Origin of the sequence: Deinococcus rhizophilus (assembly GCF_030271215.1) — a bacterium.
GTDB lineage: Bacteria > Deinococcota > Deinococci > Deinococcales > Deinococcaceae > Deinococcus > Deinococcus rhizophilus.
This window is the reverse complement of sequence record NZ_JASNGB010000003.1, coordinates 7,501-54,859: the sequence shown is the minus strand read 5'-3', so window position 1 is coordinate 54,859 and position 47,359 is coordinate 7,501. Positions and strand designations below refer to the sequence as shown.

The 47,359-nt window shown below is 69.7% G+C and carries 47 protein-coding genes, 1 tRNA gene and 1 pseudogene; 13 read left to right on the top strand and 36 right to left on the bottom strand.

Features of this window, described 5'->3' with window-relative positions; all coding sequences use genetic code 11:
• From QOL99_RS01085 to QOL99_RS01075, 3 genes and pseudogenes are all read right to left on the bottom strand, one after another.
• A pseudogene (locus QOL99_RS01085) lies at window positions 1-558 on the bottom strand (sensor histidine kinase); the annotation flags it as partial.
• Between the two features lie 52 nt (window positions 559-610).
• A complete protein-coding gene (locus QOL99_RS01080; protein ID WP_285520764.1) occupies window positions 611-1,273 on the bottom strand; it encodes a response regulator transcription factor in 663 nt (220 codons plus the stop codon).
• A gap of 33 nt (window positions 1,274-1,306) precedes the next feature.
• A complete protein-coding gene (locus tag QOL99_RS01075; protein ID WP_285520763.1) occupies window positions 1,307-1,669 on the bottom strand; it encodes a YkvA family protein in 363 nt (120 codons plus the stop codon).
• 96 nt (window positions 1,670-1,765) lie between these two features.
• Here QOL99_RS01075 and QOL99_RS01070 point away from each other — a divergent pair, with 96 nt between their 5' ends.
• The 4 genes from QOL99_RS01070 (at window position 1,766) to obgE (ending at window position 5,666) form a co-directional block, all read left to right on the top strand.
• Window positions 1,766-3,256 carry a hypothetical protein gene (locus tag QOL99_RS01070; protein ID WP_285520762.1) on the top strand — a complete coding sequence of 497 codons (1,491 nt, stop codon included), beginning with the start codon at window positions 1,766-1,768 and terminating at the stop codon, window positions 3,254-3,256.
• 404 nt (window positions 3,257-3,660) lie between these two features.
• Window positions 3,661-3,963: a 50S ribosomal protein L21 gene (rplU, locus tag QOL99_RS01065; protein ID WP_285520761.1), complete on the top strand. Its 303-nt coding sequence runs from the start codon at window positions 3,661-3,663 to the stop codon at window positions 3,961-3,963.
• A gap of 26 nt (window positions 3,964-3,989) precedes the next feature.
• Window positions 3,990-4,265, top strand: a complete 276-nt coding sequence (gene rpmA / locus QOL99_RS01060; RefSeq protein WP_285520760.1) for a 50S ribosomal protein L27 — start codon at window positions 3,990-3,992, stop codon at window positions 4,263-4,265.
• Between the two features lie 99 nt (window positions 4,266-4,364).
• Complete coding sequence (gene obgE / locus QOL99_RS01055) at window positions 4,365-5,666, top strand: GTPase ObgE (protein WP_285520759.1); 1,302 nt, start codon at window positions 4,365-4,367, stop codon at window positions 5,664-5,666.
• A gap of 62 nt (window positions 5,667-5,728) precedes the next feature.
• Here the strand turns inward: obgE and QOL99_RS01050 are convergent, their stop codons facing one another.
• A complete protein-coding gene (locus QOL99_RS01050; protein WP_285520758.1) occupies window positions 5,729-6,535 on the bottom strand; it encodes a peptidylprolyl isomerase in 807 nt (268 codons plus the stop codon).
• A gap of 62 nt (window positions 6,536-6,597) precedes the next feature.
• Here QOL99_RS01050 and cmk point away from each other — a divergent pair, with 62 nt between their 5' ends.
• Complete coding sequence (cmk, locus tag QOL99_RS01045; protein ID WP_285520757.1) at window positions 6,598-7,227, top strand: (d)CMP kinase; 630 nt, start codon at window positions 6,598-6,600, stop codon at window positions 7,225-7,227.
• 64 nt (window positions 7,228-7,291) lie between these two features.
• On the opposite strand, the gene QOL99_RS01040 is transcribed toward cmk, so the two are convergent.
• The 5 genes from QOL99_RS01040 to QOL99_RS01020 form a co-directional block, all read right to left on the bottom strand.
• Complete coding sequence (locus tag QOL99_RS01040) at window positions 7,292-10,042, bottom strand: S8 family serine peptidase (RefSeq protein ID WP_285520756.1); 2,751 nt, start codon at window positions 10,040-10,042, stop codon at window positions 7,292-7,294.
• Between the two features lie 27 nt (window positions 10,043-10,069).
• Complete coding sequence (locus QOL99_RS01035) at window positions 10,070-11,074, bottom strand: Ig-like domain-containing protein (RefSeq protein ID WP_285520755.1); 1,005 nt, start codon at window positions 11,072-11,074, stop codon at window positions 10,070-10,072.
• Window positions 11,075-11,224: 150 nt separating this feature from the next.
• Window positions 11,225-12,448 (bottom strand): M16 family metallopeptidase, encoded by a 1,224-nt coding sequence (locus QOL99_RS01030; RefSeq protein WP_285520754.1) that lies wholly within the window; start codon window positions 12,446-12,448, stop codon window positions 11,225-11,227.
• Entirely contained in the window at window positions 12,445-13,725 is a 1,281-nt protein-coding gene (locus QOL99_RS01025) for a M16 family metallopeptidase (protein ID WP_285520753.1), read from the bottom strand. The genes QOL99_RS01030 and QOL99_RS01025 overlap by 4 nt, the downstream gene beginning before the upstream one ends.
• 57 nt (window positions 13,726-13,782) lie before the next feature.
• Window positions 13,783-14,685, bottom strand: coding sequence for an RluA family pseudouridine synthase (locus QOL99_RS01020; protein WP_285520752.1), 903 nt, complete (start codon window positions 14,683-14,685; stop codon window positions 13,783-13,785).
• Window positions 14,686-14,757: 72 nt separating this feature from the next.
• Here QOL99_RS01020 and QOL99_RS01015 point away from each other — a divergent pair, with 72 nt between their 5' ends.
• A complete protein-coding gene (locus QOL99_RS01015) occupies window positions 14,758-15,276 on the top strand; it encodes a M23 family metallopeptidase (RefSeq protein WP_285520751.1) in 519 nt (172 codons plus the stop codon).
• Window positions 15,277-15,294: 18 nt separating this feature from the next.
• On the opposite strand, the gene QOL99_RS01010 is transcribed toward QOL99_RS01015, so the two are convergent.
• The 4 genes from QOL99_RS01010 to QOL99_RS00995 are packed head-to-tail and all read right to left on the bottom strand — an operon-like array spanning window position 15,295 to window position 18,123.
• On the bottom strand, window positions 15,295-15,894 hold the full coding sequence (locus tag QOL99_RS01010) for a histidine phosphatase family protein (protein WP_285520750.1): 600 nt from the start codon (window positions 15,892-15,894) through the stop codon (window positions 15,295-15,297).
• Window positions 15,891-16,850 (bottom strand): NUDIX domain-containing protein, encoded by a 960-nt coding sequence (locus QOL99_RS01005; protein WP_285520749.1) that lies wholly within the window; start codon window positions 16,848-16,850, stop codon window positions 15,891-15,893. The genes QOL99_RS01010 and QOL99_RS01005 overlap by 4 nt, the downstream gene beginning before the upstream one ends.
• Window positions 16,847-17,521 (bottom strand): nucleoside deaminase, encoded by a 675-nt coding sequence (locus tag QOL99_RS01000; RefSeq protein WP_285520748.1) that lies wholly within the window; start codon window positions 17,519-17,521, stop codon window positions 16,847-16,849. The genes QOL99_RS01005 and QOL99_RS01000 overlap by 4 nt, the downstream gene beginning before the upstream one ends.
• Window positions 17,518-18,123, bottom strand: a complete 606-nt coding sequence (locus QOL99_RS00995) for a GGDEF domain-containing protein (protein WP_285520747.1) — start codon at window positions 18,121-18,123, stop codon at window positions 17,518-17,520. The genes QOL99_RS01000 and QOL99_RS00995 overlap by 4 nt, the downstream gene beginning before the upstream one ends.
• Window positions 18,124-18,374: 251 nt before the next feature.
• On the opposite strand from QOL99_RS00995, the gene groES reads away from it, so the two are divergent.
• Both groES and groL read left to right on the top strand, forming a co-directional pair.
• Window positions 18,375-18,662 carry a co-chaperone GroES gene (gene groES / locus QOL99_RS00990; protein ID WP_285520746.1) on the top strand — a complete coding sequence of 96 codons (288 nt, stop codon included), beginning with the start codon at window positions 18,375-18,377 and terminating at the stop codon, window positions 18,660-18,662.
• Window positions 18,663-18,757: 95 nt separating this feature from the next.
• On the top strand, window positions 18,758-20,407 hold the full coding sequence (gene groL / locus QOL99_RS00985; RefSeq protein ID WP_285520745.1) for a chaperonin GroEL: 1,650 nt from the start codon (window positions 18,758-18,760) through the stop codon (window positions 20,405-20,407).
• A gap of 97 nt (window positions 20,408-20,504) precedes the next feature.
• Here the strand turns inward: groL and QOL99_RS00980 are convergent, their stop codons facing one another.
• Entirely contained in the window at window positions 20,505-20,861 is a 357-nt protein-coding gene (locus QOL99_RS00980; protein ID WP_285520744.1) for a type II toxin-antitoxin system PemK/MazF family toxin, read from the bottom strand.
• Entirely contained in the window at window positions 20,858-21,073 is a 216-nt protein-coding gene (locus tag QOL99_RS00975; RefSeq protein WP_285520743.1) for a ribbon-helix-helix domain-containing protein, read from the bottom strand. The genes QOL99_RS00980 and QOL99_RS00975 overlap by 4 nt, the downstream gene beginning before the upstream one ends.
• Before the next feature lie 144 nt (window positions 21,074-21,217).
• Here QOL99_RS00975 and QOL99_RS00970 point away from each other — a divergent pair, with 144 nt between their 5' ends.
• Entirely contained in the window at window positions 21,218-21,745 is a 528-nt protein-coding gene (locus QOL99_RS00970; protein ID WP_285520742.1) for an AAA family ATPase, read from the top strand.
• A gap of 47 nt (window positions 21,746-21,792) precedes the next feature.
• Here QOL99_RS00970 and QOL99_RS00965 read toward each other — a convergent pair whose 3' ends face one another.
• From QOL99_RS00965 to trmH, 3 genes are all read right to left on the bottom strand, one after another.
• On the bottom strand, window positions 21,793-23,037 hold the full coding sequence (locus tag QOL99_RS00965) for a 2,3-bisphosphoglycerate-independent phosphoglycerate mutase (RefSeq protein WP_285520741.1): 1,245 nt from the start codon (window positions 23,035-23,037) through the stop codon (window positions 21,793-21,795).
• 86 nt (window positions 23,038-23,123) lie between these two features.
• Window positions 23,124-23,942 carry a TerC family protein gene (locus QOL99_RS00960; protein WP_285520740.1) on the bottom strand — a complete coding sequence of 273 codons (819 nt, stop codon included), beginning with the start codon at window positions 23,940-23,942 and terminating at the stop codon, window positions 23,124-23,126.
• A gap of 57 nt (window positions 23,943-23,999) precedes the next feature.
• Window positions 24,000-24,665: a tRNA (guanosine(18)-2'-O)-methyltransferase TrmH gene (gene trmH, locus QOL99_RS00955; protein WP_285520739.1), complete on the bottom strand. Its 666-nt coding sequence runs from the start codon at window positions 24,663-24,665 to the stop codon at window positions 24,000-24,002.
• A gap of 103 nt (window positions 24,666-24,768) precedes the next feature.
• On the opposite strand from trmH, the gene QOL99_RS00950 reads away from it, so the two are divergent.
• Window positions 24,769-25,617 (top strand): peptidoglycan-binding domain-containing protein, encoded by an 849-nt coding sequence (locus QOL99_RS00950; RefSeq protein ID WP_285520738.1) that lies wholly within the window; start codon window positions 24,769-24,771, stop codon window positions 25,615-25,617.
• Between the two features lie 193 nt (window positions 25,618-25,810).
• Here the strand turns inward: QOL99_RS00950 and QOL99_RS00945 are convergent.
• The 3 genes from QOL99_RS00945 to QOL99_RS00935 form a co-directional block, all read right to left on the bottom strand.
• Window positions 25,811-25,887: transfer RNA gene (locus QOL99_RS00945), tRNA-Arg, on the bottom strand.
• Window positions 25,888-25,984: 97 nt separating this feature from the next.
• Window positions 25,985-26,524, bottom strand: a complete 540-nt coding sequence (locus QOL99_RS00940; protein ID WP_285520737.1) for a site-specific integrase — start codon at window positions 26,522-26,524, stop codon at window positions 25,985-25,987.
• Window positions 26,479-27,138, bottom strand: a complete 660-nt coding sequence (locus tag QOL99_RS00935; protein WP_285520736.1) for a tyrosine-type recombinase/integrase — start codon at window positions 27,136-27,138, stop codon at window positions 26,479-26,481. Before QOL99_RS00935 ends, QOL99_RS00940 begins: the two co-directional genes overlap by 46 nt.
• Before the next feature lie 109 nt (window positions 27,139-27,247).
• On the opposite strand from QOL99_RS00935, the gene QOL99_RS00930 reads away from it, so the two are divergent.
• Window positions 27,248-28,966 (top strand): hypothetical protein, encoded by a 1,719-nt coding sequence (locus QOL99_RS00930; RefSeq protein WP_285520735.1) that lies wholly within the window; start codon window positions 27,248-27,250, stop codon window positions 28,964-28,966.
• A 3-nt stretch (window positions 28,967-28,969) separates the two neighbouring features.
• Here QOL99_RS00930 and QOL99_RS00925 read toward each other — a convergent pair whose 3' ends face one another.
• From QOL99_RS00925 to QOL99_RS00900, 6 genes are all read right to left on the bottom strand, one after another.
• Window positions 28,970-30,448, bottom strand: coding sequence for a class I SAM-dependent DNA methyltransferase (locus QOL99_RS00925; RefSeq protein WP_285520734.1), 1,479 nt, complete (start codon window positions 30,446-30,448; stop codon window positions 28,970-28,972).
• Window positions 30,449-30,604: 156 nt separating this feature from the next.
• A complete protein-coding gene (locus tag QOL99_RS00920) occupies window positions 30,605-32,167 on the bottom strand; it encodes a restriction endonuclease subunit S (protein WP_285520733.1) in 1,563 nt (520 codons plus the stop codon).
• 29 nt (window positions 32,168-32,196) lie between these two features.
• On the bottom strand, window positions 32,197-32,568 hold the full coding sequence (locus tag QOL99_RS00915; RefSeq protein ID WP_285520732.1) for a type II toxin-antitoxin system PemK/MazF family toxin: 372 nt from the start codon (window positions 32,566-32,568) through the stop codon (window positions 32,197-32,199).
• On the bottom strand, window positions 32,565-32,951 hold the full coding sequence (locus QOL99_RS00910; RefSeq protein ID WP_285520731.1) for a helix-turn-helix domain-containing protein: 387 nt from the start codon (window positions 32,949-32,951) through the stop codon (window positions 32,565-32,567). Before QOL99_RS00910 ends, QOL99_RS00915 begins: the two co-directional genes overlap by 4 nt.
• The gene (locus QOL99_RS00905; protein WP_285520730.1) at window positions 32,927-33,193 is read right to left on the bottom strand and encodes a hypothetical protein; all 267 of its coding nucleotides are present in this window, start codon (window positions 33,191-33,193) and stop codon (window positions 32,927-32,929) included. Before QOL99_RS00905 ends, QOL99_RS00910 begins: the two co-directional genes overlap by 25 nt.
• A gap of 125 nt (window positions 33,194-33,318) precedes the next feature.
• Window positions 33,319-36,093, bottom strand: a complete 2,775-nt coding sequence (locus tag QOL99_RS00900; RefSeq protein ID WP_285520729.1) for a type I restriction endonuclease subunit R — start codon at window positions 36,091-36,093, stop codon at window positions 33,319-33,321.
• A gap of 96 nt (window positions 36,094-36,189) precedes the next feature.
• On the opposite strand from QOL99_RS00900, the gene QOL99_RS00895 reads away from it, so the two are divergent.
• Complete coding sequence (locus QOL99_RS00895) at window positions 36,190-37,275, top strand: TRM11 family methyltransferase (protein ID WP_285520728.1); 1,086 nt, start codon at window positions 36,190-36,192, stop codon at window positions 37,273-37,275.
• Window positions 37,272-37,724 (top strand): hypothetical protein, encoded by a 453-nt coding sequence (locus QOL99_RS00890; protein WP_285520727.1) that lies wholly within the window; start codon window positions 37,272-37,274, stop codon window positions 37,722-37,724. The genes QOL99_RS00895 and QOL99_RS00890 overlap by 4 nt, the downstream gene beginning before the upstream one ends.
• 86 nt (window positions 37,725-37,810) lie before the next feature.
• On the opposite strand, the gene QOL99_RS00885 is transcribed toward QOL99_RS00890, so the two are convergent.
• The 9 genes from QOL99_RS00885 to QOL99_RS00845 all read right to left on the bottom strand — a co-directional run bounded on the left by QOL99_RS00885 (window position 37,811) and on the right by QOL99_RS00845 (window position 47,182).
• Complete coding sequence (locus tag QOL99_RS00885; protein WP_285520726.1) at window positions 37,811-38,284, bottom strand: hypothetical protein; 474 nt, start codon at window positions 38,282-38,284, stop codon at window positions 37,811-37,813.
• The gene (locus QOL99_RS00880; RefSeq protein ID WP_285520725.1) at window positions 38,281-38,760 is read right to left on the bottom strand and encodes a hypothetical protein; all 480 of its coding nucleotides are present in this window, start codon (window positions 38,758-38,760) and stop codon (window positions 38,281-38,283) included. Before QOL99_RS00880 ends, QOL99_RS00885 begins: the two co-directional genes overlap by 4 nt.
• The gene (locus QOL99_RS00875; RefSeq protein WP_285520724.1) at window positions 38,757-39,365 is read right to left on the bottom strand and encodes a hypothetical protein; all 609 of its coding nucleotides are present in this window, start codon (window positions 39,363-39,365) and stop codon (window positions 38,757-38,759) included. Before QOL99_RS00875 ends, QOL99_RS00880 begins: the two co-directional genes overlap by 4 nt.
• Window positions 39,366-39,402: 37 nt before the next feature.
• Window positions 39,403-40,605, bottom strand: a complete 1,203-nt coding sequence (locus QOL99_RS00870; RefSeq protein ID WP_285520723.1) for a vWA domain-containing protein — start codon at window positions 40,603-40,605, stop codon at window positions 39,403-39,405.
• A gap of 604 nt (window positions 40,606-41,209) precedes the next feature.
• A complete protein-coding gene (lpdA, locus tag QOL99_RS00865; RefSeq protein ID WP_285520765.1) occupies window positions 41,210-42,613 on the bottom strand; it encodes a dihydrolipoyl dehydrogenase in 1,404 nt (467 codons plus the stop codon).
• A gap of 116 nt (window positions 42,614-42,729) precedes the next feature.
• Window positions 42,730-43,872, bottom strand: coding sequence for a radical SAM family heme chaperone HemW (gene hemW / locus QOL99_RS00860; protein ID WP_285520722.1), 1,143 nt, complete (start codon window positions 43,870-43,872; stop codon window positions 42,730-42,732).
• Window positions 43,873-43,912: 40 nt separating this feature from the next.
• Window positions 43,913-44,401: a hypothetical protein gene (locus QOL99_RS00855; RefSeq protein WP_285520721.1), complete on the bottom strand. Its 489-nt coding sequence runs from the start codon at window positions 44,399-44,401 to the stop codon at window positions 43,913-43,915.
• 294 nt (window positions 44,402-44,695) lie between these two features.
• Entirely contained in the window at window positions 44,696-44,971 is a 276-nt protein-coding gene (locus QOL99_RS00850; RefSeq protein WP_285520720.1) for a hypothetical protein, read from the bottom strand.
• A 321-nt stretch (window positions 44,972-45,292) separates the two neighbouring features.
• Complete coding sequence (locus QOL99_RS00845) at window positions 45,293-47,182, bottom strand: apiosidase-like domain-containing protein (protein ID WP_285520719.1); 1,890 nt, start codon at window positions 47,180-47,182, stop codon at window positions 45,293-45,295.
• Window positions 47,183-47,359: the final 177 nt, after the last annotated feature.

Below are 47,359 nucleotides of genomic sequence, written 5' to 3'. Positions count from 1 at the left end.
CTCCAGCCGCCGCACCGGGGCCAGCAGCCGCCCGGCCACCGCGTACCCCAGCCCCGCCGCGAGCGCCAGCACCAGCGGCAGCAACCACGCCAGCGCCCTCGTGAAGGCCCGCCGCGCTTCCGTCAGCACGGGGGCGTCCGAGAGCACCGCCAGCCTGCCCCCACCCCGCAGGGGCCGCACGGCGAGCAGGCGGCCGTCCAGTTCGTACACGTCCGGCGGGAGGGCGGTGTTCAGGTCACTGGGAAAGCGCGGCGTCTGGACCTGCCCGCCGGGACCGCTCACGCGGAGCTCGAGGAAGCGGGTCTGCGCGTCCGAGTCCGCCAGCCGCGCCAGCCCCCCCGCCGACAGCACCTCCACCCCGAACGACCGCGCCGACTCCTCCAGCGCCCGCTCCACCCGCACCTGTACGGCGCTCGCCGCACTTTGCAGCCCCGCCACCTGCGAGATCCACAGCAGCCGGTTGACCGCCACAAAGAGCCCTGCTGCCACCAGCACGGCCGCCAGCGCGGTCGCCACCCCCGCCGTCAGCGCGAGGCGGGCGCGGAGGGTCAGCTGCATGGCGAGGGCCGGAAAGCGGAAAGCTGACCGCCAAAGGCTGAAGGCTCTCCTCTCACCTGTCCACCCGGTAGCCCCGCCCCCGCTCGCTGCTCACGGCTTCCGGCGCGAGTTTGCGGCGCAGGTAGCGCACGTACACGTCCACGATGCGGGCCTCGCCGCCGAACTCTGGCCCCCACACCCGGTCGAGCAGTTCCTCGCGGGTAAACCAGCGGTCCGGGGCCAGCGCGAGGGCTTCGAGCAGCGCGTACTCGCGCCCCGTCACGGCCACCTCTGCCGCGTCCCAGGTCACCACCCGGGCCACCGTATCCAGCACCCCGCGCCCACCGGAAAAGGTCACGCGCGGACTTGGCACCCCCCGTTCCCGCCTGGAGAGCGCCCGCAGCGTGGCGAGCAGCTCGGGCACCGCGAACGGCTTGACGAGGTAGGCGTCGCCGCCGAGGTCCAGCCCCTGCACCCGGTCCTCCAGTTCACCCCGCGCCGTCAGGAAGAGGATGGCCGCCTCCGACCCCGCCGAGCGCAGCTCCCGCGCGATCTCGAAGCCGTCCATGCCCGGCAGCATCACGTCCAGCACGACCAGCGGGTATTCGCCGACCAGCGCCTCCTCCAGTCCCTCTGGCCCGGTCTGCCGCCACGTCGCCGCGTAGCCCGCCTCGCGCAGGGCGCCCAGCGTCGGCGCGGCGATGCGGGGGTCGTCCTCGACAAGCAGCAGGCGCATGGGGTCAGTCTAGAGGGGACGGTGAACCGGGCGTTAAGCGCCCAGGGACCGCAGCAAGGCCCACCCCAGCCCCACCACCCCGGCCAGGAACAGCAGCCCCAGCGAGGGCAGCAGCCACGGCGCCCGCCGCTGCAAGGCCGCACTGCGCGCCCGAGCGTCGGCCAGCACCGCCGGGGGCAACCCCCGTGCCGCGAGCGCCAGCACGGTGGGCACCACCACCAGGTCGTCCCCGACCCCCAGCAGCGGCAGCGCCTCGGGCAGCAGGTCCACCGGGCTGAGGGCGTAGATCAGCGCGGCCAGGGCGGCCAGCCGGGCCCGCGCGGGGGTGCGGCGGTCGCACAGGGCAAGCAGCAGCGTCAGGGCATCCCGCCAGATGCGGCGCAGTCGGAGGATCACGTCTCCCAGTACGGGGAAAGGGGGACGCGGGTTTCTCTGGAGTCGGTCCACCCAAGTTTGCCCCTGCCGTCACACCTCACCCATTACCATCAGCCCATGATCCCTGCCCCGCCCGTGGTCCTCGACGATCCGCCGGGAACCGCCCTGGGCATGAAGCTGTCCGGGCACGTCGTCCTGACGTGGGCGCGGGAGAGGCTTCCTCTCCGGACGAGGTTGTCGGTAGCCCTCCTCTGCGGCTTTCTGACGCTCACTCTCAGCCCAGTTGCGTCGGCTCAGGCCCGTCAAGCCGCTCAGGAAGCCGCGCCAGCCAGCCTCTCCGCCCTGGAGGGGCACCTCCGTCCGCTGGCGCGTGAGCTGGCCGCCCGTGAGCGCTTTTACGGTCTGGCGTGGCCTGGGGGCCAACAGGCAGCGGTGGAGACGGTCGTCACGGACGGTGTCACGGCCTACCGGCTGAAGTCCGGGCAGGTGTCGAGCTTCCCGCTGGCAGAGCTGCCCGCGTCCATCCGGCAGGCCACGGGCCTGAGCTTCGAGCATGACCGGGCGCAGCGCCGGGCGTACTACCGACTCGACGCCGCGTCCCTGAGCCTGCCGCCCGAGCTGATGAAGGGGAGATGGGTTCAACTCATCGTGCACGAGACCTTCCACGCCTTTGTGCAGGGAAACAACTGGCCGGAGGTCACGCGCCTCCTCGGTGGGGAAAGCCGCCGGGCGCAGACTTACCCGGTGGTGGCCGAACCCCGCGCCTACCGGGGAGAGTTGGGCGGGAGGCTGCTGGACGCCCTCACCACTCCGGACCCGGCCCGGCGCAGCCGTCTGCTGACCGAGGCCGCCGGACTGTATCAGGGCTGGAAAACCAGGTTCCCGGAGGAAGTGCGCCTGAGCCAGTGGACCGATATCGTCGAGGGCAGCGCGACCTACTTCGAGGTGCGGGTGGGGCTGATGACCCAGGGGGCGGACGGGAATGCCTCGGCGCTGGCGTTGTACCTGCCCCAGGGGCTCCCGGCAGCCCGGCCGGACCTCACGGCCGAGGCGTACCGTCTGGGGGCGCTGGCGGGGCTGCTTCTCGATCAGGAGGGCGACCCGCTGCGGTGGAAGGCGCGGGTGGCAGCAGGCGTGACGCCCCTCGAACTGCTGCTGGGAAGCCGCACCCCCACGCAGACCGTTCCGTCGGGGGCGGCGCTGGGGCAGGCGCAGGAGGCCGCCGACCGTCTCAACGCCACCCTCTCCCCGTGGCTGGAGCCGGTGCTCGCCCACCTGCAGGCAGGCGCTCCCCTCCTCGTCATCGAGGGCAGGCTCCAGGGTTCCTTCACCACCAGGGGGTTTTACCGACCTGCCGCGTTCCCGGAGTACACCCTTATCCCCATCACGGGGGCGGCCGTGGAGACGCAGCAGGGCACGGTCACGGTTAAAGACGTGGTGTGGCTGGAACAGCAGGGTCCCCAGATGTCCCTGACCTTCGTGGTCGAGCCGAACTGGGTCGGGGCACCCTCCGGCAAGCTGGTCGTCACCCATCCTGGGCTGAGCAGGCCCCTGGAAGTGACGCGGGAGACGGACGGGCGGGGCCGGATCATCTACCGGGCGCGGTAGCCCCGGCTGCGGGAGGGGGCGCGGCCTCTCTGTTATCCTGCCCCGCAGGCAAAGCGGCCCCCAGGGGTCGCCCACCCCGGAGGTTTTCCCCAGGCAGACGACTCGGCCCCGCAGCGCCGAGCCAGCGTGTACCGCGAGGACACGCGAGAGACACCGCAAGCGGCACATCACCGGAAAAACGCTCCCACAGCGGGGGCGGGTGATGACTGGCTCGTTCCGGCGCTCTCCCCGAAGAGACCCCGCCCGGTTCGGGCACTTCCGGCATGTTTCGGTGTGTGGCTCCGGCGCGGGCGGTGTGCTAGGATTTTTCACTGGTGACTCGCCCCCCGTCCTTGGGCGGGCCGGGCGAGCGAAGAAGCCGGACACCGGGGCAGCGTTCCCGGCGCGGCAGGAGGAAGGTAAGGATGTTTGCGATCATTCAGAGCGGCGGCAAGCAGTACCGCGTGCAGGAAGGCGACGTCGTGTACGTGGAGTCCCTCACGGGCGAGGCCGGGGCAACCCTGAGCCTGACGCCCCTGTTCGTCGGTGGCGAGCAGACCATCTTCGGCGCGGACGCGGGCCGGTTCACGGTACAGGCCGAGGTTGTCGAGCACGGCCGTGGCCCCAAGATCTACATCCGCAAGTACAAGAGCGGCATCCAGTACCGCCGCCGCACCGGCCACCGCCAGAACTACACGGCGATCCGGATTACCGGCATTCAGGGCTGATTTCCCGACAAAAGAGGTGAACTGAAATGGCACACAAGAAAGGCGTGGGTTCGTCCAAGAACGGACGCGACAGCAACCCCAAGTACCTGGGCGTGAAGAAGTTCGGCGGCGAAGTGGTGGTCGCCGGGAACATCCTCGTGCGGCAGCGCGGCACCAAGTTCAAGGCAGGCGCGAATGTGGGCATGGGCCGTGACCACACCCTGTTTGCCCTGACGGACGGCAAGGTCATCTTCACCAACCGGGGTGAGAAGGGCCGTTTCATCAGTGTGGAGACGGTGCAGGCGCAAGTCGCCGCCGACTGAACCCCAGCAGTACGGCACGCCCTGCCCGGCGACGCGGCGGGGCGTGCTTTTTTGAGACTCGATAACAAGCTGAGACGAGACAACAAAAGGAGGTGCCCCATGGCATTTCGTGACGTGCTGGACATTGAGCTGGTGGCCGGAAATGGCGGCGACGGCAGCATGAGCTTCCACCGGGCCAAGTACATGGAAAAGGGCGGCCCGGACGGCGGCCACGGCGGACGCGGGGGCAGCATCATCCTGCGGGCCATCGAGGGCGTGGAGAGTCTGGAGCGCCTCGTCGGGCGGCGCAAGTTCAAGGCCGAGAACGGGGCCTACGGCGAGGGAAGGTTGCGTCAGGGCTCGGACGGCGGTGACCTCTATATCGACGTGCCGGTGGGAACCACCGCCTTTGACCGCGACAGTGGCAAGGTGATTGCCGACCTCGTGCGGGTGGGGCAGGAGCAGGTCGTCGCGCGGGGTGGGCTGGGCGGGCGGGGCAACTCGACCTTCGTGAGCAGCACCCGGCAGGCGCCGCGCTTTGCCGAACTGGGCACGCCGGGGCAAAAGCGGCGGGTGCGGCTGGAGCTGCGCCTGATCGCGGACGTGGGGCTGGTGGGCTACCCCAACGCGGGCAAGAGCAGCCTGCTGGCGGCGCTCTCGCGGGCCAATCCGGCCATCGCGGATTACCCCTTCACGACCCTTTCCCCCATCCTGGGTGTGGTCGAGCGCGAGGGCGCGGGCGAGCGCTTCACGATGGCCGACATTCCCGGCATCATCGAGGGCGCGTCGGAGGGTAAGGGGCTGGGGCTGGAGTTCCTGCGCCACATCAGCCGCACCCGGCTGCTGGTGTATGTGCTGGACGTGACCCGCGACCCGGTGGAGGAACTGCAGGCGCTCCAGGCCGAGCTGCGGGCCTACGACCCCACCCTGCTGGACAACGCCGCCGCCCTCGCGCTGAACAAGGTCGAACTGGTCGACGCCGACCTCGTGGCGATGGTGGAGGACGAGCTGGCCGGGTTCGGCCTCCCGGTGCTGCCGGTCAGCGCGAAGACGGGCGCGGGACTCCCCGGGTTGCGGGAAGCCCTCTTCCAGCTGCTGCCCGACCGCGAGCTGTGGGCACAGTCCCAGGCGCTGGAGGTCGAACCCGACGAGGTGCGCGAGGAGCCCCTGACGCTGAGTTTCCGCGAAGGCCCCCCCGAGCGCGGCCAGACCGAACCCGAGCGGGTCTGGGAGGTCCACGGCGGCGGCTTCGAGGCGCGGCTGGACCGCTTCTCGCGCCATATGGAGGACGCCGCCGAGTATCTCTCGGGCCTCTTCAAGCGCCAGGGACTGTACAAGGAACTCAAGCGGGCCGGGGCGCGGGAGGGCGACACCGTGGAGATTGGCTCCTTCCGCTTCGAGTACTTCGCGGACGAGGAGTAGCTGCCAAAGGGGGGGCCTCGCCTGCACGACTCGCAGGCGAGGCCCTCTCCCTGTGGCGCGGATCAGCCCTTGGTGACGATCCGCACGGTGACCATCTCGTCGGGGGTGACCCCCTCGATGGGGGCCTCCTGCCCGGAGCTGGCGTCGGAGGTGCGGGTCAATTTGCCCAGCACGTCGTCGCCCTGCACCACCTTGCCGAAGATGGTGTGCTTACCGTTCAGGAAGTCGGTGGGGGCGAAGGTGATGAAAAACTGCGAGCCGTTGGTCGCCGGGCCGCTGTTCGCCATCGCCAGGATGCCGGGGGCATCGAAGGTCAGATCGGTGCGGAACTCGTCGGCAAACTGGTAGCCGGGGCCGCCGCTGCCGGTGCCTGTCGGGTCGCCGGTCTGCGCCATGAAGTCCTCGATGACGCGGTGGAACTTGATGCCGTCGTAGTAATGGTTGCGGGCCAGCGTCACGAAGTTGTTCACCGTGACGGGCGTCTCCTGCTCGTACAGGTCGGCGAGAATCTGCCCCCTGGTCGTGTCGATCAGGGCGTAGTAGTCCTTGCCCTCTTCCAGGGCGAAGTCGGGCTCGGCCTTGTACTCGCGCACGGGCTTCTCCGAGAGCGCGGGGACCAGGGTATAGCCCGCCGGAACCGGGCCGGGCTCGGTGACCTTCTCGGCATTGGCCTCGGCGTCGGCGCTCTCGGTGGCCGCCTCGTCCTCGGCGTTCGCCTCCTCGGTCTCCGCTGCGGTCTCTTCCGTGGCGGGCGTGTCGGTCTGGGCTTCCTCGGTCTGGCTGGCGGAGGTATCGGTGGTGCTGGCTTCCTGGTCCTGACAGGCGGTCAGGGTCAGCAGGGCCGTGAGAATCAGCAGGGCGCGTTTCACAGGGGCAGTCTAGCGGGAAGGGGCCTGAGAAGAGGGGCCGTGACGCCCTCTACACTGGACGGGTGATCGTGACGATAGACGGCGTGGCGGCCAGCGGCAAATCGAGTGTGGCGTCGGGCGTGGCGCGGGCGCTGGGCATTCCCTATGTGAGCAGCGGCCTGCTCTACCGCGCCGCGACCCTGCTGGGACTGGAGGCGGGCCTGCCGCTACATCAGGCGGCGGCCCTGCTCGCCCATCTCCAAGGGAATTCCCTGCGGCTCGAACCCCGCGCCGAGGGCAACCGGGTCTGGGCAGGCGAGCGCGAGCTGACGCTCGAGCTGCACTCCTCGCGGGTGGACGCGGGGGTCAGCGCGGTCGCGGCCCTGCCAGAGGTACGGGCCTGGGTGGACGCCCAGTTGCGGGCCCTGCCCGAGCCCTTCGTGGCCGAGGGGCGGGACATGGGCACCACCGTCTTTCCGCACGCGGAGGCCAAGTTCTACCTCACCGCCAGCCCCCGCGTCCGCGCCGAGCGCCGGGCGAAGGAGCGCCCGGAGGACGTGCCTGTCATCGAAGCGGCACTCACCGAACGCGACCGCCTCGACACCGTGCAAAGTGCCCCCGCACCAGATGCGCAGGTGATTGACACGGGGCCGCTGACGCTGGAAGGAGTGATTGAGGAGGTGCTGGCCAGCGTGCGGGCACCACTGGCCTGAAACTGCGGCGACGGCAATGGGCAAGGGACCAGGTCTATGCGACCTGGCCCCCTGTCAAACTCGTTTAGCGCTGAATGCCGAACACCGGGCTGGTGTACGTCTCGATATGGTTGGGGTTGCTCTCGTCGCCCAGGGCCTTCAGGACGCGCAGGCGCAGTTGATAGTCGCCGTTGGGCGCCGCGCTTCCATTGGCGAGGGTTCCGTCCCAGCTCCAAGTGTAGTAAGCGCTACTACCAGGTCCAGTGTAGCTGTTCGTGGCGTTGCGGCCCACGTACTCGTCACGCGACACGGTGTCCACGAGGCTACCACTGGCATCCAACACGTCCATCTCGATCCAGCGCGACTGGTGCGCGAGGTGGACCCACAGGCGCGGAATGTCGAGAACCAGTTGCTCCTCCTCGCCCTCATCCGCCACGTTGACCTCACGCAGCGTAAAGACCGGCTTTTCCGTAGGCGTGGCACCCTCGAAGAAAATTTGCCCGGCCACGGCGTCATAGAGCGCCGGGAAGTTGCGCAACGTGTTGCCCAGACCATAGCCCGGCAGCGAGATGTTCCCTAGCACCTGAATGTTCTGGTAGTCACCAATCAGGCCGCCGTAGGGCACGCTCAAGCTGACCCCAGTCACGCCCTGCATCACGATGTGTCCGCCGTACTGTCCCAGGGCCGGAGCCGTGGGCGCGGTGATTGCGACTTCCAGCTCCACACTCGAGTAGGGGGCCACGCTGATGCTGAGACCGCCACCCTCAATCTCGGCCGATTCACCATTGATGCTGACATTGGCGGCGATCACCGCGGGCCGGGGAGCGAAGGTCGTGCCCTGGATGCCCAGCGCAGGCACATGGTAGACCTGATAGATCTGGCGGGTGGACCCATTGTTCCGCAGGGTCAGGACCTTGGTGCGGGTGGGGAACGCCTCACTCTCGCCCATGGCGATCTTGCTGGGGGTTACGCTGACACCGCTTTCCAGCGCCGCGAGCGCCGCGGGCGCGTTGAGCAGGCCCGCGCCCTGCCGCTGCACGAAGTCCACGAAGGGGCTAATCGCGCCGCTCAGGAAGTAGTTTCCGGGCACAGCCGTGTTCTGGAACAGACGACGGGCGTTGCCATCGATGCTGGCGAGTTGAGGGTGCTTTTCCAACAGCAGCGCAGCGATACCGGCCGCATGAGGGGCCGCCATGCTGGTGCCGCTCAGCACCGCGTAGCCCGTCGCTTCCTGGCTCAGCGGGTAAGTGCTCTTGATCAGGCCGCCGGGAGCGCTAACGTCAGGTTTGAGGTCAAGGTCAGGCGACGGTCCGTAGCTGGAAAAGCTGCTCAGGGTGTTGCCAGTGATGTTAGGGAACAGTTGGGTGTCTCCCGTGAAAGTGACGGTCGAGCCCATGGCCGCATCAAGGCGAGCTCCGTCTTCCGGAGTGATACCGACAACCGGAATCTCAATCACCACGTTGTCGTTGGCAAGACTGGGAGCGACCGTCGCCGACACCACACCTGGAGCATTGTTGTAGATCAGCACCGCTTTGGCGCCCGCCGCCTGCGCGTTCAGCGCTTTCTCGCGGAACGAACAGGTGCCGCGGCGAATCAAGACCGCCTTGCCCTCCAGGCTGTTCGGGGCGTAAGGGCTTACACCATTGACGGTGCAACCGTCGTTGGCAGTCGTGGGGGTACTGCCTGGCGCCTTGGCAAGGGGCAGGCTTAGGCCCGTTTCGGGATCGGGGGCGCCAGTCGCGACCGCGTAGCCCAGGCGGCTCCCATCGGCAGCCAACACGAGAACGCCGAGTTCAAGCTTGGTGTTGTCTACAGAAGCGACCGAGATCACGTTCTCGCCGAGGCTAGGTGCGCCCGTCGCGTACTGACCACTGGTGCCGCTGTTGCCCGCCGACACGGTAACGATCATGCCGCGCTTGGCCAGACGGCTGGCAGCCTTGGCCGTGGGATAGGAGGGCCATTGAAACGCGGCGCCGATGCTCATGTTCAGCACGTCCATGCCGTCGGCCTCTGCGCGCTCCATGGCCTGAAGCATGATGTCGGCGTTCGTCGATCCCTCGCAGCCAAAGACCTTGTAGGCACCGAACTGCACGTCGGGCGCGACCCCCATAAACCCATTGGTGGGATCGTTGGCTCCCACGATGCCTGCGACGTGCGTGCCGTGACCACCGCAGTCGTCGGGGTTGTCGTCGGGAGTGGGCGTAGTGACAATGTCACCATTCTCGTCCTCGCCGCCGAACGCATCACCCACGAAGTCGTACCCGGCCACCACACGGTTCTTGAACGCCGGGTGATCGAGGTCAATGCCGGTGTCCATCACGGCAACCTTGACGCCCTTGCCGGTCAGACCCAGTTCTTCACGGACATAGGTGGCGCCGGTCAGCCCCGCTGCCGTTTGCACCTGCGTCTCGGAAGCTCCCTGCTCCAGCAGGGCCTGCGGGCGCTCGACCTCCACAACGGGGAAGACACTGAGAACCCCGGGCATGCGCGAGATGCGTGCGGCCTCGGCGGGCGACACGCTGACGCTGAAGCCGTTAAAGAGACGTTGGTAGCTGCTGTGCTCCTGCCAGCGAATCCCAGCCTGCGCGACCTGTGCCCGGAAGCTCGCCTGCTGGCTTTGCAGACTCTGAGCACCCAGCACCGTGGGATCTCCCTCCAACTCAACGAAGTAGCGGCCCGTGGTGCTGGCGATCTCACTGACGGGCACTTGGACAGCGGTGCCACTCTGGCCTGTGGCCGGAGTGTTCGGGGCGGGTTGACGGGCAGTCTGGCTGCCGCATCCGGCCAGCAGGATGGCCGCCGTGAGCAGCAGGGTGGTAGTACGCGGAGTATTCAAAGTCAGTCTCCTTGGTGAGCAGCGACCTTAACGGCGCTCCAGTTCGATGCGGTACTGGTTGTTGATGTCGTCGTCGGTGGCCGTTTCGTCGTCATAGATATCGAAGCTGGTCACCATCACGTAGTAGGTGCCCGCCTGGGGCGCATTGAAGCGGATATCGGCGTCGTATTCCTCACCGCTGTCGTCGTCACGCTCCAGCACCGTACGGCCGTCGGGCATCAGGATTTCTACATACGGGTCCAGGGTGCTCTGCGGAAAGGGGCCGCTCCGGGTACGCACCGTCAGGCGCAGACGCTCACCTTCTTGGGCGTTAAAGCGGTAGTAGTCACGGTCACGGGCCACGCCAGCGATGCGGGCATTGACCCCCTCGCCAATATTGATCAGGGTGGCCCGCTCCAACACGTCGTTGTCCTCGCCGGGATCCAGCGCCACAGTCACGAGTTGGGTCGCCTCGGCGGTCTGACCAGCCGTGTCATAGGCCACCACCCGGATCGTCCGCACGCCGTTTTGACGGAAGGTAAAGGGCAGCGTGGTTTCGTAGGGCGGCTCCGTATCCGTGAAGACCAACTGGCCGTCAAGGTAGAATTCGACCTTGGTGATGCCGCGGTCGTCTTGGGCATTGGCCCGCACCGTCACGGAAGCATCTCGCGTCAGGGCCGTACTGCTCGCGCTGACGCTCACGGTGGGCGCGGCGTCGATGGCCACATTCACGGTGGCAGTGTCTTCGCCACGGTTACCCGCCGCGTCAAGCGCGACTGCGCGGTAGGTCAGGGTGCCGTTCTGGGCGGAGGTCACCGTGTCAGTGGCCGTGTAGGGGGTCTCGCGGTCTTCCCCAATCTTCTCAGTGCCACGGTAGAACTCCACCAACGTTACGCCGACGTTGTCGGAGACGGTGGCCGTCAGATTCACAGCCGTACCGTTCAGGGTCGCCTGCAGATCAACGTTGGGAGCCTGACGATCAGCGCTGGAACCACAGGCAGCCAACAGCAGGCCGGTCAGGAGGGCGAGGGGCAGGGTACGCGATGGCTTCATCTGAACTCCTTAAGATACCGGTGAGGAACGCGAACAATCAACGGGCCCTGTCGCCAGCATGAAGCTGTAGACAGACGGCCACCTGAGAAGGCAGCCATGATTTCCGGTGACAGCACTATAAGGCCCGGATGAAGCAGAGGCAAACGTGACTCATTGCACTACTCCTCCCATCCCTACCCCCGTTGCCCCCTCCAGCGGGCATAGGTCCAGCACCGCCCGCACCGCCTCCAGCGAGACCCGCTCAAAACGGGCCACCTGCTCTTCGGTCGTCAGGGCCTCGCCCATTGTCAGCGCGTCCATGCCCAGTGCGAAGAGGCGGCCCCCCGGCGTCTCGGCCCGCAGCAGGGTGGACACGGCGAGCTTGCGGGCGGCCCGGCGCACCCGCTCCGGCGTCAGCCTGTCCCCGGCCGAGCGCAGCACGTCCAGGTAAGCGGCCTGCACCTCCACGAAGCGCTCGGGGTCGCAGGAGAAGCCGCCTTCAAAGGTGCCCACGTCGGTGTAGTCCAGGTGCCCCAGATCCGCGCTGTCGGCCAGACCGGTGTCCAGCAGCGCCCAGTACAGGTCGCCGTTCTCGCCGCCGATCAGCTCGGCCAGCACCGTCGCCGCCTCACGCAGGGGGTGACGGGCGGACAGGCCGGGAAGGGCAAGGGCCGCCTGCACCCGGCTGAGGCCCTCGTCGCGCAGGAAGCGGAAGGTGCCGGGATGCCGCGGCACCGCCGGAGCGGGGGCAGGCGCCGGAAGACCAGCGGGCCAGCCTGTCAGCTCCCGCGCGGCCCAGGCTTCCACCGCGTCCGGGTCGAAGGCGCCCACCACCGTCAGGGTCACCCGCCCGGCCCCGTAGCGTTCCTGCCAGTTGCGGGCCAGCACCTCGCGCGTCAGCCCGCCCACCGTCTGCGGCGTCCCCAGGATGGAGTGGCCCAGCCCGTGCTCACCCCAGTAGCTGGCCCGCAGCTCGTCGGCCACGCGCACGGCGGGCTGCTCGGCGTACATGGCGATTTCCTCGAGGATCACGCCGCGCTCGGCCTCGATGTCGGCCGGGCGCAGGGCGGGGCGCAGCAGTTCGGTCAGCGTCTCCAGCAGCTCGCCTCCCTGCTCGGGCAGCGTCGCCGCGTGGTAGACGGTGGCTTCCTCGCCGGTAAAGGCGTTGGCGTGCCCACCGAGGTCGTCGAGGCGGGCGTTGAGCTCGGCAGACGGGACCGACTCCGACCCCTTGAACATCAGGTGTTCGAGGAAGTGGGAGGCGCCAAGTTCCCCGGGCCGCTCCTCCCGCGCCCCGGTCGCCACGAAATAGCCCGCCGCGACGGTCTGCGCGGCCTCGTCGGGCTCCAGCAGCAGGGTCAGGCCGTTCGGGAACCGCCGCTCCCGCAGGGTCACGCGGCCTCCCCGGTGCCCTGGCCCGCCGCCTCCGGCCCCAGGGTGACCACCGTGGCCCCGGCGAGGGGATCGTATCCGGCCAGGAAGGCGTTCACGTCGTCCAGCGTGAGGGCCGAGACCGCCGCCCGCAGCTCCGCGAGGGGCCGCACCCGGCCGAAGAGGGCGAGGTCGCGGGTCAGGCCCCCGGCCCGCGAGCGCAGGCTCTCGGCGCCGAAGACCACCCCGGCGAGGAGGCCCCGGCGGGCCCGCTCGAACTCGGCAGGCTCCAGCCCGGCCCCCAGGCGGCCGAGTTCCGCGAGCAGCACCTCCAGCGTCTCCCCGGCGCGGCCCGGCGTGCTGCCCGCGTAGACGCTGACAAACCCCTGCCCCCCCAGCACCACCGGTGAGGCCCCCACGCTGTAGGCCAGCCCCCGCTCCTCGCGCACCGCGTGAAAGAGGCGGCTGGCACTTCCGCCCGAGAGGGCCGTCAGCGCGAGCTGCCAGCGCAGCCAGTCGGGACTGAGTGGCGAGATGCCGGAGGCCGTCACGCTGAGGTGGGTCTGCTCGGCCTCCGGGTGGGGGATGTGGGCGCGGGCACCGGAAACGAACCGCGCAGGGACGACCCCCGGTTCCCCTCCGTTCCAGCCCGCGAAGGCCCGCTCCACGAGGCCGCGCACCTCCCCCGGATCGGCGTCGGCCACCAGCCCCAGCACGCTGCCCCGCGCCGGATACCCGGCGTGGAAGGCCCGCAACCCCTCCGGCGTCAGGCGCGAGAGGCCCTCCCGCGTGCCGCTCGCGGGGTGGACATAGCCCGCGTGGGGCGAGGCGGGGTCGGGCGGAAAGGCCGCCCGCCGCGCCTCCACCGCGAGGCGGTCGGGCGGGCTCTCCTCCAGCGCCTCCAGGTCCTGCCGGGCGAGGTCGGTCAGGACCGGCAGTTCCCCCGGCGGCAGCTCTGGCCGCAGCACCAGGTCGGCCACCAGGCCCAGCGCGGCGGGCAGGTCGGCGCTCAGGCCGCTGAGGCTCACACGGGTCGCTTCCGGCCCCACGCCCCCACCCCGCCGCACGCCGAGGTCGTCGAAGGCGTCCCCCAGGGCGCGGGCGTCCCGGCCCCCGGCCCCCTTGGACAGCCATTCCTCCAGCACGCCCGCCGCTCCCTCCTGCCCGCGCGGGTCGTGGGCGCTGCCCACCGGAATGCGCAGGTCGAAGGCGAATCCCGGCCCCTGGCGGCGCTCGAAGGCGACCGTCAGGCCGGAGTCCAGGGTCCAGAGGTGGGCGGGCAGGGCGGCGGGAGAACTCACCGGGGGAGTGTAGCGGCTGGGTGGGGAGAGGCTGGGAGCCAGGTCGCAGTCCTTCCCCTACTCCCCGGCCCGCCGCAGCGCCGCCGGAGGTTCGGCCCGCAGGAGCAGGCGCTCGCCCGTCAGCGGGTGGGTCAGGGTCAGCCGCCCGGCGTGGAGGAGGTAGCCCAGATCACCGGGGAGGCCGGGGTCGTCCGCGCGGGGCAGGCCGCCGGGGGCGTAGAGGGGGTCGCCCACGAGAGGGTGCCCCGCCGCCGCGAGGTGGATGCGAATCTGGTGGGGCCGCCCGGTGTGCAGGTCCACCTCGAAGAGGGTCGCGTCCGAGCGCCGCTCCAGCACCCGCGCCACGCTGAGCGAGCGCTTGCCCGCCGCACTTGCCGCGTGCACCGTGCCCAGCCGGGGATGCGGCACCGGGCCGACCGGCGTGGTGAGTGCCCGCTCTTGCCAGTCGGGGTGGCCGCTGCCCAGCGCCCGGTAGACCTTGCCCACCTCGTCCTCCCGCCACGCCCGCGCGAGGGTGGCCGCCGCCGCCCCGGTCAGGGCGAACAGCACCAGCCCCGACGTGCCGCGCCCCAGCCGGTGCAGGGGCCGCGCCTCCGGCCAGCGTTGGCGCACCTGGGTCAGCAGGGTGCCTTCCAGAAAGCCGCCGCCCGGCAGCGTGGGCAGGCCGGAAGGCTTGGCAACCGCGACGATGGCCGCGTCCTCGTGGACGACCGCGAAGTCCAGCGGCACCGCTTCCTCCTCCCAGGGGGGACGGTGCCAGTCGAGGCGCTGTCCGGGACGCAGCACCTCCCCGCCGTGGGCCGCCCCGCCGTCCAGCCGCAGCTCGCCCGCCTGCAGCCGGGCCTGCCACGCCGCTGCGTCCGAATGGGTGTGCGCCCGTGTCAGGTAGGCCAGCACGGTCAGCCCCTGTGCCCAGGCGGGGACGCGCTCGCGGTAGACATAGCCCGAATTAGGCGGCATGAGAGGAAGGGTAACGCCGGGACCGTGCCCTGGGGCGCCGTCCGGGCCGGGTCAGGCCCCCATGCTGGAAGGGTGCGCCGTTTCCTCCGCCTCCTGCTGACGCTCGCCGTGCTCGCCGGAGCCGCCTATCTGCTGTGGCCCTACCTGGAACACGCCCGGCGTTACTCGGCCCTGCTCGCCGCGCCCACGCCCACCGAGGGCAGCCTGCCCAACCCGCTGCCGGGACAGCGCTTCGTGGACACCTGGGGCGCGGCCCGCTCCCAGGGGCGGCGGCACGAGGGCGTGGACATCTTCGCGCCGCGCGACACGCCGATTCTCGCCACGACGCCGGGCGTGGTCGTCAACGTGGGCGAGAACCGTCTGGGCGGGCGCACGGTGATGCTCCTGGGGCCGGGCGGACAGCGCCACTACTACGCCCATCTGGAGCGCTACCGCGAGGACCTGAAAGAAGGCGACTGGGTCGAGGCCGGGGACGTGGTGGGCTACGTGGGCGACAGCGGGAACGCCCAGGGCACGCCGCCGCACCTGCACTACGGCATCTACGGGGTGGGCGGGGCGATCAACCCGTATGGGCTCTTGCGCGGGGAGTAGCGGCCAGGGTGTCAGCACTCACAGGTGCGGCGTGAGGTTGACCCCCGTCACCACCGCCGTATGACTTTCCCGCGACAGCTCGGCCGTGGCGAAGGCCGTGTCCCCGAAGCGGAAGCGGCCCCGGTGCGCCCCGGTCAGCTCGCGCAGCATGGCGTTCAGAAAACCGCCGTGCGACACCACCAGCACGTTTTCTGCCCCGCCCCGCCAGATCAACTCCAGCGCGAGCAGGGCGCGGGCGCGGATGCCCGCCTGCGACTCGCCGCCGTCCCGCGTCAGGGGCGAGAGGTCGTGGCGGAACTCGGGAAGGGGATACCTCGCCCGCGCTTCCGCGTGGGACAGTCCGGCGAGGGGGCCATTGTCGTGTTCCATCAGCAGCGGCGTCGGCGTGACGGGCAATTCCAGCGCCCCCGCCACGAGGGTCGCCGTCTCGTGCGCCCGGACCAGGGTGGAGGCGTACACCCGGCCAAAGCCCGGCGGGTGGGCCTGCCAGTAGACCGCAAGCGCTCCCGCCTGGGCGCGGCCCACCGCCGTGAGGGGCGAGTCGTAGCGGCCCTCGTGAACGCCCTCGTCGTCGGCGCGGCTGCGGCCGTGGCGCAACAGGGTCAGGTGGAAGGTCACACGGTCCTCGTCGCCAGCAGGGCATTCTCGCGGCGGCTCGCGCCCACCTCGGTGCAGAGGAGGCGCGGGTGGGTGAACAGTGCGTCCCGCAGGGAGTCACCGCCGTGCAGCCGCTCCGGGAGGAAGGCGGGCGGGCTGAAGTCGTCCAGCACCAGCAGTCCGCCGGGGCGCAGCGCGTCCACGAGGGCGTCCAGACCCTCCTCCCCTTTCGCCGGGGCGCAGTCCACGAAGATCAGGTCGAAGGGGCCGCCCTTCAGCGCTTCCCGCCAGTCGGCACAGCGGGCCTCGGCGCGGGGGTCACCCGCCAGCAGGGAGGCGACGGCCCCGGCACACACCGGGTCCGCGTCCACCGTCAGGAGCCGCGCCGCAGCGTCCAGCCCCGCGAGGAGCCACGCCGTGCCCACACCCATTCCGCCCCCCAGTTCCAGCACCCGCCCGCCGGGACGCGAGGCGGCCAACGTTCTCAGCAGTCGCCCAGTTTCGAACGAGCAGGAGTGGGCAAAGCCGTGCGCCGCTGCCCCCTTCGTGGCCCCCACGACGAGCGGCGGCCGGGCCAGCGCCGGGGGCGTCTCTCCCCGCGCCGCGAGCACCTGCCGCAGTTGCACGTCGTCGGCCCAGGGGAGCGAGCGGGGGTTGACCCAGGCGACCGGGCGGCCCTCGGGGCTGGGCTCCAGCGCGAGGAGGCGCAGGGGGACGCACTCCTGCGCCTCGTCCCAGGCCCCGTACATCCTGAACGGCTCACCTGCCACCTCGCCGTGCGCCCCCGCTTCCTCCCAGGCTTCGCGCACGGCCGCCTGCTGCGGCGTCTCGCCGGGGTGGATGCCGCCGCCGGGCAGGGTCCAGCCGCCCCGGTTGAGGGCCACCATCAGCACCCGCCCGTCCCCGCGTTCAATCCAGGCCGACGTCCGCCCTCTCCGGGCTTCCGAAGGCGAGAGGTTGAGAAAGGGCGCGGTCATGCCTGCTCACCGTTCAGGAGGGAGAGTGCCTCGCTCAGCGGCGCCTGCCGGGTGCGGAGGGCGGCGAGCGCACCAGAAGCATGAAGTTGGAGGGCTGCCTCAAACAGGTGGGGGTGCTGTTCCTGATGACTCACGAAAAAACCGTGTTCGCGCGGCATTGAGTGGTCCAGAAAGAAAGTCAGCAGGAGGACCGTACACATCCGCTCGACCTCCTCCGGGGCACGCGACACTTGCACATTCTTCTGGCGAGGGTAAAAGGTGTCGGTAAGGGCATCGGTATGGCCGCCCCAGGGATCGGAAGCGGCAAAAGCCAGCCGCCCGATGCGGGCCATCAACATGGCACCCAGACACATCGGGCAGGGTTCCACTGTCGTGACGAGCGTCAACTGGCGCGACTCCTCGGCCGTCAATTCCGGCAACGTCAGCAGGGTATTGACCTCGGCGTGTCCCAGCCGGTGCCCACTGATTACCCCATCCACCGCCCGCCCCTCCCCCAGCCGGTTGCGCCCCCGCGCGATCACTTCCCCGGCCCCGTCCACGATGGCCGCACCGATGGGATACGAACCATGCAGGTAGGCGGTCCAGGCTTCGGAGAGAGCGGCGTGCCAGCCTTCCGGGAAGCCTTCCTGACGGCTGACCGCCGAGGGCTGACCGCTCGCGCTCGCCTTCACAGCGCTCCCCGGTTTTTCTCGATCAGCTCGTCCAGCGCTTCCCGCAGCAGGCTGGCCTCGGTGCGGCCCAGCGCTCCCGAGAGCTTGGAGAGGCGTTCGAGCTGGCTCTTGGGGTAGTAGTTGGATTTGAGGACCATCTTGCCCTCCACGTAGATGCACACCCGGCCCCGGCCCTCGCGCTTGGCCCGCAGCAGCGCCTCGTCGGCGGCGCGTTGCAGGTCGGCGAAGGTGTGGGCGTGGGCGGGCCGCGCCGCCAGCCCCACGCTCAGACCCAGCGTGCGCGGCCAGTGGGGGTCGCGGTGAATCTGGAAGTGCCGGATCACCTCGTCGAGGAGGATCAGCGCCGTCTCCGCCGCCGTCTCGGGGAGCAGCGCCGCGTACTCGTCGCCCCCCAGCCGCCCGATCACGCTGCCGCCCGGCAGGCTGCCCGACAGCAGCCGCTCGACCCCGCGCAGCACCCGGTCGCCCTCGGTGTGCCCCAGAGCATCATTGAGCGTCTTGAAATGGTCGAGGTCCAGCAGGGCCAGGGTCACCGGAGCGCCGCGCAGGTCCTCGAAGGCGGCCTCGAACGCGGGACGGGTCAGGATGTCGGGTCTGGGCATGGGAGCCTCCTGGGTGGGATGGCTCAGCTTACACCATGCGGTCTGACATATATATGTCCGATCTGTTACGTCAGGTGGGACAGGAGAAATCCGCCGTCTCAGCCGCACTTGAGCGCACCGGACTCAGATTGTTGGATTCGCAGAGTTGACATTCTTGAGTCCACCCGACTAGGATTCCGTCTGGAACGGCGAAAGCCGCCCAGCTTGGGCGGCCGTAGCCCCAACGCATCTCATCCACAGGAGGTTCATCCATGCTCAAACCGTTAGGCGACCGCGTGCTTGTCGAGATCATCGAGGAAACCGAGCAGAAGACTGCCGGAGGGCTGTACGTCCCCGACACCGCCAAGGAAAAGAGCCAGCGCGGCAAGGTCATCGCCGTGGGCAACGGCAAGATGCTCGACAACGGCACCCGCGTCGCGCTCGATGTCAATGCGGGCGACACCGTGTACTTCGCCAAGTACGGCGGCACCGAGGTGACGCTGGAAGGCAAGAACTACTCGATCCTCAGCGAGCGCGACATTCTCGCCATCGTCGAGTAAGACCCGGGCGAGAGGCCCCGGGGCCTCTTTCGCCGGGTCAGCACCTTCCTCTCTTGTTCTCCCTGTTTCCCCTGCACGTTTAAGGAGCACTCCACATGGCTAAACAGCTTGTTTTTGACGAGTCCGCCCGCCGCAGCCTCGAGCGCGGCGTCAATGCCGTCGCCAACGCCGTCAAGGTGACCCTCGGGCCGCGTGGCCGCAACGTGGTCATCGAGAAGAAGTTCGGCTCTCCCACGATCACCAAGGACGGCGTCACGGTCGCCAAGGAGATCGAACTCGAGGACAAGCTCGAGAACATCGGCGCCCAGCTGCTCAAGGAAGTCGCCTCCAAGACCAACGACATCACGGGGGACGGCACCACCACCGCCACCGTGCTGGGGCAGGCCGTCGTGAAGGAAGGCCTGCGCAACGTGGCCGCCGGAGCCAACCCGCTGGCCCTCAAGCGCGGCATCGACAAGGCCGTGCTGGTCGCCATCGAGGAGATCAGGAAGCTCGCCGTGCCCGTCGAGGACAGCGACGCGATCAAGAAGGTCGCCGGGATCAGCGCCAACGACGAGCAGGTCGGCCAGGAAATCGCCAACGCGATGGACAAGGTCGGCAAGGAAGGCGTCATCACCATCGAGGAGTCCAAGGGCTTCGACACCGAGGTGGACGTCGTGGAAGGGATGCAGTTCGACAAGGGCTACATCAGCCCCTACTTCATCACCAGCCCCGACACGATGGAAGCCGTCCTCGAGGACGCCTACATCCTGATCAACGAGAAGAAGGTCGGCGCCCTCAAGGACCTGCTGCCCGTGCTGGAGAAGGTCGCGCAGACCGGCCGTCCCCTGCTGATCATCGCCGAGGACGTGGAGGGCGAGGCCCTGGCCACCCTGGTCGTGAACAAGCTGCGCGGCACGCTGAACATCGCCGCCGTGAAGGCGCCCGGCTTCGGGGACCGCCGCAAGGAGATGCTGCGCGACATCGCCGCCGTGACCGGTGGACAGGTCGTCTCCGAGGACCTCGGCCACAAGCTCGAGAACGTCGGCATGGACATGCTGGGCCGCGCTGCCCGCATCCGCATCACCAAGGACGAGACCACCATCGTGGACGGCAAGGGTGAGCAGACCGAGATCGACGCCCGCGTCAACGCGATCAAGGCTGAACTCGACTCCACCGACTCCGACTACGCCAAGGAAAAGCTTCAGGAGCGCCTCGCCAAGCTCGCGGGCGGCGTGGCCGTGATTCGCGTCGGCGCGGCGACCGAGACCGAGCTCAAGGAGAAGAAGCACCGCTACGAGGACGCCCTCTCCACCGCCCGTTCGGCGGTCGAGGAAGGCATCGTCGCGGGCGGCGGCACCACGCTGCTGCGCGTGATCCCCGCCGTCCGTGCGGCCGCTGAAGGTCTGACCGGCGACGAGGCCACGGGTGCCCGCATCCTGATCCGCGCCCTGGAGGAACCCGCCCGCCAGATCGCCGTGAACGCGGGCGAGGAAGGCAGCGTCATCGTCAACGCCGTCATCAACTCCGACAAGCCCCGCTACGGCTTCAACGCCGCGACCGGCGAGTACGTGGACGACATGGTCGCCGCTGGCATCGTCGACCCCGCCAAGGTGACCCGCACCGCCCTTCAGAACGCCGCGAGCATCGGCGCGCTGATCCTGACCACCGAAGCCATCGTCTCCGACAAGCCCGAGAAGGCCCAGAACGGCGGCGCTCCGGCAGGCGGCATGGGCGGCGGCGACATGGGCGGGATGGACTTCTAAAGCAAGCAGGAAGCTGTCAGCGACCAGCTTTCAGCAGAGGAGGGAGCCGGGGCATTGCGCATCGGCTTCTTCCTTCTGGTTTGGCGGCAGAAGCTGTTCAGGTAAGGGTCAAATGCAGCCTCAGTGCGGCGTCCAGTCGCCGCATGGCTTCGGCGGGCAGTTGGCCGAGGCTCCCCCTCACCCGGCGGCGGTCGAGGCTCCTCATCTGTTCGGCCTGGGCCTTGCTGTCGTGGTCCAGGCCGCTCTCTTCCTGCGGGAGATAGACCTGGAAGGAGTAGACGCGGGCCGTGTTGCTGGTAATGGGAATGACGGTGACCACGGGCGAGGTGAGATTGGCATGGTCGTTGCTGACCACCACGGCGGGCCTCGTCTTGTTGGCTTCACTGCCCACAGCCGGATCAAGGTTCACCAGCACGAGGTCACCACGTTGCAAGGGCAGACTGCTCTGGCTCACAGGCCGTCCCCGCTGGCCCGGTCCCAGAGGGCGGCGTCCTCACTGCTCTGCCACTCTTCACCCGCTGCGCGGTAGTCCTCCTCCAACGCGCGTTTTTGAAGCAACTTCAATGCGAGTTGCAACACTTCACTGCGGCTGCTCAGGCGATGCCGCTGCTGATAATGGTCCAGAAAGTCGACTTGCGGCTCAGGAAGGCTAACACTCAATTTCATACCAGGAGGGTAGCACTCGGAGGTAGGAAACTATGGAAGCCAGTAGGTTTCAGGGAGGTTAGAGAGGGAGGTTAGATTGGGCCTTCCTCTCTTTCCCTCTCTTTCGGATGACGTTCGGACCTGGACAGCCCATACCCTCCCATCATGTCCCCCACCCTCCTCGTCGTCTCCGGCCTGCCCGCCTCCGGCAAGACCCACCTCGGCTCACGGCTGGCGCGGGAGCTGGGGTGGCCGTTGGTCAGCAAGGACGAGTACAAGGCCATCCTGCACGACCACCTGCTGGGGCTGACCCGCGCCCAGGCCGGGCCGCTGAGTTTCGAGCTGATGTACCACGTCGCCGGGGTGGTGCTGGCGGCTGGCGGCAGCGTGGTGCTGGAGACGCACTTTTACCGGGGAATGAGCGAGTCGAAAATCGAGGGGCTGGCGCGGGCGCACGGCGCCAAGCTCGTTCAACTCTTCTGCGAGGCCCCACTGAACGAACTGCGGCGCAGGCACGCGGCGCGGGTGGCCTCGGGTGCCCGGCCCCAGATCGACCAGCCCTTCGACCACGCCGAATTGCCGGAGAGGGCGTGCTGGACGCCGCTCGCCCTGGACGGGCCGCTGCGCCGGGTGGACACGACCCAGCCTCAGGACACGTCCGACCTTGCCCGCTGGGTGCGCGAACAGGGCTGAGGGGAAGGCCCACCCGGAGCCCTCCCCTCTGGCGCTGGCCGCCTCCCTTACGCCCCGTACTTGTTCAGCTTGAGCGCGTTCGCCATCAGCAGCGGCATCACGTCGGTGCCCCGGCGCAGGCCCAGGCTGCCCTTGACCGCTTCCTCCTCGGTGTAGCGGACGGCCATATCCTTGCGCCCGTAACGGCTGCTGATCAGCAGCGGCACCGGGTGCCAGGAATGGCTGGCGAGCTTGCTGGGGGTGGAGTGGTCGCCCACAATGCACAGCACGTCGGGGTTCAGGGCGCGGAGCTGGGGCAGCAGGGCGTCGAACAGTTCGATCTTCTTCGCCTTGGCGTGGAAGTCGCCGTCCTCGCCCGCCGAGTCGGTCTTCTTGACGTGGAAATAGAAGAAGTCGTACTCGGCCCAGTGCGCGGTGAGCGCGGCGACCTTGCCGTCCAGGGCGTCCTCCTCGCCTTGCACCTCCAGCACGTCCATCCCGACGAGGCTGGCGAGGCCCCTGTACATCGGGTAGGAGGCGATGCAGGCGGCCCGCAGCCCGTAGGTGTCCGCGAAGGACGGGAAATGCGGCACGTCGCTGTAGCCCCGGAACAGCACGCCGTTGACCTGCGGTTCGTCCACGAGGACCGCCTCGGCGCGGGCGACAAAGGCGTTGACCAGCTCGGCGGTGCGGGCACTCGCCGGGTCGGCCGCCTCGGCGGTGAGCGGGGGCACGCCCGTCACCTGCGGGTCCACGTCGCTGAGGTTGGCGCCCAGGCCCTGACCGGCCTCGTCCACCCCCTGCGAGCGGAAGACCACCACGAAGCGGTGCTCGGACTCGGTGTAGATCTCGACCGGGGTGCCGTCGATCTCGGGGATGGCCGCCCGCAGCCGCGCCACGATCTCGGCGTTCTTCTCGTCGCTGGGGCGCCCGGCGCGGCGGTCGGCGATGATGCGGCCCACCCCCAGCGAGGCGAAGTTGCCGCGCACGGCCACGTCCCCGGCCCGCAGGCGCACGCCGATGCCCACCGCCGAGAGGGCGCCGCGCCCCACCACGTAGCGCAGCGGGTCGTACCCGAAGAGGCTGAGGTGTCCCGGTCCGCTGCCCGGCGTGATCCCGGCGCCCACCAGTTCGACCTCCCCGAGTTGCGATTCCAGCGCCAGCGCGTCGAGGTTGGGCGTTTGCGCCGCCGCGAGTTCGGTGTCGCCGTTCACGGTGAGGGGCAGGCCGCCCACACCGTCGAGCACGACCATCAGGATCTTGCTGTCGGTCTTCTTGGCGATGGGGCGAATGGTGTCCATCAGGTCGCTCATGGGCCCTACTTTAGACCGCCCAGCACAAGAACGGGGGCCACCCCCCATCTGGAAGGCGGCCCCCGGAGACCGGGAGGGGGCGAGCTTCAGCGCCCGTCGATGCGTCCGTCGGCGGCGTCGCTGACCGTGGCGTCCATCTCGCCCACGATGGCCTCGGCCCGGCGCTCGGCGGCAGGTTCGCTCATGGCGGGCTTGCGGGTGGCCAGGTAGGTGCCGATCACCGCGATGCCGACCATCACGGTCCAGAAGAGGGGCTGGGGCATGTGGAAGGTGGGCACCCAGGGATAGATCTCGTGGGCGGCCTCCAGCGTCTCCACGCCGAGCTTGACCGCGATCCAGCCCACCAGCGCGTAGGCCACGTTGTCCAGCGCGGGGTAGCGGTTGAGCAGCTTCAGGAAGAGGGTCGCCGCGACCCGCATCAGGATCAGGCCCATCACGCCGCCGATCACCACGATGGTCAGCCCCTGCTCGCGCGGCATGTCACGGGGAATCAGCGCCACACCCGCCAGGATCGAGTCGACGGAAAAGGCGAGGTCGGTGAGGTTGAGCAGCACCACGGTCGCCCAGAAGCCCCGGCCCCGCGCACTCGCGGCGGCCTCGTCCTCGCTGTGGCCGCGCTTGGCGAAGTGGCTGATGGCGAGGTAGGCGAGGTAGGCGGCGCCAAAGGCCCGCAGCCACCAGTACTCCAGCACGTAGGAGGCCAGCAGCACGCCCAGGATGCGCAGCACGACCGCGCCGCCGATGCCGTAGGCCAGCGCCTTGCGGGCGAGGTCGCCCTTGAGGTGGCGCACCATCACCGCGAGAACGAGGGCGTTGTCCGCCGAGAGCAGGCCCTCCAGCAGCAGCAGGGTGCCGAGAATCGCCCACGTCTCGGCATTGAAGGGAGGCAGTTCGAGATTGAACATAAACGGGGCAGTCTAGCGCCGCCGGGGTGAGGACAGGCCGCAGAGCCCTCCGTGGAGTCAGTCCACGATCTGCCCCGCCTCGTCCAGCGCCGGGTAGGGCTCGCCCCGTTCACGGTAACTGGGAACGAGGTCGGGGTAGCCCCACTCGAAGGCGAGGCGGGCCATGTCCTCGGGCGAGAGCTGCGGCGCGTCGTACATCCCGGCCAGCATCCGCTGCCGCTGCGCTTCAAAGAGGATGGTCGCGGCAGCCACCGACACGTTCAGGCTCTGGACCATCCCGAACATCGGAATGACGATGTTGGCGTCGGCGGCGTCGGCGGCCTCGTCCGAGACACCCCACTTCTCGGCCCCCAGCAGGACGCAGGTGGGCCGGGTGTAGTCGGGCTCGCGGTAGTCCACGCTGCGCTGCGAGAGGTGGGTGGCGAGCACCTGAAAGCCCCGGCCCTGAAGCCCGCGCACGGCGCTGATGGTGTCCGCGTGCGACTGTACCGGCACCCATTTGTGGGCGCTGCCGGAGGTGGCGGCGTAGGTGTGGCTCCCAAAGCCAGCGAGCTGACCACCCTGGGGGGGCACGGCGTGGGCTTCTAGGACGCCCACCGCGTCGCAGGTCCGCACGATGGCCGAGAGGTTGTGCGGCTTGTTGACCTCGTCCATCAGGACACTCAGCGTGGGCTGGCGCCGCCGCAGGACCCGCAGAATCTTCTGGTAGCGTTCGGGCGTCATCGGGCCAGAGGCTAGCGCACCACGTGGGCCGCTCAAGCCCGGCTCAACCCTCCGCGCCCCGGCACTCAGGCCCCGTCAGGTTGCGGGTGATAGCACTGGGGGTATGAAGTTCGCCTTGCTCCTGGCCGCCCTGCTGGCCTCTACCGCCCTCGCCGCCCCGACCCCCAGGGACGTGAACCGGGCTGCCACCCGCGCGGCCGGAGCACTTGACGGCGTGCTGCGCACCTGCCCGGCGAGCTTCGCGCGGGTGGGCACGCCCGACAAGCAGTGCGTGGGCGCGGGCGGCAGCGTGGAGGCCCTGCGGGGCAAGCTCAGCGCGGCGCTGGGAGACGACCTCTACGGCGTGTGGCGCAGTCGCGACAGTCAGCGCAGCGTCTACAACTGGGTCCGCACGACGGGCGGGTACGTGTATCTGCGCGTGCAGCCGGACCCGGAAGGCCGGGCAGGGTCACTGCTCTACTTCGACCTGCCCCCCGAGAGTGGGGGCGCCGGGGCGACGACCCCGGCCCCGGCCCGCGTGACGGTCAGGCCCACGCCCACGCCCGCTCCGGTGGCCGTCACCCCGACGCCCGCGCCCCAGTCCACAGCTCAGTCCATAGCCCAGCCCACAGCCCGGCCCACCCAGACGCCTCGCCCGGCACCTACCGCCACCACCACGGCGGCCTCCCGCTCGCTCGCCCCGGTGCCCTTCACGCGCCCGCTTCGGCTGCAGGCTCAGCGCATGAGCGGCGCCGATGTCCGCGCGGTGCAAGACCGCCTGATCGCCCTGACCCGCCCCAGCGGGGGTGGGCGCGGCGACGGCTGGTACGGCCCGGTCACGGCGGCGACGGTGCGGGCGTTCCAGACGGCCAACAGCCTTCCCGTGACGGGCACGGTGGACCGTGCGACCTGGACCCGGCTGTTCAACGAGCAGGCCCGGACCTTCGCGGCGAGCAGCATCGACCTGCCCTGAGCCCGCCTGCCGGTCCTCAAGAAAAGCTCCCGCATGAGGTCGGGAGCGGTGGACCCGACTTCACCCGGCCGGGCTGAATTGTGGAACACCCTCAGTGTGCGGGGCCTCTGTGCGAGTCCGATTTGGGCGGCTTCTGGGCGCCTTCATCCAGGACAGAGCCGCCCCCGGCCGGGACAGCCAGGGGCGGGGGACTTGGTGCACTCGACTGGATTCGAACCAGTGGCCTGCCCCTTAGGAGGGGGCCGCTCTATCCAACTGAGCTACGAGTGCGGAGGGAGATTTGGGCGTCTGCATCGACAACGCCAGAGGTCACTTTAGCAGCTTGGAGCCCCGGCTGAGAACGCCGGGGCCATTTGCGGGCCACTGCTCAGATATCCAGGGCGATGGGCTTTTGGTGTTCCGGCCAGAAGTGCAGGTACACCCGGCGGGTCGTCCCACTGTCGCTGTGGCCGACGTACACCGCCACCTCCTCCAGCGAGAAGCCCTGCTTGGCTGCCAGGCTGACGAAGCCGTGCCGAAGGGCATGGAAGGAGTGACTGGGAATGCCCAGCCGGTGGGTCAACCGCTTGAGGACCCGGTTCCCGTTGCCGGGGTGCTGCATCTTGCCCCGGCGTGTGGTGAAGACGTAGTTGGCGTCTGGGTGTCCCTGCTCGGCCTGGAGCGCCTTGACCTCGCGCAGCAGTTCGACCACTGCGGGGGCAAGGGGGACGCGCCTGCGCGACTTGTCGGTCTTCGGATGGGTGACGGTGCGGCTCCCCTCGCCGTGGGTGGACAGCACCTCCTCGACGCGCAAGGCGCCCTCTTGCAGGTGGACATGGACCCAGCGCAGGCCATACACCTCGCCAATCCGCATCCCGGTTCTCAGGCCCAGCGCGATGGCGTACCCGTGCGTGGTCCGCTCAGCCATCGCCGCCTGAAGCAGCCGACTGGCCTCCTCAGGGGTCCAGGTCTTGATCCTGGTCTGGCTGCGCTGCTCTGTCCGTTGCGGCACCTTGACCTCCCGCGTGGGGTTGCTGTGGAGGTAACCCCGGCGAACGGCGTGGCCCCCATCGCCAGGCGAAGGACGACGTGGATTTTTTGACGGGTCTGGCCCAGGCTGGTCTGGGTCAGAAGGTCCCTGTGGAAGTCCTCGACGAGGCCCGGCGTCAGGGCGGAGACCTTCCACTTGCCCATGCGGGGGCGGATATGCAGGCGAATCAACTCGGCGTTAATGCCGAGGGTTCGCGGGCTGACCCCTGACGTACGGCGCACCTCCATCCACTCGTCCAGCAGGTCCGCGACCAGCAGCTCTTTTTCCCTGAGCTGCTGCCCTGCTTCCGCGTCCACCTTGGCGGCCCACATCGTCTTGCGGGCGTCCTCGATGCTGCGGCACTGCGCCCGGCCCTTGAGCCGCTTGCCCTCGCCGCTCGGCAGCGTGACGCGAATGGCCCACTCGTACACCGACTCGCCGTTCGTCAGCGTGCGAATCTTCTGGCAGGACCCCTCGCCGTTCCCCCGGCGGCCTTCTTTCTTCTTCGTCATCCCGTCCTCCCCTGGAAGCCCCTGACAGTGACTCCCTCGGAGAACAGGTTCTCGTCCAGTCACATTTTCAGTCGGACTGAAGAAACGGACGGACGAGATGCTGTTGAGCATGACTGACCCACCCCCTTCCCTGGCCCAGATGCTGAGCGACCTTTTCCCCCGTCAGGAGACGCGGCATATCCGCTGGGACCCCAGAAGCGACCCGCACAACAAGCAGGTATATGAGGCGGCTTCCCCCGCCACCCTGCGCGAGTTCGGGACACACCTCGCTGAGGCGGCCTGGCCCGGCCCCGGCGCCCTGGGCCTCTTCCCCGGCTTCACTCCACATGGAAGAAAGCTTCCGCTGACCACCTGGGCGATGCTGGACTTCGACGAGCATCGCCCCGACGACCTCCAGCCGCTGTTCGAGTTGCTGAGGCGGCAGGGGCTGACCGTGCTGTTCAACGGAGGGACCAGAGACCGGGGAACCCACCTGTGGTTCCTGCTGAACCGGCCCATTCCGGTCCGGCAGGCGTACGCCTCGCTGAAGTTCCTTCAGAGGGTGGTACGGGAACTGGTCGGCATAACGATTGAGTTGCGTCCATCGAGCCCCAGTGGGCAAGGCGTCGGCGTCTTCCTGCCTTACCGGGGTGCCGAGCTGGACGGGTACGGGGCCAACCCGCTGGTGGACTTCGCCACCTCGGAAATCCTTTCCCTGCCTGAGCTGGCGTCGGGACCACGGCAGGACGCCGCCGACTTCATCCGGCTGGGAACATCGCGCAGCGTGCAGCGGTTCACCTGTGGCAAGGCCAGACCCCGGCACCCGTGGCACCCCCGGCTGGAGAGCGTGATTCTCGAGGGCGAGAAGACCGACCGCTGGGACGACGAGCTTGAGCGGCTGGAAGAGCTATGGGAGGAGGGACGCCGCCACTCCCTGACGGTGGCCGCCACCTGCCACGGCCTGAACTGCGGCGTGCCCGGGGAGGAGATTCGGCGGGACCTCCTCGACCTGGCGCGGGGGTGTCAAGACGACGAACTCTCCGAGCGGGAACGCGCTATCGGGGGCGTGCTGGCCCGGCACGGACGGGGCGAGACCATCTCCGCCACCCACTTCTACGAGGAGGCGGGGGTGCCGCCCCCCAGCAAGGTCAGCTCCATCGTCCGCGAGACCATCGGGGAGCTCGTGGACGCCATGATGGCCGACCCCTGGAAGACCACCGCCGGGAAGTCCGCCCGCAGCGTCTACAAGGCATTGCTGCGCCTGGGCTGGCACCACGGGCACGACCACCCGGAAGGCGCGGAGGTCAGCGTGGCCTGGACCCAATTGGAGCGCGAGGCGAACGTAGGCTCGACCGCCACCTTGCAAAACAGCCTGGCCCTGCTCGAACAGCGTGGTCTGCTGCGGCGGGGGCTGAGTCCACAGGGCGACAAAAGCGGCTCATTTATTCTGTTGACGACGAACCGAAGCACCCATATTACGGAAGAGGAGACCAGAGGGTACTTCAGTTCATCGCTCCACCTGCGGAACGGGAGGGGCAAGCTGGGGAAGACGGCGGAACAGCTCTTCGACCTGCTGCTCTACTTCGGGCCGCAGAGCCTGGCGGAACTCGCACAGCGGATGGATGCCCGGCCCTACGACCTGCACAAGCACCGGGACAAGCTGCTGATCGCCGGGGCCATCCAGGAGGACCAAGACGGTATCCTCTGCGCCTCGCCGGAGATGGAGTCGCACTTCGCCCGCCGCTTCCAGGAAGACGGCAGCCTGACCGCAGAGGAGCGGCAGGAGGCCCGGATTCGGGAGAGGATGGCACGCTACCGGGCCAGGCGGGCGAGGTGGCAAAGGGCCTGACCTTCAAGCAGGCACGGCCTCTTCAGCCTCTTCCCTGCCCAGCTCCCCCGCCACCTGCCGGAACTCATCGAGCGCCGCTTCGAGGCTCTCCACGATTTCGGCGGCCAGGATGGCGGGCGCGGGCAGGTCGCTGCCTTCCTCCAGGCTGTCGTCCTTGAGCCAGAACGCGTCGAGGTTGACCTTGTCGCGGGCCAGCAGCTCTTCGAGGGTGAAGCGGCGGAAACGTTCGGACTCCTGCCGGGCGGTGCGGTCCTCGGCCCGGTACGCCTCCACGAAGTCGCGCAGGTCCTCGCGGCGCATGGGGCGGGTCTTGAGGGTGAAGTGCTGGTTGGTGCGGAGGTCGTAGAACCACACCTCGCGGGTCAGCGCCCCTTCGCCGCTCGCGCCCCGGTCGAAGAACAGCACGTTCGCCTTCACCCCCTGGGCGTAGAAGATGCCGGTCGGCAGCCGCAGCACCGTGTGCAGGTTGCAGTCGTGCAGCAGGCGGCGGCGCACCACCTCGCCCGCTCCCGCCTCGAACAGCACGTTGTCAGGCACCACAACGGCGGCGCGGCCCCCGACCCTGAGCAGCGAGAGGATGTGCTGAAGGAAGTTCAGCTGCTTGTTGCTGGTGCGGGCCGTGAAGTCCGGGCGGGCGTAGCTCTGCTGCTGGCGCACCGCGTTGCCGTCCTCGTCCAGCTCCACCAGCGCCCCTTTCACGCCGAAGGGCGGGTTCGCCAGCACGATGTCTACCGCCCGCGCCGGGGGCGTCGCCAGGCTGTCGAGGCGCTCCACCGGGGTCGTCGTGCCGCCGATGCCGTGAAGGAAGAAGTTCATCGCCGCCAGCCGCACCACGCTGTCCACGATGTCAGCCCCGTGAAAGGTGCGCTCGCGCAGGTCCTCGCGCTCGTCGGGGTCGAGGCGGTAGGTCTTGACGAGGTAATCCCGCGCCGCGAGCAGAAAGCCCCCGGTCCCGCACGCCGGGTCCGCGATGGTCTCGCCGGGCTTCGGGTGCGTGACCTCCACCATCGCCTCGATAAGGGAGCGGGGCGTGAAGTATTGCCCGGCCCCGCCCTTCACGTCCTCGGCGTTTTTCTGGAGCAGCCCCTCGTAGATTTCGCCTTTCACGTCGAAGGGCAGCCCCGACCACTGCTGCTCGTCGATGAGGCTGACCACCCGCCTGAGGGTCGCCGGGTCGTTCACCTTGTTGTGCGCCTTCCTGAAGATGACGCCCAGCAGCCCCGGCTCCCTCGCCAGTTCCTCCAGCGTGCGGCGGTACTGGGTTTCCAGCTCCGCCCCGGTCAGGCCGCGCAGCCGCTCCCAGGAGTACGCCTCCGGCACCTCGGGCGCGTCGGGCTGGCCGCGCATCTCACCGGCCATCTTGAGGAACAGGAGGAAGGTGATTTGCTCCAGGTAGTCGCCGTAGCCCACCCCGTCATTCCTGAGGAGGTGCGCCAGACTCCAGACGCGGGCGACAAGCTGGGCGGGAGAGGGGGAGGTCATGGGAGGCATGATGTCACCGCCGCCGGGCCTGCGCTTGACGAAAAGGGGGCGGGGCAGCCCGTGCCTCCGCCCCTCTCCCTTATTCGTCTTTCAGCCCCAAAAGTGGAATAACGTCCCACCTTGTTCTACTCAGCGCGAACAAGTAAGCAGGTTGTTTCAGGTTTCGGCGTCCGGCGCGAACAAGCCGCCGCCCCCCGGCTTCCGCCCCCGCCGCCCCCCCGCCCGAACCGCCGCCGCGCCCGCCTTGAGCTTCTCGGCCTGGATGCGTTCCAGCAGCACACTGGCGGGTTCATCCGCCGGGTCCTGGGGCACCAGCCCGCCCGTGAAGGCCCGGTGCAGCACGCTCTGGCGCATGGCCTCGGCCCGCTTCAGCTCGGCGCTGACGGTGGCTTCCAGGTTGTCGAGGATGGACAGGCGGCGTTCGACCTCCGAGACGATGTAGGTCTGTTCGGGGAGGGGGGGGAGGGGGAGAGAGATTTCCTTGATGATGCCGAGGCTCAGATTGGGTTGGACACCCCCCGCCGCAGCCCGCCGCAAGTTGTCGTAGTTCCAGCGGAAAAAGAGCTTGGCGAAAGACCGAGTTTCGCCAGGCCCACTGAACATCAGTGCGGCACAGGCTTGGTTCGTCGCCGCGGGTATGACAAGTTCTCCGACCTTCCCCCGTGTTTTCCCCTCGCCGTACATGGCAATGAGGAGCGTTCCCGCCGGGAAGACCTTCGCGTTCGTTTCCTGCACGGCGGCTTCGGTGATGAAGTTCGTCGGCTCGGTGATGAAGTCGCTGTTCATCGCCCCACTCGTCACCCAGGGAATAGACCCGCCCTCGTAAAAACGCCGCTCGCCCTTCAACGGCGTTGCGCCCGTCCCCACATCCGCTACCTGCTCCACGCTCGCCCACGTCCACTCCGTCGGCAGCTCCGGCAAGCCCGCCGTCTCCGGCTCCTGCGGCTCCTTGTACTTGCCCTTCTTGCCGCTCTGCGCCCACCGCCCCCGGCGTTCTTCCAGAATCCGGGTCAGCAGCTCCGCGCCCGTCTCGGTGGCCGGGTTCGCCGCCCGCCACTCCCGCGACAGTTCCCCGGTGACGGCGGCGTGCAGCAGGCTCTGGCGGTAGCGTTTTAGGAGGGCCTGCGTGCGCTTCAGCTCGGCCGTGCCCGCGTCCAGCTTGCTGAACAGCTCCTCGATGCGGGCGACGATGCGCCGCTGCTCGGGGAGGGGGGGGAGGGGAAGGGAGTAATCCGTCAAGAAGTGCGGCGGTACCCGCTTCTGTCCTGCTGCACCACGCATGTTGTGCTCGGCCTCGCCCCGAAACTGCTTGCTTGTCACGAGGTAGAAGGCGTACTTCCGCTCAAGGACGCTGGTCGCTCGAATGACGTGAAACTCCGTCGAGCCGTACCCGATGCCACTGGTCAACCCATCGACGAGGGCCGCCTTGCCGTTCTCCATGCAAGGCGTAATTTTGGCGAAGATGAGGTCGCCATCCTGGAAGGGGGTATAGCCCTTCTTGACCTGCCCGTAGGACCGAACCTGTGAGCCGTCGTACTGCCCACACACTTCCTGCACAGCGGCCATCGGAATGAACGTCACTGGCGCGTCTTCATCTAGCCCGGAAGTGTCCGGTCGGGCGTTTACATAGGCCACCTCCCCCAACGTGGTCCACGCCCAGCCGGGCGGCAGGGGCGCAGGCTGGGGCGTGGTCGGCGGGGCTTCGGGGGTGGCGGTCACGGGGGGCATTGTGGCAGACCTCCTTCGGGTCACACCCGGAAGATGAGCCGCACGGCGGCGTGAATCGGGGCGTAGTCTTCGCCGCTCAGGGTGCCCAGGTAGCGGGACACCCGCGCGGCGTCGAGGGCGCGGGTCTGGTCTATCAGGGCGACGCTGGGGACCCGCAGCCCGCCCGCTCCGGCGCTCAGGACGGGGTAAAGGTCGGGCGCGGCGGCCACCCAGGGCTGCCCCCGGAAGGTCGTGACCGGGGCCAGCATCAGGACCGGGAAACGGGGCCGCCCGGCGTTCGTGGGCAGCCCCACGAGGATGGCGGGGCGGGGGCCTTGCTGCTCGTGCCCGCTGGGGTCGTGTTCGGGAAAGTCGGCCACGAACACCGCGCCGGGCGTAAGGGTGCGCGTCACTCGCCACCGATGACGAGTTCGCCGTCAGGTCCGAACCGTACCGGCTCACCCAGCGCGTAAGGGTCGGCCCCGTCCCAGTCGTAGGCCCCGAACTCGCCCAGGCGCGAGGCGTCCCCGTCGAGCCAGGCCCGCGCTTCGGGGTCAGGTCCCGGCACCGTGACGGCGGTCAGCAGGTCGCCGGGGCTGACCGGCTCTCCGGTGAGTTCCTCCAGCGTGGTGATGACCGCTCCCAGGGTGCCCAGGTCCACGCGGCTGGCCTCACCCCGCGCCAGCGCGTACACGGTGCGCTCGCTGACCCGTCCCCGCGCGGCCTGGGCCAGCCGGTAGGCGCTCAGCCCGTGCGTGTTCAGGTACTGCCTCAGCGTGAACTGGACGGTTCGCATACTGGCAACATCCTACCAGCTTCCGCCGATGGCGAAAGGCCCGCGCACAGGCGGGCGAGCATCTTGCGGGCCTTCTTCATCCCGCGCCGGTCGCGGGGGTTGACCGCCCGCAGGTGCGCCGCCACCCGGCCCCAGTGCCCCTGGGGGTCACGCGCCGGGGTCTTCGCGCCCATCTCGGGCATCTCCCAGGCGTACCGGGCCTCGCGGTTCTTGCCGCCGTTCTTCTTCAGTTTTTCGAGCATGGGTCACCCTCCCAGGGGTCCGGCTTTTCGCCGTCCAGGTCGCCTTTCTTCTCTCGTTGTGGGCCAACCGCTCGCCCGCCTGCCCCTATAGGATGACAGGCGGGGAAATCTTTCGTTGAGCGAAATCAGGCGGCGAGGGCCTCGTTCAACTCCTCCAGCAGCTCGCGCAGCCCGCTCTCCCCAAAGACGGCGCGGGCGCGGGTCAGGCCGCCCAGCTCGCCGAAGGGCGTCTCGTTGAGGGTGCCCTCCTGCGCGGTGAGGTCGGTGGCGACGCGCTCGCAGATGAGGTCCAGCCAGCGCCGCTGCTCCGGGGTGAAGGTGCGCCCGGCGGCCTCCTGCGCGGTCAGCCAGGCGTCGAAGCGGGCCTGCACGGTCTGCCCGAAGGGTTCCAGAATCTCCGCCTGTCCGGTGGCGTAGCGCACCAGGGCCACCAGGTCGGCGAGTTGCCGCCGCGCCGCCTGCCCGCGCACCCGCTCGCCGTCCAGCGTGGCGAAGTCCTGATAGAGGCGCCCAGGCTGGAGGTTCTGGTCGTGGCCTTCCAGCGCCCGGCCCAGCTCCTTGACCTGGCGGTAGGTGACCCGCCGCCGCGCGTGGGGCTGCGCGTAGAGGATGCTCAGGGCGTCGATGTCGTCCTTGTGGGCCTCGATGAAGGCCCGGAAGGTCCGCACCCGTCCCTCGGCCACCTGCCGGGCGAGGTCGGCGGGGTCGCGGCGCTCTACATGCTCGCCGGGCAGCACCTCGTCGAGGCTCACGGCGTCGATGACCACCTCATTGCGCCCCGCCGTCCGGGTGATGAGGTCGCGCAGGTCCGGGTCGGCAAAGGGGGCGGTGGCCTCGTCGCGCAGGTCCTCGCCCGCCCGCTGCACGTCCTGCGGGGTGACGGGACGGTGGGCGGCGCGGGCGACTTCCCCGGCCCGGCGCTGCGCCGCCTCGGGCTGGGTGGCCGTCAGCAGGCCAGCGATAAGCTCCCGCATGGGGCGTCCCGCCCGCGTCTCGATGTCGCCCCGCTGGGCCGGGGACAGGGTGCGGTCGAGCCGCGCGAGGCGTCCGGCGAGGCTACTCAGGGCGCCCTCGCTGGTGTCGCCCAGCCCGACCCCGTGCAGCAGTTTCTCCAGCGCCACGCTGCGCTGCCGTTCCAGGGGCCGGGCCTCGCTGCGGTCCCCCTCGGTGACGCCCACCGCGTCCACCAGCAGGAAGAAGCTCTTGTGCCGCGCGTCGCTGCTGACCTTTTGCAGCTCGTCGGCGCTGACCACGCGGGTGCCCCGGCCCTTCATCTGGTCGAAATAGGAGCGCGACTTCACGTCCCGCAGGAACAGCAGGACCTCCAGCGCCCGGATGTCGGTGCCGGTGGCAATCATGTCCACCGTGACCACCACGCGCGGGTTGAAGTCGTTGCGGAACTGCGAAATCAGCGTGTCGGTGCTCACGCCGGTCACGCCGTAGGTGATTTTCTTGCAGAAGTCGTTGCCCTTGCCGAACTCCTCGCGCACGATGCGCACGATGTCGTCGGCGTGGGCGTCGTTCTTGGCGAAGATGAGGGTCTTGGGCGTGTGGGTGCGGTCCGGGAACACCAGCGGCAGCACCCGGTCGCGGTATTCGCGGACGACCGTGCGAATCTGGTCCACGGCCACCACGCTGCGGTCGAGCTGGCTGGCGGCGTAGTCGAAATCGTCGCCCAGCTGGCGCAGCTCCAGCCGCCCGGTGCGTTTGTCGCGGTAGTCCAGAAACTCCCCGGCGGCCACCCGCGCTCCCTCCTGCCCGATGCGGGTGCGGATGCGGTACACGTCGAAATCCACGTTCACGCCGTCGGCCACCGCCCGCTCGTGCCCGTATTCCATCACCAGGTTCTTGCCGAAGAAGCCGATGGTGCGGGCGTCCGGCGTGGCGGTCAGGCCGGTGAGGAAAGCGTCGAAGTAGTCCAGCACCTGCCGCCAGGTCCCGTAGATGGAGCGGTGGCACTCGTCGGCAACCATGAAGTCGAAGGTCTCGACTGGCACCCGGGGCTGATAGGACACCAGGCGCTCGGCCCCCTCGCCCCCCAGCTCGAACCCGCTGCGCTCCTCGTTCCCCTCATCGAAGGCGGCCTCGCCCCGCAGGATGGAGTACAGGCGCTGGATGGTCGTGATGACCACCTGCGCGTCGGGGTCGATGCGGTTGGACTGGAGATGCTGGACGTTGTACAGCTCGGTGAAGCGGCGTCCGTCGTCCGGCGCGGCGAAGTTGCGAAATTCGCCCAGCGCCTGCCGCCCCAGGTTGCCCCGGTCCACCAGAAACAGCACCCGGCGGGCGCGGGCGTGCTTGAGCAGGCGGTAGGTGCTCGCCACCGCCGTGTAACTCTTGCCGCTGCCCATCGTCATCTGAATCAGGGCACGGGGGCGGCCCTGGGCCAGCGAGTGCTCCAGATGGGTGATGGCCTCGAACTGCGCGTCCCGCAGCCCGGTCCGGGCGAGGGGCGGAAGGCGGCGCAGGCGGGCACGCAGGGTCTCCGCCTCGGCGGCCCAGGCCCCCAGCGTCCCCGGCCGGTGAAAGTGGAAGACGCGGCGCGAGCGGCTGTCGGGGTCGCGGCGGTCGCGGAACTGCACCTCGTGCCCGTTGGCCTCGTACCCGAAGGGCAGCGGGTCGGCCAGCTTGCGGAGCTGGGGCGGGAGGCCGGTGGCGTACTTGTCGGTCTGTTCGCTGACGCCCAGCAGCGGCGTGCCCTCCGGCTTGGCCTCCACGATGCCGACGGCCCGGCGCTTCCAGAACAGCATGTAGTCGCACGGCCCCTCGGCGGTCGGCACCTCGCGCAGCACCACCCCGTCGGCGGCGGTCAGGTTGGCCGCCCGGTAGTCCTGAATGACCCACCCGGCGGCCCGGAGCTGCTCGTCAATGAGGAGGCGGGCCTGCTCTTCGGGCTTCACGCCTCCCAGTCTGCCCCATCCGGCATCTGGAGGGACGGGCAACTAAGCCATCCTATTTAGTTGAACGAAACAACCAGGATGTGAGAGAATAAGGCCATGCCGAGAGAGGGAAGCACCTGGAGGACCTACTCGCTGCTGGTGAGTAGGGTGGCGGAGTGGGCCGGACACAAGCAGAAGCTCCGCGTTCAGGTGGAGCCGGACCCGCGCGAGGACGAGGTGCTGGGCCAGTTCGGGCAGGCCGTCCAGGGAGGCGACGGGGAGGCCGTGCGGCTGCTGGAGGAACTGGACATCAGCCCCGGTCACTTTCGCCACCACCTGCGCTACATCGCCCGCTGGGGCCAGCAGCGGCGCAGGCTGCTCTCGGAGGGCGGGAACTTCCAGGTGCTGGAAAAGCTGAACGGGGAGGACAGGGCGGGCCAGCTCGCCGGGCTGGTGCTGCGGGGCACCCGCATTCAACAGGAACGCGCCCTGGCCGACCACCTGCGGCAGTTCGCCCCGGTGGTGCAGGGGCATGGCTGGCTCGGCCCCATCCCGAACCCGGGAAAGCCGGTGCGCGAGTACAGCCCGCGCGAGGTGGTCTGGGTGTACGCCTCGACCGAGTTGCAGCAGCCGGGCGACCTGCACCCCTCGGTCGCCCGCAGCCTGATTCGGCGGTATATGCCGAAGGCAGGGATTGTTGCCGACCCGATGGCGGGCAGCGGCACGGTCGCGCGGATGGCGCGGCTGATGGGGCACCGCGTCTGGGCCAGTGACCTCAACCCCCGTGAGCCGTACATCGCCCCCCTGGACCTTTACGAGAACGACCTGAGCGATGTCCTGAGCGAGGGGCACGCGGCGCTGGCCGATTTCGTCATCGTCCACCCCCCGACCGCCGCCGAGCTGGGCCTGGAGCCGTTCCAGTATCTGGAGTGGCTGAGGACCGTGCTGGGCCACTGCTGGAACGCGCTGAGCATCGGGGGGCACGTCGCGCTCATCGTAAGCATCGAGCAGGCCATCCCGCTGGTGTCGCGGGCCGAACGCGCCCTGACCGACTCGGCTAACCTCGCCTTCGAGGACGAGGGCCTCGTCGAGGAGGTGGGGTCCCTCACCGCCCAGCACCTCGCCGTCTCCAGGGACGGGCGTCAGGGGTGGCACATCCTAGTGCTGCGGCGGCCCACCCTGGAAACCGACGCGCAGGCATGATTCGCCTCACCGTCAGCGGCGTCCATGACCTCCCCGACCTGACGGACGTGGCCGCCGTGGTGAGCCTGCGTGACCCGCAGGACCGCCGCCCGGCGGAGCTGGAGGCGCTGGACGCGCCCGTCCTGGAACTGGTCTTCCACGACACCGACGGTGACCCGCTCGACCACGCCCCCCAGGAGTGGCACCTCGCGCGGCTTGAGCGCTTCCTCGACGGGGTGAGGCCGCCGTCGCTGCATGTCCACTGCTTCGCGGGAATAAGCCGCAGCCCGGCGCTGGCGAGCTTCGCGCTGGCGTATCTACATCCGGAGCGGTCAGACCCCGAGGTCGTCCGCCGAGTGCTGGAGGCCCGGCCCCAGGCCCTCCCCAATGCCCACCTGCTGCGGCTGGCCGACGGGCGGTTGGGGCGCTCCCTGGCGCGGGCGTGGCGGAGACAGGCGCAGCGTTACTGAGTGACCTGGGGTCGAAGAGGCCGTCATACAACTGGAAGCAGGCAGGGCGGTGAAGACCGGTCCTGCCTGCTCTCTGTGCGCTGACCTTACGCGCTCAGCCCCTCCGGTTCCTCAGGAATCCGCACCTGCATCAGCCGCCCGCGCCACCTCAGCTCCGACTCCAGCGCGAGCCAGATGTACTGTGCCAGGTCCCCCAGGATGGTGAGGGGAAAATCGGCGGTGACGTAGATGAGCACGCGGTCGTCCTCCGACCGGGTGGCCCGTGCCCGGAAGCCCTGCCCGTAGTTCTCGGCCAGCACCCAGGTCAGGATGTGGGGGTGGGCGGGCACCCGCAGGCAGAACACGTCGAGGTTGATGCCGCCTTCCCGCACCCAGATGCGCAGGCTGGTGGCTTCGTCCCGCAGGGCCAGCACGGCGACGAGGTCATCGCCGTACACCTGCCACTGCCAGCCGCTCAGCAGAAACCGGAGCTGCTCCAGCGCGGCGGCGACGGCGGGCGCGTGGGGATGGCCGGGGGGAGCGGGAAAGCGGTCTTCAGGGGTCATAACGGGAGGGGTCACAGCGGGTCTCCTTGGCCGTTCAGGGCGTCGAGCAGGCCCTGGGCGAGAATCCTGGCCCGCCAGCCGCTCAGGACCCGGGCGGGCAGGGTGGGAATGTCCTCCAGCGGCAGTAGGTGTTCGAGGACGACGACGCACTGGGGGGGCGCAGTCGGGGTCACGCTGTCCACCCGGAAGGCCCAGTCGCGGCCCGCGTTGCGTTCCAGCAGGGCACAGAGCGCCTCAGGCGTCTGCATCAGGTCCCCCACCGGCAGGTCGAGCAATAACAGGTCGTCGGTGTGCTGCCGGATGCTGATGAGGTGAAAGCCGCTGCCGAGGCCCAGGGTGAGGCCGGAACGGGGACCGGGCGGGTCGAAGGTCAGCGAGCGCAGGGCCGGGCGCAGCGGTTCCAGCGCCGCCGCCACCGCCTGCATGACGGGGTGGTCGGGCGCGTCCTCGATGACGTGGTCGCCCAGCGGCCAGATGGAAGTTTGGGTCATAGGATGCTCCTCGGGTCAGGGTCCATCGCCAGCGGCTCCCCGGGCTGCGCCGGGGCGGCGAGGTGGTCTTCAAGCAGGGCGTACAGCCGTTCGATTTCGGGCAGGAGCCAGCGCTCCTGGCTCTCACGGGTCAGGCCGTCGATGCGCTGCTGCTCGGGGGTCCGGGGTGGGTCAGGGGGAGGAGGCGGGTCGGCAATCCCCAGCAACCGGGTGTAGGCGCGGGACCAGAAGGTGTTGGTCTCGGCGCTGCCCTCGAAGGTCTCGTACTCGGTGAAGTGAAAGCCCCGGCCCCGTCCGGTGGCAAGCCAGACGGTCAGGTAGGTGACCGCCATATCCGCATCCACCGGGAGGGTCGCGTGCCACGGCGGACCGAAGTGCCCTCCGGCCTCGAACATCAGGCTCCTCGGCTCCAGCAGAGACGTGCCGCGCAGGTAGAACAGCGGCGTGCCCACCACGAAGCCGCCGCTGGCGAGGGGACGGTGAAAACGCTGCCTGGACAGGCGCGCGCTTTCGGCCTCCAGCAGCAGGAGCGCCACCACCAGCGCGGCGAGATTCACGGGGCCGAAGCTGGGTGGGCGTCCCGGCAGGTCCAGCCAGAGGGTCATGCTGGAGGGCGGATACAGCCTCATTCCCTGCCACCGTTCATTCCCGGCCCGTGGACTTGCGGTAGGCGAAGCTGCGGGCGGCCTTGCTCGCGGCGCCCCGCTCCCCGCGCGTGAGCCAGGCTTGCAGGGTGCCGAGCTGCGCGAGGTCCCCCGCCACGTCCACCCCCTGCGTCGCCAGGGCTTCCAGGCGTCCGCGTGCCTCGCCCAGGCGCACCAGGGCCTGCGCGACGTTGCCCCGGTCGGTGAGCTCAGCCATCTGCCGCTGAACGCGGGCGACTTGCAGGGCTCCGCGCAGGCGCACCACCTCGGGATGCTCGGCCTGCGGCTCTCCAGCCCCGAAGACGAGGTCAGGGCGCTCTACCTGCCGCTCGCCCGCCGCGTCCGTCCAGGCCAGGCGCAGGGTGAGCCGGTCCCCCGCCTTCGCCCTCACGCGCAGCAGCACCTCCAGCGGCTTCTGTGCCCGCAGGGGCGGCAGGGCGAGGCGGCCATTCGGGAGGCGCGGGAGGTCGTTGAGCACGTCCAGCACCTCCACTCCCCGGACGCCCAGACTGACCCGCCGTCCCACCGTCGCCCCCAGGCTCTCCAGCTCGGAGAGGAAGAGGCCCTCCAGCGCCGTGGGGGTCTCGGCGTAGTGGTAGTTCCCGTCCCCGGCCCCGGCGAGTTCCTCGAGCAGCCGCTCGTCGTAGTGGGTGCCCACACCGACCGTGCTGGTCGAAATGCCCTCGCTCAGGGCGCGGCCCACCCCGGCCCCCAGGAGGCGCGGGTCGCGCGGGCCGACGTTGGCGCGGCCATCGGTGAGGAGCAAGGTGCGCTTCAGCCGGTTTGGCGCCAGGGGGGGCTGGGAGGCGTCGGGGTGCCGCAGGACATCGGCGGCCAGGCCCCACCCCTGGGCGAGCGCCGTGCTGCCCCCGGCCTCCAGACCCGCCAGCCTCCCCCCGAAGCCGTCGGCCCGGATGGCAGGCTGGAGCGGGGCCACCAGCTGGGCGCTGGAAGCGAAGGTGACCAGGGCGAGGCGGTCGGCGGGGCGCAGGTGGCGGTGGACCTCCAGGGCGGCGGCCTTCGCCAGGTCGAGCGGCTGACCCCGCATGCTGCCGCTGGTGTCCAGCACCAGGGCAAGGTCGAGGGGAGGCGGCGGCGTGTCCTGCGGGGGAGTCGGGGGCGTGATGCGGACCAGAAGGTCCACGGTGTGGGGCGAGGCGGACAGGGGACGCGCCGGAATCCAGTCAATCTGCGGTTTCATGCCCTCTATGGTCCGCCCCGCCTCCTGGGTTCGTTGAGCGAAATGGAGGTATGGGACCGCGACGGCTGACCAAGGGCGTGGTGCAGTGGTACAAACTGGTCTTGTGGGCTGGGAGGCTTCTGCCTGCTCCTGACCGCACCGCACAGCCTCAGCGGGCCTGCGGGGGAAGACAACCACTCGCGCCGGGGGCACCGGGAGCGGCGCTCCTGTCACCCCCTCCAGGAGCTGAGCCTGGGAGGCGCACGCCGGATGCACCGGAGGGCCACCCGACTTGACAGAACCGTCCCAGACGTGGAAATCCCGTGTCCCAGGCGGGCCAAGGGTGGGGCCATTCACCGGGAAAAGGGCCGCTTCTGGCGACGGCGTTGGAGACGACGGTTCTCCATTCCCCCGGCGAGGCGATTAGTGTATAAAGTGCGTCCCAGTCAAGTTTCTTCGCCCATTCAGAATTACCCCTTCGTCGTCTGGAACGGGACAAAAAAAGCAGCAGCCACCCCTTAGGAGGGGGCCGCTCTATCCAACTGAGCTACGAGTGCGCGGTTCGCAGCGGCCGGAGTATAGCAGGGGGGACAGGGAGCTTTCTGGCCCGCCGTCCCCCCGCCCATCAGCGGTTCATGATGTGAATCGCCTGCTTGTGAACGGCCTCGGCCGCCTCCAGCATCGCCTCTCCCAGCGTGGGGTGGGCGTGGATGGTCAGCGCGACATCGGTGGCGGTGGCGGCCATCTCCAGCGCGAGGCTGGCCTCGCCCAGCATGTCGGAGGCGTGCGGCCCCACGATATGGACCCCCAGCAGCAGGTCGGTGTCTTTCTCCACCACCATCTTCACGAAGCCGTCGGTCTGCTGCAGGGTCATCGCGCGGCCCGAGGCGGAGAGGGGAAAGACGCCGGTCTTGACCTCGTAGCCCTTCTCCCTGGCCTCCAGTTCGGTCAGGCCCACCCAGGCGAGTTCGGGCGAGGTGTAGACGACGCCGGGGATGGCGACGGCGTCCTGCGCGGCGGGCTTCCCGGCGATCACCTCGGCGGCGACGAGGCCCTCTTTCATCGCCTTGTGGGCCAGCATGGGATTGCTCGCCACGTCGCCGACGGAATAGATGTGGGGCACGTTGGTCCGCTGCTGCTGGTCGGCGGGGATAAAGCCCCGGTCGGTCACGTGCACGCCCGCCGCCCCCGCGTTCAGGCCGTCGGTGCGCGGGCGGCGGCCCACGGCCACCAGCACGCGGTCGAAGACCTCCACCCGCTTCTCGCCGGTCTTCACGTTCTCGATCTCGACGTGGATGCCGTCGTCTTTCTGGACGGCGGAGTTGGCCTTCGTCTCGGTCTCGAACTCGATGCCCTGCTTCTTCATGGACTTGCCGAACTCGCGCACGGCGTCGGCGTCGGCGCCGGGGATGATGGTGGGCAGGAACTCGATGATGCGGACCTCGCTGCCGAGGTTGTTGTAGATGTGCGCGAACTCGAAGCTGATCACGCCGCCGCCCACGCACAGCATCCGCGCGGGGATGGGGTCGGGCACGACGAGCGCCCCGGTCGAGTCCACGATGCGCCGCTGGTCCACCTCGATGCCGGGGAGGCGGGCGGGCTCGGAACCGGTGGCGATGATGATGTTGGCCGCCGTGTAGGTCTGGTCCCCCACCTGGACGGTGTGCTCGTCCACGAAGGAAGCCTGGCCCTTCAGGGAGGTGACCTTGTTCGCCTTGAAGAGGCTGCCCACACCGCCGGTGAGCTTCCTCACGATGCCGTCCTTCCAGCCGTTGAGCTTGGCGACGTTGAGCGTCTGCTCGCCGAAGCTCAGGCCGAACTCGGCAGCGTGGCGGGCCGCCGCCATCTGCTCGCCCGCGTGCAGCAGGGCCTTGGTGGGGATGCAGCCCACATTGAGGCACACGCCGCCCACCGAGTCGCGCTCGGCGCAGGCCACCTTGAGCCCGAGTTGCGCCGCGCGGATCGCGGCGTGGTAGCCGCCCGGCCCGGCCCCGATCACGAGCACGTCAAAGTCCATCTGTTGGGCCATCTGCCTGGTCATGGGGGGCAGTCTACCGCCCGCCCAGGGGCCGCCCGTGTCCCGCAGCCGGAAGTCGGAGTGCGGGCGGCCATCAGCGCGGGTGGTGAGTCCGGGCAGGCGGGACGCTACCCCTCCAGAAAGTCCGTCACCACCCGGTTGAGCACCCACCAGCCCTGGGGGGTGGCCCGCAACCGGTCGCCCTCCAGCACCAGCAGGCCGCGTGCCACGTTGGTGGCGATGGACCCCGCGTACCGCGCCCGCACGTCCACCCCGCTGCAGCGCGACAGGTCGGCCAGATCGAGCCCCGCCCGCAGCCGCAAGCCCATGAACAGGGCGTCGGTGACGTAGTCCCCGGGCAGGATGGCCTCGACCTCGCCCCCCTCCCCGGCCAGCCAGTCGTAGAGGTGGGGATTGGTGCGGCGGGTGGTCAGGGCCTTGCCCCCCGGAGGGGCCGGGTAGTGTCCCGCCGCCCCCGGCCCCAGCCCCAGGTAGGTGCGGCCCTCCCAGTAGGCGAGGTTGTGGCGCGATTCCTGACCGGGGCGGGCGTAGTTGCTGATCTCGTAGCGGGAAAAGCCCAGATCGGTCAGGCGGGCCTCCGTCTCCTCGAAGCCCCGGCGCTCGTCGTCCTCCTCCACGGTCACGCCCCGGCGGGCGAACTCGGTGCCCGGCTCGATGGTGAGGGTGTAGGCGCTGACGTGGCCCACCCCCAGATCCACCAGGCCGCGAATGTCCGCTTCCAGCGGCTGCCCCGGCACCGCCGTGATCAGGTCGCCGCTGACGCGAAAGCCCGCCCTCACCAGGGTTCCCACGGCTTCCCGCGCCTGCCGGGCATCGTGCTGGCGGCCCAGAAATTTCAGCGTGGCGTCATCGAGGCTCTGCACGCCCACCGAGGCACGGTCGAAACCGAGGTCACGCCACAGCAGAGCGCGGGCCGGGCTGACCGTGCCGGGGTTGATCTCCAGCGTGTTCTCGGCGCGGCCCCAGCCCAGGTGACGGCGAATGCTGCCCACCAGCGCCGTGATCTCGGCGTCGCGCAGGAAACTGGGGGTGCCGCCGCCGATATAGACGGTCCCGAGGTCCGCCGCGTATTCGTGCGCCAGCCGCGCCGCTTCCTCCTCCACCCGCTCCAGATACCGCTCAACCAGCCCCGCCCGCCGCGTCAGGACATGAAAGTCGCAGTAGGGGCAGATGGTCGGGCAGAAGGGGACGTGGACATAGAGGTGGCGGACGGCAGGGTCGAGATTGGAGTCGGGGACGGGCGCGGACACGGGGAGAGTGTAGGTGGGCAGAGGCAGCAGGATTGAGGGCCTACCGCCCGTGCGGGGTGGCGTCCATCCAGGCTTCGAGGGCCGGGCGAACCCCGTCCGGGACAGTCACGAGCACAGGCACCCCCAGCGAGGCGGCGGCGCTCGCGGCGGCACACTCGCCCACCTCGCCGCCGAGGTTCAGGGCCGCCGTCCACGCCGGGAAAGTGCCGCCCTCACGGTAGACGAGGCCGCCCGCGTCCTCCACCTCCCGCCCCGGCACCGTGACCTCCGGCCCGGCGGTCAGCGCCCGCTCCCCGACGACCACCACGCCGCGTACTGGCCCCTCGCGCAGGGCGGCGAGCAGGGGCGTGAGGCCCTCGTGGACGAGGAGGCGGACCTCGCCCTTGCCGCCCAGGGCCTCCAGTTCGGCGGGCAGGTCCCCCGCCCGTTCCGGGGGCGCGGCGACGAGCCAGCGGTGCCCCCCCGCCCGGCCCTCGAAAACGGCGCAGGCCGAGCCATACAGGTCTGTCCAGGTGCGGGTGTGGTTCATCGGGGCCAGCATACTCAGACGGACTCCGATGGAATCGTTGACGCAGTGATTCAGGTCCGGNGCCAGCGGTGCCCCCCCGCCCGGCCCTCGAAAACGGCGCAGGCCGAGCCATACAGGTCTGTCCAGGTGCGGGTGTGGTTCATCGGGGCCAGCATACTCAGACGGACTCCGATGGAATCGTTGACGCAGTGATTCAGGTCCGGGCGGAGGCGAGAAGGAGAAAGGGCGGGTTCCGGGAGATGGATGGACTTCCGGTGGTGTCCCGGAAGTCAAGGAAGTGGACGGCAGTCCGGATCACCCGTCCCTGCGTCCGCCCTCCCCCTCCAGCCGCCCCAGCAGGTCACGCGCCCGGCGCCCGCACCAGCCGGGGCCGAAGTCCCCGCCCGCCACATCGCGCAGGTAGTCCAGCAGCAGGCGGCGGTCGAGGTGCAGGGCCGTGACCTCCGCCTCCAGCCCGGCGAGGCGGGTGCGGGCGGCCTCCAGCTCAGAGCCTCCCGCGCGGCCACCTGCCCGCGCAGTTCCCCGATCTGCTCCCGGAACTCCCCCCGCAGCGCCGCCGCCTGGGTCCACGCCGCCCGGGCCGCCTTCCTTCGGGGTGGGCGCCCGCATTCCCGAGATCGCCCTGCGCCGCCAGGACGCCCGGCTGCTGCGGGTCCCGCGCGAGTACGGGGCCGGGCTGACGTTGGGGACCGTGTCGTGGTAGGGGGGCGGGGCGAGGGGGGCGGGCCGAGGGCTCCGGCGCTGGCCCGGCGCCTAGAGCATTGGACAGAATGACGGCCCCCGGGGAACGGCGCCCCAGGTGCCTCCATTCCGCCCAATGTTCCTGTCCCATTCGCTCGCTCTGCTCGGCCAACGAATGCGGAAACCCACCGCCTTCTTATGGCAAATGCTCTAGGGAGGACTGATGGGCAGGGGAAAGTCGCGGGCCGCGTCGTCGAGCACCAGCACCCAGTCGTGGCCCCGCCCCTGCGAGGGGGGGTCGAAGGTGTGGTCGCCGGAGCGGGTCACCGTGCGGATAGGCTGGGTCTGCCCGGTGCGCGGGTTGTACCACGAGGCCACGGTGCGGTCGCCGGGCAGGCGCTCGCCCCGGACGCGGACCGGCTGGCCCGCCGCCGTGTAGGCCAGCGCGTAGCCTGACCCCCGGACAGCCTGGATTCGCTGCGGGCCGTCGTAGGTCTGGGTGACCAGCCCGTCCCCGGAGGCCCGGCCCAGGAACGGCCGGGCCTCCAGCAGCGTGCGCAGGTGACGCATCTGCCGGGCGCCGGGCGCGTCCAGGGCGCCCTGCCAGGACTCGCGCGGCCCGTTGATCCCGGCGCGGCCCTCCTCCCACATCTGCCAGACCGAGTGGTGCCCGTAGGTGTGCCCAAAGGCCCCGGCGAAGACGCTCCAGTACGCCACGTTGCGAACGTCGGTGGCGTCCGAATAGCCCTGACCAGCCGCGTCGAAGCAGACCGGATGGTTCTCGTAGATGGGTTCGGCGTTCAGCACCGGCTTGGCCGGGCTCAGGGCACGCGTCTGCCCGATCATTTCCCAGGGGCGCCGTTCCCGGCAGTGGCCGCTCTGCCAGGAATTGAAGTCCAGCCAGTTCTCATCGTGAAACCACTCGGCCGAGGTGCGGGCCGCGTCGGGATGGTAGCCCATCAAGGCGGCCTCGGGGCTGCCCATGCCGTCTTCCAGCCCCGCCGCCATGGCCCGCCAGATGGCCCGCCTGGACTCGGTGTCGGCCGGGCGGTCGCCGCCCAGCAGCCAGATGACCCGCCGGTCCCGGTAGCGCTTGCCCAGAAATTCGCCGTAGGCGCGGGCCGAGGCGGGCGTGAACAGCGGCACGTCGTTGACCCAGCGGCCCCAGGTTGGCAGCAGGGTCACGGTCAAGTCCCGCGCCGCCGCCTGCTCGAAGACGTAATCCAGATGGTCCCAGTAGTCGTACTCGGCGGCGTCGTTCGGGCGGGCGCCGGGCGTGGTCGCGGGCCGGGCCGGGTCCCGGTCCCGGAGCGGCAGGTCACCCTGGGCATTGGGGACCGAGACGCCGTCCAGCTCGGCCAGCGCGACGAGCTGCACGGCCGTGAAACCCTGCGCCCGGCGGGTGTCCAGATAACGGACCACCTGCGCGCGGCTCAGGCGGTGGGCAAGTTCCCAGGCCGTGTCTGCGACGTACACGAAGGGCGAGCCGTCGGCCTGCACCAGCGAGCGGCCATCCGGCGAGACGGCCAGCCGGGGCGGCAGCGCCGGAACGCGCACCGCCGCAAGCTTCCAGCGCTGGGCACAGCCGTCCCGGACCTGACCCACCTGCACAGGGGTGCCCGCTGCCTTGGACGCGCCGCGCACTTCCAGGCGCAGGTCCGGCGCGTGGGCGGGCACCAGGTACACCTGGCCGCCACCCGCCGGGCGAATCAGCCAGTCCTGGTTGGCCCCGCCCGTGGCCCGGTACTGAATCACCGGGGCGCCCTGCCGCCCGCCGTGGCTCACATCCAGCAGCTTGCCGCTGTGCAGGGCGCTCAGGCGCGAGCGGCCCGAACCCATTCCGCTGAGGCGCCACTGCTGGTGCGCCGCGTTGGCGTAAGGCCCCACGACGGCGGGAGCACTGTCGCGCAGACCCGCGCCCCCGATATCCAGCGCGAGGCCACCGCAGGCGTTGGTCAGCCGGTACACCCCGTTGCCGGGGGAGGCCGATTCCGCCGCCCCCCTGGGAGCCAGGCCACTCAGGGCGAGCAGACCCAGCAGCAGGCCCCCCACCGATCCGAGTGCCCGGCGCGGAATGGCCCGGCGAGACCCCACACTCACCGGAATACCCGTGGACGGGGAGGAACTTGGCGGCGCACATCCGTCGCCGCACCGGGAGAGAAACTGCTGTGCATAGGCACCTCGTGGAGACCATCATACCCGGCACCGTCCGGCCAGACTGCGGCGGCCGAGCGGCACCCTACCTTGTCGCGCACCCTGGAGGACCCGAACCTGCGA

Excerpts from the sequence above, each read along its gene's own strand:
- QOL99_RS00895 (WP_285520728.1), top strand. The coding sequence starts at position 36,190 with ATGCCGAGAGAGGGAAGCACCTGGAGGACCTACTCGCTGCTGGTGAGT.
- QOL99_RS00925 (WP_285520734.1), bottom strand. The coding sequence starts at position 30,448 with ATGACCTCCCCCTCTCCCGCCCAGCTTGTCGCCCGCGTCTGGAGTCTG.
- QOL99_RS01020 (WP_285520752.1), bottom strand. The coding sequence starts at position 14,685 with ATGCCGCCTAATTCGGGCTATGTCTACCGCGAGCGCGTCCCCGCCTGG.
- QOL99_RS01080 (WP_285520764.1), bottom strand. The coding sequence starts at position 1,273 with ATGCGCCTGCTGCTTGTCGAGGACGACCCCCGCATCGCCGCGCCGACG.
- QOL99_RS01005 (WP_285520749.1), bottom strand. The coding sequence starts at position 16,850 with ATGACCGCGCCCTTTCTCAACCTCTCGCCTTCGGAAGCCCGGAGAGGG.
- groES (WP_285520746.1), top strand. The coding sequence starts at position 18,375 with ATGCTCAAACCGTTAGGCGACCGCGTGCTTGTCGAGATCATCGAGGAA.
- QOL99_RS00935 (WP_285520736.1), bottom strand. The coding sequence starts at position 27,138 with ATGACGAAGAAGAAAGAAGGCCGCCGGGGGAACGGCGAGGGGTCCTGC.
- QOL99_RS00880 (WP_285520725.1), bottom strand. The coding sequence starts at position 38,760 with ATGACCCAAACTTCCATCTGGCCGCTGGGCGACCACGTCATCGAGGAC.
- QOL99_RS01035 (WP_285520755.1), bottom strand. The coding sequence starts at position 11,074 with ATGAAGCCATCGCGTACCCTGCCCCTCGCCCTCCTGACCGGCCTGCTG.
- QOL99_RS00970 (WP_285520742.1), top strand. The coding sequence starts at position 21,218 with ATGTCCCCCACCCTCCTCGTCGTCTCCGGCCTGCCCGCCTCCGGCAAG.
- QOL99_RS01070 (WP_285520762.1), top strand. The coding sequence starts at position 1,766 with ATGATCCCTGCCCCGCCCGTGGTCCTCGACGATCCGCCGGGAACCGCC.
- QOL99_RS00875 (WP_285520724.1), bottom strand. The coding sequence starts at position 39,365 with ATGACCCTCTGGCTGGACCTGCCGGGACGCCCACCCAGCTTCGGCCCC.
- QOL99_RS00995 (WP_285520747.1), bottom strand. The coding sequence starts at position 18,123 with ATGCCCAGACCCGACATCCTGACCCGTCCCGCGTTCGAGGCCGCCTTC.
- QOL99_RS00965 (WP_285520741.1), bottom strand. The coding sequence starts at position 23,037 with ATGAGCGACCTGATGGACACCATTCGCCCCATCGCCAAGAAGACCGAC.
- QOL99_RS00890 (WP_285520727.1), top strand. The coding sequence starts at position 37,272 with ATGATTCGCCTCACCGTCAGCGGCGTCCATGACCTCCCCGACCTGACG.
- QOL99_RS00950 (WP_285520738.1), top strand. The coding sequence starts at position 24,769 with ATGAAGTTCGCCTTGCTCCTGGCCGCCCTGCTGGCCTCTACCGCCCTC.
- lpdA (WP_285520765.1), bottom strand. The coding sequence starts at position 42,613 with ATGGCCCAACAGATGGACTTTGACGTGCTCGTGATCGGGGCCGGGCCG.
- QOL99_RS00910 (WP_285520731.1), bottom strand. The coding sequence starts at position 32,951 with ATGCGAACCGTCCAGTTCACGCTGAGGCAGTACCTGAACACGCACGGG.
- obgE (WP_285520759.1), top strand. The coding sequence starts at position 4,365 with ATGGCATTTCGTGACGTGCTGGACATTGAGCTGGTGGCCGGAAATGGC.
- trmH (WP_285520739.1), bottom strand. The coding sequence starts at position 24,665 with ATGACGCCCGAACGCTACCAGAAGATTCTGCGGGTCCTGCGGCGGCGC.
- rplU (WP_285520761.1), top strand. The coding sequence starts at position 3,661 with ATGTTTGCGATCATTCAGAGCGGCGGCAAGCAGTACCGCGTGCAGGAA.
- QOL99_RS00940 (WP_285520737.1), bottom strand. The coding sequence starts at position 26,524 with ATGGCTGAGCGGACCACGCACGGGTACGCCATCGCGCTGGGCCTGAGA.
- QOL99_RS00870 (WP_285520723.1), bottom strand. The coding sequence starts at position 40,605 with ATGAAACCGCAGATTGACTGGATTCCGGCGCGTCCCCTGTCCGCCTCG.
- rpmA (WP_285520760.1), top strand. The coding sequence starts at position 3,990 with ATGGCACACAAGAAAGGCGTGGGTTCGTCCAAGAACGGACGCGACAGC.
- QOL99_RS00930 (WP_285520735.1), top strand. The coding sequence starts at position 27,248 with ATGACTGACCCACCCCCTTCCCTGGCCCAGATGCTGAGCGACCTTTTC.
- QOL99_RS00975 (WP_285520743.1), bottom strand. The coding sequence starts at position 21,073 with ATGAAATTGAGTGTTAGCCTTCCTGAGCCGCAAGTCGACTTTCTGGAC.
- groL (WP_285520745.1), top strand. The coding sequence starts at position 18,758 with ATGGCTAAACAGCTTGTTTTTGACGAGTCCGCCCGCCGCAGCCTCGAG.
- QOL99_RS00855 (WP_285520721.1), bottom strand. The coding sequence starts at position 44,401 with ATGAACCACACCCGCACCTGGACAGACCTGTATGGCTCGGCCTGCGCC.
- QOL99_RS00905 (WP_285520730.1), bottom strand. The coding sequence starts at position 33,193 with ATGCTCGAAAAACTGAAGAAGAACGGCGGCAAGAACCGCGAGGCCCGG.
- QOL99_RS00960 (WP_285520740.1), bottom strand. The coding sequence starts at position 23,942 with ATGTTCAATCTCGAACTGCCTCCCTTCAATGCCGAGACGTGGGCGATT.